44 protein-coding genes and 3 tRNA genes are annotated in these 48,630 nt (G+C 65.1%); 29 read left to right on the forward strand and 18 right to left on the reverse strand.

The features are described 5' to 3' along the window. Window positions 1–161: 161 nt before the first annotated feature. Entirely contained in the window at window positions 162–1,064 is a 903-nt protein-coding gene (rsgA, locus tag RT697_RS06945; protein ID WP_313697697.1) for a ribosome small subunit-dependent GTPase A, read from the reverse strand. Beyond that, window positions 1,061–2,311 carry a M48 family metallopeptidase gene (locus RT697_RS06950; RefSeq protein ID WP_313697699.1) on the reverse strand — a complete coding sequence of 417 codons (1,251 nt, stop codon included), beginning with the start codon at window positions 2,309–2,311 and terminating at the stop codon, window positions 1,061–1,063. Before RT697_RS06950 ends, rsgA begins: the two co-directional genes overlap by 4 nt. A gap of 61 nt (window positions 2,312–2,372) precedes the next feature. On the opposite strand from RT697_RS06950, the gene orn reads away from it, so the two are divergent. Together orn and RT697_RS06960 are read left to right on the forward strand one after the other, a co-directional pair. Continuing rightward, the gene (gene orn / locus RT697_RS06955; RefSeq protein WP_313697700.1) at window positions 2,373–2,918 is read left to right on the forward strand and encodes an oligoribonuclease; all 546 of its coding nucleotides are present in this window, start codon (window positions 2,373–2,375) and stop codon (window positions 2,916–2,918) included. 61 nt (window positions 2,919–2,979) lie between these two features. Then, window positions 2,980–3,621: an NAD(P)H-hydrate epimerase gene (locus tag RT697_RS06960; RefSeq protein WP_313697702.1), complete on the forward strand. Its 642-nt coding sequence runs from the start codon at window positions 2,980–2,982 to the stop codon at window positions 3,619–3,621. Window positions 3,622–3,639: 18 nt separating this feature from the next. On the opposite strand, the gene paaX is transcribed toward RT697_RS06960, so the two are convergent. Further along, window positions 3,640–4,569: a phenylacetic acid degradation operon negative regulatory protein PaaX gene (paaX, locus tag RT697_RS06965; RefSeq protein ID WP_313697704.1), complete on the reverse strand. Its 930-nt coding sequence runs from the start codon at window positions 4,567–4,569 to the stop codon at window positions 3,640–3,642. A gap of 172 nt (window positions 4,570–4,741) precedes the next feature. Between paaX and paaA the strand changes: the two genes are divergently transcribed. The 9 genes from paaA to paaK all read left to right on the forward strand — a co-directional run bounded on the left by paaA (window position 4,742) and on the right by paaK (window position 12,930). Next, window positions 4,742–5,731 (forward strand): 1,2-phenylacetyl-CoA epoxidase subunit PaaA, encoded by a 990-nt coding sequence (paaA, locus tag RT697_RS06970; RefSeq protein WP_191576623.1) that lies wholly within the window; start codon window positions 4,742–4,744, stop codon window positions 5,729–5,731. A 188-nt stretch (window positions 5,732–5,919) separates the two neighbouring features. Next, window positions 5,920–6,204: a 1,2-phenylacetyl-CoA epoxidase subunit PaaB gene (gene paaB / locus RT697_RS06975; protein WP_006388300.1), complete on the forward strand. Its 285-nt coding sequence runs from the start codon at window positions 5,920–5,922 to the stop codon at window positions 6,202–6,204. 17 nt (window positions 6,205–6,221) lie between these two features. Beyond that, on the forward strand, window positions 6,222–6,986 hold the full coding sequence (gene paaC, locus RT697_RS06980) for a 1,2-phenylacetyl-CoA epoxidase subunit PaaC (RefSeq protein WP_313697706.1): 765 nt from the start codon (window positions 6,222–6,224) through the stop codon (window positions 6,984–6,986). Beyond that, on the forward strand, window positions 6,983–7,489 hold the full coding sequence (paaD, locus tag RT697_RS06985; protein ID WP_313697707.1) for a 1,2-phenylacetyl-CoA epoxidase subunit PaaD: 507 nt from the start codon (window positions 6,983–6,985) through the stop codon (window positions 7,487–7,489). The genes paaC and paaD overlap by 4 nt, the downstream gene beginning before the upstream one ends. A gap of 14 nt (window positions 7,490–7,503) precedes the next feature. Then, a complete protein-coding gene (gene paaE, locus RT697_RS06990) occupies window positions 7,504–8,592 on the forward strand; it encodes a 1,2-phenylacetyl-CoA epoxidase subunit PaaE (RefSeq protein ID WP_313697708.1) in 1,089 nt (362 codons plus the stop codon). Between the two features lie 47 nt (window positions 8,593–8,639). Then, window positions 8,640–10,304 (forward strand): phenylacetic acid degradation protein PaaN, encoded by a 1,665-nt coding sequence (gene paaN / locus RT697_RS06995; RefSeq protein ID WP_313697710.1) that lies wholly within the window; start codon window positions 8,640–8,642, stop codon window positions 10,302–10,304. 15 nt (window positions 10,305–10,319) lie between these two features. Further along, window positions 10,320–11,108, forward strand: a complete 789-nt coding sequence (paaG, locus tag RT697_RS07000; protein ID WP_313697712.1) for a 2-(1,2-epoxy-1,2-dihydrophenyl)acetyl-CoA isomerase PaaG — start codon at window positions 10,320–10,322, stop codon at window positions 11,106–11,108. Next, window positions 11,108–11,578: a hydroxyphenylacetyl-CoA thioesterase PaaI gene (gene paaI / locus RT697_RS07005; protein ID WP_056569414.1), complete on the forward strand. Its 471-nt coding sequence runs from the start codon at window positions 11,108–11,110 to the stop codon at window positions 11,576–11,578. The genes paaG and paaI overlap by 1 nt, the downstream gene beginning before the upstream one ends. Window positions 11,579–11,616: 38 nt before the next feature. Continuing rightward, the gene (gene paaK / locus RT697_RS07010; protein ID WP_313697714.1) at window positions 11,617–12,930 is read left to right on the forward strand and encodes a phenylacetate--CoA ligase PaaK; all 1,314 of its coding nucleotides are present in this window, start codon (window positions 11,617–11,619) and stop codon (window positions 12,928–12,930) included. A gap of 60 nt (window positions 12,931–12,990) precedes the next feature. Here paaK and RT697_RS07015 read toward each other — a convergent pair whose 3' ends face one another. The 6 genes from RT697_RS07015 to radC all read right to left on the reverse strand — a co-directional run bounded on the left by RT697_RS07015 (window position 12,991) and on the right by radC (window position 19,120). Continuing rightward, window positions 12,991–14,391 carry an MATE family efflux transporter gene (locus tag RT697_RS07015; RefSeq protein WP_313697716.1) on the reverse strand — a complete coding sequence of 467 codons (1,401 nt, stop codon included), beginning with the start codon at window positions 14,389–14,391 and terminating at the stop codon, window positions 12,991–12,993. Further along, a complete protein-coding gene (locus RT697_RS07020; RefSeq protein WP_313697717.1) occupies window positions 14,388–16,118 on the reverse strand; it encodes a glycosyltransferase in 1,731 nt (576 codons plus the stop codon). Before RT697_RS07020 ends, RT697_RS07015 begins: the two co-directional genes overlap by 4 nt. A 124-nt stretch (window positions 16,119–16,242) precedes the next feature. Further along, on the reverse strand, window positions 16,243–16,509 hold the full coding sequence (locus tag RT697_RS07025) for a type B 50S ribosomal protein L31 (RefSeq protein ID WP_008164119.1): 267 nt from the start codon (window positions 16,507–16,509) through the stop codon (window positions 16,243–16,245). 221 nt (window positions 16,510–16,730) lie between these two features. After that, window positions 16,731–17,579, reverse strand: a complete 849-nt coding sequence (gene kynA / locus RT697_RS07030) for a tryptophan 2,3-dioxygenase (protein WP_056567541.1) — start codon at window positions 17,577–17,579, stop codon at window positions 16,731–16,733. A gap of 144 nt (window positions 17,580–17,723) precedes the next feature. Continuing rightward, window positions 17,724–18,350, reverse strand: coding sequence for an arylformamidase (gene kynB / locus RT697_RS07035; RefSeq protein WP_313697797.1), 627 nt, complete (start codon window positions 18,348–18,350; stop codon window positions 17,724–17,726). 92 nt (window positions 18,351–18,442) lie between these two features. Further along, the gene (radC, locus tag RT697_RS07040) at window positions 18,443–19,120 is read right to left on the reverse strand and encodes a RadC family protein (RefSeq protein WP_313697719.1); all 678 of its coding nucleotides are present in this window, start codon (window positions 19,118–19,120) and stop codon (window positions 18,443–18,445) included. A gap of 50 nt (window positions 19,121–19,170) precedes the next feature. Between radC and RT697_RS07045 the strand changes: the two genes are divergently transcribed. Genes RT697_RS07045 through maiA form a run of 3 tightly spaced genes read left to right on the forward strand, consistent with a single transcriptional unit; the run spans window position 19,171 to window position 21,318 of the window. Then, on the forward strand, window positions 19,171–19,647 hold the full coding sequence (locus RT697_RS07045; protein WP_313697720.1) for an FKBP-type peptidyl-prolyl cis-trans isomerase: 477 nt from the start codon (window positions 19,171–19,173) through the stop codon (window positions 19,645–19,647). After that, complete coding sequence (gene ispH, locus RT697_RS07050) at window positions 19,647–20,624, forward strand: 4-hydroxy-3-methylbut-2-enyl diphosphate reductase (protein ID WP_313697722.1); 978 nt, start codon at window positions 19,647–19,649, stop codon at window positions 20,622–20,624. The genes RT697_RS07045 and ispH overlap by 1 nt, the downstream gene beginning before the upstream one ends. Window positions 20,625–20,673: 49 nt before the next feature. Further along, window positions 20,674–21,318 carry a maleylacetoacetate isomerase gene (gene maiA, locus RT697_RS07055; protein ID WP_313697724.1) on the forward strand — a complete coding sequence of 215 codons (645 nt, stop codon included), beginning with the start codon at window positions 20,674–20,676 and terminating at the stop codon, window positions 21,316–21,318. A 25-nt stretch (window positions 21,319–21,343) separates the two neighbouring features. Here the strand turns inward: maiA and RT697_RS07060 are convergent, their stop codons facing one another. The 4 genes from RT697_RS07060 to RT697_RS07075 form a co-directional block, all read right to left on the reverse strand. Continuing rightward, window positions 21,344–22,789: a DegQ family serine endoprotease gene (locus tag RT697_RS07060; protein WP_313697726.1), complete on the reverse strand. Its 1,446-nt coding sequence runs from the start codon at window positions 22,787–22,789 to the stop codon at window positions 21,344–21,346. A gap of 82 nt (window positions 22,790–22,871) precedes the next feature. Then, window positions 22,872–24,200 carry an ATP-binding protein gene (locus RT697_RS07065; RefSeq protein WP_313697728.1) on the reverse strand — a complete coding sequence of 443 codons (1,329 nt, stop codon included), beginning with the start codon at window positions 24,198–24,200 and terminating at the stop codon, window positions 22,872–22,874. Then, window positions 24,197–24,856 carry a response regulator gene (locus RT697_RS07070; RefSeq protein ID WP_175124695.1) on the reverse strand — a complete coding sequence of 220 codons (660 nt, stop codon included), beginning with the start codon at window positions 24,854–24,856 and terminating at the stop codon, window positions 24,197–24,199. The genes RT697_RS07065 and RT697_RS07070 overlap by 4 nt, the downstream gene beginning before the upstream one ends. Window positions 24,857–25,007: 151 nt before the next feature. Beyond that, window positions 25,008–25,083 (reverse strand) — tRNA-Thr (locus RT697_RS07075). 213 nt (window positions 25,084–25,296) lie between these two features. Here RT697_RS07075 and RT697_RS07080 point away from each other — a divergent pair. The 3 genes from RT697_RS07080 to RT697_RS07090 all read left to right on the forward strand — a co-directional run bounded on the left by RT697_RS07080 (window position 25,297) and on the right by RT697_RS07090 (window position 27,526). After that, a tRNA-Asn gene (locus RT697_RS07080) sits at window positions 25,297–25,372 on the forward strand. 97 nt (window positions 25,373–25,469) lie between these two features. Continuing rightward, window positions 25,470–26,519: a GTP-binding protein gene (locus tag RT697_RS07085; RefSeq protein ID WP_313697799.1), complete on the forward strand. Its 1,050-nt coding sequence runs from the start codon at window positions 25,470–25,472 to the stop codon at window positions 26,517–26,519. Window positions 26,520–26,620: 101 nt separating this feature from the next. Beyond that, a complete protein-coding gene (locus tag RT697_RS07090; protein WP_313697801.1) occupies window positions 26,621–27,526 on the forward strand; it encodes a LysR family transcriptional regulator in 906 nt (301 codons plus the stop codon). 291 nt (window positions 27,527–27,817) lie between these two features. On the opposite strand, the gene RT697_RS07095 is transcribed toward RT697_RS07090, so the two are convergent. Together RT697_RS07095 and RT697_RS07100 are read right to left on the reverse strand one after the other, a co-directional pair. Beyond that, complete coding sequence (locus tag RT697_RS07095) at window positions 27,818–28,063, reverse strand: hypothetical protein (RefSeq protein ID WP_313697729.1); 246 nt, start codon at window positions 28,061–28,063, stop codon at window positions 27,818–27,820. A 256-nt stretch (window positions 28,064–28,319) separates the two neighbouring features. Further along, window positions 28,320–28,396, reverse strand: a tRNA-Met gene (locus RT697_RS07100). 69 nt (window positions 28,397–28,465) lie between these two features. Here RT697_RS07100 and scpB point away from each other — a divergent pair. From scpB to typA, 8 genes are all read left to right on the forward strand, one after another. Next, window positions 28,466–29,752, forward strand: coding sequence for an SMC-Scp complex subunit ScpB (scpB, locus tag RT697_RS07105; protein ID WP_409517408.1), 1,287 nt, complete (start codon window positions 28,466–28,468; stop codon window positions 29,750–29,752). Then, window positions 29,749–31,656 (forward strand): 23S rRNA pseudouridine(2605) synthase RluB, encoded by a 1,908-nt coding sequence (gene rluB / locus RT697_RS07110; protein WP_313697731.1) that lies wholly within the window; start codon window positions 29,749–29,751, stop codon window positions 31,654–31,656. The genes scpB and rluB overlap by 4 nt, the downstream gene beginning before the upstream one ends. Before the next feature lie 495 nt (window positions 31,657–32,151). Then, window positions 32,152–32,652 carry a ribosome maturation factor RimP gene (gene rimP, locus RT697_RS07115; RefSeq protein ID WP_313697733.1) on the forward strand — a complete coding sequence of 167 codons (501 nt, stop codon included), beginning with the start codon at window positions 32,152–32,154 and terminating at the stop codon, window positions 32,650–32,652. After that, window positions 32,649–34,127 carry a transcription termination factor NusA gene (gene nusA, locus RT697_RS07120; protein ID WP_056322387.1) on the forward strand — a complete coding sequence of 493 codons (1,479 nt, stop codon included), beginning with the start codon at window positions 32,649–32,651 and terminating at the stop codon, window positions 34,125–34,127. Before rimP ends, nusA begins: the two co-directional genes overlap by 4 nt. Before the next feature lie 97 nt (window positions 34,128–34,224). Then, window positions 34,225–37,281, forward strand: a complete 3,057-nt coding sequence (gene infB / locus RT697_RS07125; RefSeq protein ID WP_313697734.1) for a translation initiation factor IF-2 — start codon at window positions 34,225–34,227, stop codon at window positions 37,279–37,281. Between the two features lie 21 nt (window positions 37,282–37,302). Then, the gene (gene rbfA / locus RT697_RS07130; RefSeq protein WP_175124688.1) at window positions 37,303–37,704 is read left to right on the forward strand and encodes a 30S ribosome-binding factor RbfA; all 402 of its coding nucleotides are present in this window, start codon (window positions 37,303–37,305) and stop codon (window positions 37,702–37,704) included. Between the two features lie 42 nt (window positions 37,705–37,746). Continuing rightward, window positions 37,747–38,499: a tRNA pseudouridine(55) synthase TruB gene (gene truB, locus RT697_RS07135; RefSeq protein ID WP_313697735.1), complete on the forward strand. Its 753-nt coding sequence runs from the start codon at window positions 37,747–37,749 to the stop codon at window positions 38,497–38,499. Next, window positions 38,496–40,319, forward strand: a complete 1,824-nt coding sequence (typA, locus tag RT697_RS07140) for a translational GTPase TypA (protein WP_313697736.1) — start codon at window positions 38,496–38,498, stop codon at window positions 40,317–40,319. The genes truB and typA overlap by 4 nt, the downstream gene beginning before the upstream one ends. A gap of 330 nt (window positions 40,320–40,649) precedes the next feature. On the opposite strand, the gene RT697_RS07145 is transcribed toward typA, so the two are convergent. Further along, window positions 40,650–41,048 carry a 4-oxalocrotonate tautomerase gene (locus RT697_RS07145; protein ID WP_313697737.1) on the reverse strand — a complete coding sequence of 133 codons (399 nt, stop codon included), beginning with the start codon at window positions 41,046–41,048 and terminating at the stop codon, window positions 40,650–40,652. Between the two features lie 106 nt (window positions 41,049–41,154). Here RT697_RS07145 and RT697_RS07150 point away from each other — a divergent pair, with 106 nt between their 5' ends. Further along, a complete protein-coding gene (locus RT697_RS07150; RefSeq protein WP_313697738.1) occupies window positions 41,155–42,018 on the forward strand; it encodes a LysR family transcriptional regulator in 864 nt (287 codons plus the stop codon). Between the two features lie 64 nt (window positions 42,019–42,082). On the opposite strand, the gene RT697_RS07155 is transcribed toward RT697_RS07150, so the two are convergent. Continuing rightward, window positions 42,083–42,709: a TIGR00730 family Rossman fold protein gene (locus tag RT697_RS07155; protein WP_175137516.1), complete on the reverse strand. Its 627-nt coding sequence runs from the start codon at window positions 42,707–42,709 to the stop codon at window positions 42,083–42,085. A 52-nt stretch (window positions 42,710–42,761) separates the two neighbouring features. On the opposite strand from RT697_RS07155, the gene polA reads away from it, so the two are divergent. The 3 genes from polA (at window position 42,762) to RT697_RS07170 (ending at window position 47,269) form a co-directional block, all read left to right on the forward strand. Further along, complete coding sequence (gene polA, locus RT697_RS07160; RefSeq protein WP_313697739.1) at window positions 42,762–45,479, forward strand: DNA polymerase I; 2,718 nt, start codon at window positions 42,762–42,764, stop codon at window positions 45,477–45,479. 104 nt (window positions 45,480–45,583) lie between these two features. Further along, on the forward strand, window positions 45,584–46,423 hold the full coding sequence (locus RT697_RS07165) for a ZIP family metal transporter (protein ID WP_313697740.1): 840 nt from the start codon (window positions 45,584–45,586) through the stop codon (window positions 46,421–46,423). Between the two features lie 57 nt (window positions 46,424–46,480). Continuing rightward, entirely contained in the window at window positions 46,481–47,269 is a 789-nt protein-coding gene (locus RT697_RS07170; RefSeq protein ID WP_313697742.1) for a dienelactone hydrolase family protein, read from the forward strand. Window positions 47,270–47,527: 258 nt separating this feature from the next. On the opposite strand, the gene RT697_RS07175 is transcribed toward RT697_RS07170, so the two are convergent. Continuing rightward, the coding region (locus RT697_RS07175) for a Na/Pi symporter (RefSeq protein WP_313697743.1) at window positions 47,528–48,630 on the reverse strand (1,103 nt) is incomplete at its 5' end.

A 48,630-nucleotide genomic window follows, 5' to 3' on the forward strand; every position in this document is an offset into this window, starting at 1 on the left:
CGGCAAGCACTTCATCTGGGGCGCCACCGCGGGCATGCTGCGCAATCTCTATCACCTGCTGCGCCACGGATTTGCGCCGCGCTGATCCGCGTTGGAACAGACGGCCCTGCAAAAGCCAACGGCCCCGATCGGGGCCGTTTTCAATGGGACGGCGTCACGCGTCAGTAACGCTGCTGCCCTGCCAGGTTTTCCTCAAGGATGCGCTCGTACAACGCGTAGCGCGCCGGATCGATCTTGCCGTCCCGCAGCGCCGCCACCACCCCACACCCAGGCTCGTGTCGGTGCGTGCAGTTGTAGAAGCGGCATTCCTCGATGGGCTGCGTGAACTCCGGAAATCCGCGAATGATGTCGTCTCGCGTCAGGTGGTGCAGTCCGAAGGCTTGAAACCCTGGCGAATCGATCAGGTCGCCGCCCGGCTCAGGCAGGTGGTAGAGGCGCGTGCTGGTCGTGGTGTGCTTGCCCATGTCCAGCGCGGTGGAGTGCTCGCGCGTCGCCGCGGCGGCGCCCGGCACCAGCGCGTTGAGCAGCGTGGACTTGCCCATGCCGCTCTGTCCCAGCAGCAGGTTCGTGCGGCCGGCCAGGCGCGGCGCGAGCAACGTGTGGACTTTTTCGGGCTCGAGCGCGCTCAGCTCGATGATGTCCACGCCCAACGCCGCGATGGGCGCCAGCCGCGCGCGGGCGGCCGGCAGCTCGTCGGTCAGGTCGGTCTTGTTCAGGACGATGAGCGGCGCGATGCCGGCGCTCCAGGCGCCAGCCAATGCGCGGCCGGTAAGGTCGTCCGAAAACGTGGGCCGGACGGCCACGACGATCAGCAGCTGGTCGACGTTGGATGCAAACTGCTTGGACCGCATTTCGTCGGACCGATAGAGCAGGTTGCTGCGCGGCAGGATGGCGTCAATGGCGCCTTCGTCCTTGCCCTGCGGCGTGATCTTGACCCGGTCGCCCACCGCGGCGCCGGTCTTCTTGCCGCGCGGGAAGCATTTGCGCAGGGCGCCATCGGCCAGTTCCACGGTGTAGTGGCGGCCATGCGCGGCGATGATGCGGCCTTCCATCGGCGCGCTCATGCGGCGGCCGCCATCAGGTGGCGGATACGCACGGCGGCAGGAGGGTGACTGTCGTAAAAGGCGGAATGCACAGGGTCGGGTGTCAGGGTTGCAGCGTTGTCGTCGTACAGCTTGACCAGCGCCGAGACCAGGCGGTCCGGCGAGCTTTGCTCGGCGGCATAGCGGTCCGCTTCGAATTCGTCGCGGCGCGAATACCAACTGGCCAGCGGCGTCAGCATGAAGGTGAATACAGGAATGACCAGGAAGAAGAGCAGCAGCGCCATCGCGTCGTTGCGGCCGCCCAACTGCGGCATCACGCCCAGGCCCACATAGAACCACGGCTGCTGGGCGATCCAGCCCAGGATCGCAAAGAACACCAGCGCGGCGGCAAAGCTGAAGATCACGCGCTTGATGATGTGGCGCTTGGCGAAATGCCCCAGCTCGTGCGCCAGCACGGCTTCGATCTCGTCGGCGTTCAGGCGCGCCAGCAGGGTGTCGAAGAACACGATGCGGCGGGATTTTCCGAAGCCCGTGAAATAGGCGTTGCCGTGGGCCGAACGGCGCGAGCCGTCCATGACGAACAGGCCATTCAAGGCAAAGCCGCAGCGCTGCGCCAGACGCTGGATGCGGCCGGCCAGTTCGGGATCGGACAGCGGCGTGAACTTGTTGAAGAGCGGGGCGATGAACATCGGATAGATGATCAACAGGGCCAGGTTGAACACGGTCCATAGCGCCCAGGCCCACACCCACCAGTAGGCGCCTGCGCTGCCCATCAGCCACAGCACCGCGGCGGCCAGCGGCAGGCCCAGCACCGCCGCCACCAGCAGCCCCTTGGCGGCGTCGGCCACGAACAGGCCCGGCGTCATGCGGTTGAAGCCAAATCGCGCCTCCAGCTTGAACTGCCGCCACAGCGTGAAGGGCAGACCGAGCAAACCCAGCACCAGCGCAACCACCACCAGCAGCAGCATCTGCCGCACGAAGTCGTTGCTGGTAAGCTGGCTGACCATCAGATCGATGAACTGCAGGCCGCCCACCAGCGTCAGGGCGACCAGCACCAGAGCGTCATAGGTGCGCTCGAGCATGCCCAGCCGAACCCGCGCCACGGTGTAATCCGCCGCCCGCTGATGGCTGGCCAGCCCGATGCGATGGGAGAATTCCGCAGGCACCTGGTCGCGATTGCGGGCGACGTGGCGGATCTGGCGCGACGCCAGCCACATGCGCACGGCAATATCGGTCAGCAGGAAGGCAACGAACAGCAGTGTGAACATGGGCAAAGCGTTTTGCTCAAGAAGGGATGTGCGAAAATCGCGCGTTTTAAAGGCAAATTATATGGCTGCGAACGAAAACCGCCTGATCTGGCTCGACATGGAAATGACGGGGCTGGACCCCGAAAAAGAACGCATCATCGAAGTCGCCGTCGTGGTGACCGAGCCTGACCTGACGGTCGTGGCCGAAGGACCGGTGATCGTGGTGCACCAGTCCGACAGCCTGCTCGACGCGATGGACAACTGGAACAAGTCGACTCACGGCAAGAGCGGGCTGATCGACAAGGTCAAGGCGTCCACGGTGTCCGAGGCAGAGGCAGAGGATACGCTGTTGGCGTTTCTTGCGCAGCACGTGCCGGCGGGCAAATCGCCGATGTGCGGCAACACCATCAGCCAGGACCGCCGGTTCATGTTTGCGTACATGCCGCGCCTGGAACAGTTCTTCCACTACCGCAACCTCGACGTGAGCACGCTCAAGGAGCTGGCGCGCCGCTGGGCGCCCGCCGTCTACAAGGGATTCGAGAAAAAGAGCCGCCACGAAGCGTTGGCCGATATCTACGAGTCCATCGACGAGCTCAAGTATTACCGCGAGCATTTCCTGAAGGTCTGAGACGGGCGGCGGACTGCCGGGTTCCATCGGATACCCGGCCGCGCTGCCGCACCTTGCTTCCATGCCTTCCTATTCCGTCGCGCAGATCCGCCAAGCCGAGCAGCGCGCCCTGGCCACCGGGCGTGCGCTGATGCCGCTGGCCGGCGCGGCGGCGGCCAACTTCGTGGCCGAGCGGGCTCCCGCCCACGGGAGGATCCTGGCGCTTGCCGGGCCTGGCAACAACGGCGGGGACGCATTGGAAGCGGCCGCGCTGTTGCTGGCGAAGGGATTCGATGTCCAGGTGGTGCTGCCCGCGGGTCCCGGCAAGCTGCCCAATGATGCCGCCCGCGCGTGGGCCGGCTGGCAGGCCGCGGGTGGCGACACGCGGACGCACACCGTCCTTCCAAACGGACAGCCGTTCGATCTGGTCATCGACGGGCTGTTCGGCATCGGCCTGAACCGTCCCCTGGATAGTGCGTGGCAATCCCTGATCGACGCCATCAACGCGTTGCAGGCGCCGGTGCTGGCGCTGGATGTGCCAAGCGGCATCGACGCCGACACCGGCCGGGCGCTGGGCCGCCCGATCCGGGCGCGCTGGACGCTGTCGTTCATCGCCCGCAGCCGCGGATTGGCGGTTCCGGGCGCCGGCCACGACGCGGCGGGGGAATGTCACGCCGATACGCTGGGCGTTGCCATGCCTGGCGCTGACGATGTGGTCAGTTGAACGCGCCCGTGACGGTTGTCAGGCAGGCCGGCCGCCAAAGCGCGATTCGACCTCGGGCGACAGGGGGCGGTAGCGGTCGTTGTCCTGGCCGGCCAGCGCATTCAGGTGCGTTTCGGAGGGATCGAACACTTTCCAGTAAAGCCGTCCGCACAATTCCCGGGCGGCGTGGCCGGGCCAGTTGTCGGGCAGCATGGGGGCGGGCAGTTGCGGGTCGTGCAGCACGATCCGGCGCCAGTTGTGCAGCACCATGACCCGGACGGTGAACGCCTCGGCGGGCGAAGGCGCCTCCTCCAGCAGCTTTTCCAGCGGACCGAAGTTGCGCGAGAACTGCCGATATTGCTCGGCCACGTCGTCCAGGTTCCAGCATTGCGTGGCCAGGCTGGCGATCGGCAGCCCGCCGGCGCCCGCCAGATCGCGGGCCGACAGCACCAGGGCCCGGTCCGGAATGCCCAGTTTTTCGAGAATGTCGTGCGCGGCGCGCGCCTCGGTGTGCGGATGCGCGAACAGACCCGGCGCGATCATGCCGAACCCTTCCCACGTCAATTCGCGGCGCAGCTCGCCGCGTTCAGCCAGTCCGTTGCCCGTGCGCGGCAGCGCGACCAGCGTCCATTCCCCGTTCCATTCCTTGGCGCCGCCCACGTAAATGCGCTGCGACGCGTGCGACGTGTGCCGCATGCCCTGTTCGGAAATCAGGTAGAGGCTGCGCCGGCCGTGGCGTTCGGACTGCAGCCAGTTCTGCGCCACCAGGCGAAAGACGCTGGTGCGCAGCAGGCGTTCGTTGATGCCGAGGGGCGCGAGCAGCTCGATCAGGCTGCCCAACCAGATGGCGCCGCCGTGCGGGGCGAGCGCATCGCCCAGCACGCTGACACAAAGCGATTTCGCGCGGGGCGGATCGCTTTTTAATAAGCGGGACAGAGCGCGTTCAAAAGACGACTGAGGGTTGGCCATGAGGAGGGCCGCGGGCGGCCGATATCGGGATGCTGGATATGATACATAAATCCAATGTGATACAGATTTGAGTTTGACAATGATTTTTTTGTATTAAATAATCGTCTCATGACATGACGGCACTGCGCAGCGTTTGCTTTGCGTTTTCGCAAACCGTCTCAAGGAGACAACTATGTACGCTCAACTCGTCGAAACCGGCGTCAAGCAGGTCAAGACCGCGGACCAGCTTGAAGGCCTGGAACAGACGTTCCAGCGGCGCATCGACGACGGCGTCCGCATCGAGGCCAAGGACTGGATGCCCGAGGCCTACCGCAAGACGCTCGTGCGGCAGATTTCACAGCACGCGCACTCGGAAATCGTGGGCATGCTGCCGGAAGGCAACTGGATCACCCGCGCGCCGTCCCTCAAGCGCAAGGCCATCCTTCTGGCCAAGGTGCAGGACGAAGCGGGCCACGGGCTCTACCTGTACAGCGCCGCCGAAACCCTGGGCGTGTCGCGCGACGACCTGATCGACGACCTGCACGCCGGCCGCGCCAAATACTCCAGCATCTTCAATTACCCCACGCTGAGCTGGGCCGACATCGGCATGATCGGCTGGCTGGTCGACGGCTCGGCGATCATCAACCAGATCCCGCTGTGCCGCTGTTCCTATGGCCCGTATGCACGCGCCATGGTGCGCGTCTGTAAGGAAGAGTCCTTCCACCAACGCCAGGGTTACGACCTGCTCATGCAGATGTGCCTGCACGGTACGCCCGAACAGAAGGCGATGGTCCAGGACTCGCTCAACCGCTGGTGGTGGCCCGCGCTGATGATGTTCGGTCCGTCGGATGCGGATTCGCCCAACAGCGCCCAGTCGATGGCCTGGAAGATCAAGCTCTTTTCCAACGACGAGCTGCGCCAGAAGATGGTGGACCAGACCGTGCCGCAGGCCGAGTACCTGGGCCTGACCGTGCCGGATCCCGATCTGAAGTGGAACGCCGAACGCGGTCACTACGACTTCGGTGAGATCGACTGGTCGGAGTTCTACGCCGTGCTCAAGGGCAACGGCCCGTGCAATCGCGAACGCCTGGCCGCGCGCGTGAAGGCGCACGAGGACGGGGCCTGGGTGCGCGACGCGCTAGTCGCCTACGCCGACAAGCAGTCGGCCCGTAAAGCCGCTTGAGGTCCCCCCCCCGGAGCGCTGCGCGCTTCCCCCCCCAGGGGGGCGCCGCAGCGGACCGGCGGAGCCCGGATCCGCGCGGCCCCGCTGGCCCTCGCTGGCGCTTCGGGATGCGTGACTTTCTGGACACCTTCTTTTCATTTATTGCAGACCGTCGGCGCGATGCGCCCCGGCACTAGAGGAAATCCATCATGAGCAAAGACTGGCCTCTGTGGGAAGTCTTCATCCGCAGCCAGCACGGCCTGGCGCACAAGCACGTGGGCAGCCTGCACGCGCCGGATGCGGAAATGGCGATCAATCACGCCCGCGACGTGTACACGCGCCGCAACGAGGGTCTGAGCATCTGGGTGGTGCGCGCGTCCGATATTTCGGCCAGCAGCCCGGGCGACAAGGATCCGCTGTTCGAGCCGGCCAACAGCAAGGTCTACCGGCATCCGACCTTCTTCCCGATGCCCGAAGAAATCAAGCACATGTAAGGGCGGGTGGGGGAGACATGGACAAAGCACTGTTTGAATACCTGCTGCGCCTGGGCGACACGTCGCTCATCCTGTCGCAGCGGCTGGGCGCCTGGACGGGCCACGGTCCCATCCTTGAAGAAGACCTGGCGCTGACTAACACCGCGCTCGACCTGCTGGGCCAGGCCCGCATGTGGCTGACGCTGGCCGGCGAGGTCGAGGGCGCGGGCCGCGACGAGGACGCGCTGGCCTACCTGCGCGACACGCACGAATACCGCAACGCGCTGCTGGTCGAGCGCGACAACGGCAACTACGCCGACACCATGGCGCGGCAGTTCCTGTTCGACGTCTGGCATTACTTCCTGCTGCAGCGCCTGGAGGCGTCCACCGACGAGCGCGTCGCGGCCATCGCGGCCAAGTCGCTCAAGGAAGTGACCTACCACGTGCGCCGTTCCTCGGACATGGTGGTGCGCCTGGGCGACGGCACGGCGGAAAGCCACGCCAAGATGCAGGCCGCCATCGACGACGCCTGGCGTTTCACGGGCGAGCTCTTCACCGATGACGCCATCGACCAGGACGTCGCGGCGCGCGGCATCGGCTGTGCCCTGTCTGCGCTGCGCCAGCCGTGGCTTGCGCACGTGCGGGAAGTGCTGGAAGAAGCCACGCTGACCGTTCCCGATGAAGCCGCCGCCAACCACGCCGCGCATCGCGGCGGCCGCCAGGGCAAGCACACCGAGGCGCTGGGCTACGTGCTGGCCGAGATGCAGCATCTGCACCGCGCCTACCCGGGAGCCACGTGGTGAACGCGCTCGCGCCCATTTCCGCCGACCAGGTCTACGCCTGGCTGCAGGAGGTCCCGGACCCCGAGATCCCCGTGCTGTCCGTGGTGGACCTGGGCGTGGTGCGTGAGGTGTCGTGGGACGGCGACGCCTGTGTCGTCGTCATCACGCCCACCTATTCGGGCTGTCCGGCCATGCGCGAAATCACGCAGGACATCTGTCAGACGCTCGAACGCCACGGCGTGTCCGAGGTCCGGGTGGAGACGCGCCTTGCGCCCGCTTGGACGACCGACTGGATGAGCGAAAAGGGGCGCGAGGCGCTCAAGGGCTACGGCATCGCCGCGCCCGCCGAACGCGCCATCGACATCTCGGGCATCAGCCGCCGCACGGCCGCCCCGGCCATCGCTTGCCCGCGCTGCGGGTCGCGCGATACGCGGATGGTCAGCAATTTCGGGTCGACGTCGTGCAAGGCGCTGTATCGCTGCGTCTCGTGCCGCGAGCCCTTCGATTATTTCAAGACTCACTAAAGAGTGGTTTCGAGATGAGCCAGAACCAATTCCATGCTTTGAAGGTGGCCTCGGTTGCGCGCAATACGCGCGATGCCGTGGTCGTGACCTTCGACCTGCCCGACGCGCTGACGAACGAGTTCGCCTTCCTGCCCGGCCAGTACCTGACGCTGCGCACCCAGCTCAATGGCGAAGAACTGCGCCGCTCGTACTCGATCTGTTCGGCGCCGCGCGACAAGCTCCTGCGCGTGGCGATCAAGAAGGTCGACGAAGGCGTGTTCTCGAGCTGGGCCAATCACGAACTGCAGCCTGGCCAGACCCTGGAGGTCATGGCGCCGGCGGGCAACTTCACGGTGGACTTTTCGCCCGAGAACCAGCGCCACTATGTGGCGTTTGCCGTGGGCAGCGGCATCACGCCCGTGTTTTCGCTGGTCAAGACGGCGCTGTCGACCGAGCCGCGCAGCAAGTTCACGCTGTTCTTCGGCAACCGCGCCTCGTCCGCCGTGCTGTTCCGCGAGGAAATCGAGGACCTGAAGAACCTGTACATGGACCGCTTCTCGCTGGTCTATGTGATGAGCCGCGAAACGCAGGACATCGAGCTCTTCAACGGCCGCCTGGATGGGGACAAGGTCGACCAGCTCATGTCGGCCTGGATGAGCCCCGAGGATATCGATTACGCTTTTGTGTGCGGTCCGCAGACCATGACCGAGAGCGTGGTCGAGCGGTTGCAGGCGCGCGGCATCCCCAAGTCGAACATCAAGTTCGAACTCTTCGGCGCGCCCAAGGGTCCGCGCGCGCTGCGCACCGGCCAGGACGCCCCGCAGGCGCCCGGCAAGGGACAGTGCGAAGTCACCGTGGTGCAGGACGGACACAGCCGCATGTTCGTCATCGACAAGAACAAGGACAGCGTGCTGGATTCGGCGCTGGCGCAGGGCATCGAACTGCCGTATTCGTGCAAGGGTGGGGTGTGTTCCACCTGCCGTTGCAAGGTGATAGAAGGCGAGGTGGACATGGACGCCAACTTCGCCCTTGAAGATTATGAAGTCGCGCGCGGGTTCATCCTGAGCTGCCAGAGCTTTCCGGTCAGCGACCGGCTGGTCATCGACTTCGACCAGGAAACCTGACCCGGCGCACGCCAGGCAAGCATTCAAAACTTATTGGAGAGACGAGCGTGTCCCAGAAATTCTTTGAACGTCACCAGCCCCTGCTGGAACAATCCCTGGCAGCCGCCGCGCTGCGCGGCTACTGGAGCCCGTTTGCCGAGTCGCCCAGCCCGCGCAACTATGGCGAGACCGCCAACGACGAAGGCCGCGCCGCCTTCGAAGCGCTCCAGGGCAAGCCCTTTCCGCTGAACCTGCACGATGCCGACGGCGTTGTGGGCGGCGAGAAGTCGCCCTACGGTTTCGACCTGGGCATCACGTATCCGCGCGTGCCGGCGGACAAGCTGATCGCCGCCTCCAAGCGCGCGCTGGAAGACTGGCGCCGCGCCGGTCCCCACGCCTGGGTGGGCGTGTCGCTGGAAATCCTGTCGCGCCTGAACAAGCTCAGCTTCCAGATCGCCTACGCGGTCCAGCACACCACGGGCCAGGGCTTCATGATGGCCTTCCAGGCCGGCGGCCCGCACGCGCAGGACCGCGGCTTTGAAGCCGTCACCTACGCCTGGCAGGAAATGTCGCGCATCCCGGGCATCGCCGTCTGGGAAAAGCCGCAGGGCAAGAACGATCCCATCCGCATGGAAAAGCAGTTCACGGTTGTGCCGCGCGGCGTCGCGCTGGTGATCGGCTGCTCGACCTTCCCGACGTGGAACGGCTACCCCGGCCTCTTCGCCAGCCTGGCGACGGGCAACACCGTCATCGTCAAACCCCACCCGGGCGCGATCCTGCCGCTGGCCATCACCGTGAAGGTGGCGCGCGAAGTGCTGCAGGAAGCCGGCTTCGATCCCGACGTGGTGCAACTGGCCGCCCATGAGGCCGGCGACGACACCGCGCAAAAGCTGGCGCTGGACCCGGCCGTCAAGATCGTCGACTTCACGGGCAGCACCGCCAACGGCGACTGGCTCGAAAACAATGCGCGCCAGGCTCAGGTCTACACCGAGAAGGCCGGCGTGAATCAGGTCATCATCGATTCGACGAACGACCTGAAGGGCGTGGCCCGCAACCTGGCGTTCTCGCTGGCCCTGTATTCCGGCCAGATGTGCACCGCGCCGCAGAACATCTACGTGCCGCGCGACGGCATCAACACGCCGGAAGGCCGCGTCAGCTTCGACGACGTGGCCGCCGCGCTGGGCGTGGCGCTGGAAAAGGTCGGCGCCGATGCCGCCAAGGCCGTCGAGCTGACGGGCGCCATCCAGAACGAAGGCATCGTCGAGCGCATCGAGAAGGCCCGCGCGCTGGGTCTGCCCGTGGTGGCGGACAGCAAGACGCTGGCGCATCCCCAGTTCGAAAACGCCCGCGTGCGCACGCCGCTGCTGCTGCGCACCGAGGCCGGCAATGCGGCGCTCAGCCAGGAGTGGTTTGGCCCCATCGCGTTTGTCGTCGCCACGGATTCCACCGCCCACAGCATCCAGCTCGCGCGCGACAGCGTCATCGAGCATGGCGCGCTGTCGCTGTCGGCCTACACGACGGATGACCGCGTGGCCGAGCAGGTGCAGGACGCCGCCGAAGTGTCGGGCGTGTCGCTCTCGCTGAACCTGACGGGCGCGGTGTTCGTCAACCAGACCGCCGCCTTCAGCGACTTCCACGGCACCGGCGCCAATCCGGCGGCCAATGCGGCGCTGTCGGACACGGCTTTCGTGTCGAACCGCTTCCGCGTGGTGCAAACCCGCCGTCACATCTAAGCCGGGCGATCGCAGATGAGCTATCAGGATATTCAATTCGACCTGTCCGGCGGCATTGCGCGCCTGACGCTGAACCGCCCGGACAAGCTGAACAGCTTCACGGCCAACATGCATGCCGAAGTGGCCGACGCGCTGACTCGCGTCGAAACCGAAGGCGCGCGCGTGCTGGTGCTGACGGGCGCGGGCCGCGGCTTCTGCGCCGGCCAGGACCTGAGCGAGCGCAAGCCCGCACCCGACGGCACGCCGCCCGACCTGGGCGAGACCGTCGACAAGTTCTACGGGCCGCTGGTGCGCCGGCTCAACGCCTTGCCCATGCCGGTCGTGGTGGGCGTGAACGGCGTGGCGGCGGGGGCGGGCGCCAATCTGGCCTTCGCGGGCGACATCGTTATCGCCAAGGCCTCGGCCAATTTCATCCAGTCGTTCTGCCGCCTGGGACTCATCCCCGACACGGGCGGCACGTTCGTGCTGCCCCGTCTGGTGGGCCGCGCGCGGGCCATGGGCCTGGCGCTGCTGGGCGACAAGCTGAGCGCCAAGCAGGCGGAGGAGTGGGGCCTGATCTGGCAATGCGTGGCCGACGAGGAATTCGACGCCACGCTGGATCGCCTGGCCACGCATTTCGCGGCCGCGCCCACCAAGGGCCTGGCGTTCACCAAGCGCGCCCTGCAGGCCAGCCTGGGCAATGACCTGTCCGCGCAGCTCGACCTGGAGCGCGACATGATGCGCGAGCTGGGCCAGAGCGCGGATTACGCCGAAGGCGTGGCCGCGTTCCTGGGCAAGCGTGAACCGCAGTTCAAGGGGCAATGATGAGCGTGCACGTTCCCCCCGTTGAAGTGCCGACCGACCCGCAGGCGCTGGCGCAGGCCGTGGGTTCGGTGATGTATGCCGGCGACGCGGCCACGCAGGGCCTGGACATGAAGATCGAGGAAATGGCGCCGGGCTATGCGCGGCTGACCATGCGCGTTCGGCCCGACATGCTGAACGGCCACAAGACCTGCCACGGCGGTTTCATCTTCGCTCTGGCCGACAGCGCGTTCGCGTTCTCGTGCAATTCCCGCAATGTCAGCACGGTGGCGTCGGGTTGCACGATCGATTATCTGGCGCCGGGATTCGAAGGCGACCTGCTGACCGCCGTCGCCCAGGAGCGTTCGCTGGCCGGCCGCACCGGCGTCTATGACGTCACCGTCACCAATCAGGATGGACGCAACGTGGCCTTGTTCAGGGGGCGTTCCTACCGCATCAAGGGCCAGATCGTCGGGACGCCGACGGACGCCTGACTGCAATGCCGTATTAAAGAGAAGAGAGAGACATCATCATGCCCAACACCATGAGCAAGCCGGGACTGGATCCTATCGAGCATGCCAGCCAGGACGAGCTGCGGGCCCTGCAGCTCGATCGCTTGAAGTGGACCCTCAAGCATGCGTACGAAAACGTCCCGCACTACAAGAAGGCGTTCGACGAAGCCGGCGTGCACCCGGACGACCTGAAGCAGTTGTCGGATATTTCGAAGTTTCCGTTCACGACCAAGAAGGAACTGCGCGAGAACTATCCGTTCGGCATGTTCGCGGTGCCGCGCGAGCGCATCTCGCGCATTCATGCGTCCAGCGGCACGACCGGCAAGCCGACCGTGGTCGGCTACACCCAGGGCGACCTGGACAACTGGGCCAACCTGGTCGCGCGCTCCATCCGCGCCGCGGGCGGCAAGCCCGGCGACACCGTGCACGTGGCCTACGGCTACGGGCTGTTCACGGGCGGCCTGGGCGCGCACTACGGCGCCGAGCGCCTGGGTTGCACGGTCATTCCGATGTCCGGCGGGCAAACCGAAAAGCAGGTGCAGCTGATCAACGATTTCCGTCCGGACATCATCATGGTCACGCCCTCCTATTTCTGCAACATCCTGGAAGAGCAGCGCCGCCAGGGCATCGACCCGCGTCAAAGCTCGCTGCGCATCGGCATCTTCGGCGCCGAGCCGTGGACGGGCCAGATGCGTGCCGACATCGAGGCCGAAGCGGGCATCGACGCCGTCGACATCTACGGGCTGTCTGAAGTGATGGGTCCGGGCGTGGCGAGCGAATGCGTCGAGACCAAGGACGGTCCGGTGGTCTGGGAAGATCATTTCTACGCCGAGATCATCAACCCGGACACGGGTGAACCGGTGGCCGACGGCGAGCCGGGCGAACTGGTGTTCACGTCGCTGACCAAGGAAGCGATGCCCATCGTGCGCTATCGCACGCGCGACCTGACCCGCCTGTTGCCGCCCACCGCGCGCAGCATGCGCCGCATCGGCAAGATCACCGGCCGCAGCGACGACATGCTGATCGTGCGCGGCGTGAACATGTTCCCCACGCAGGTGGAAGAACTGGTCCTGAAGATCGCGCAGCTGGCGCCGCATTATCAGCTGGTGCTGTCCCGTTCGGGCAATATGGACGAGCTGGAAATCCTGACCGAAGTGCGCGCCGAATTCTCGAGCCTGTCCGATGCCGAGCGCGCCAACCTCGGCAAGCAGCTGCAGCATGCGGTGAAGACCCATATCGGCGTGAGCGCGCGGATCCAGGTGTCGGATGCTGGGCATGTCGAACGCACGCTGACCGGCAAGGCACGCCGGGTGATCGACAAGCGTCCCAAGTAGGAGGCGCGTCTACACGCAAAAAAGGCAGCCAACCGGCTGCCTTTCTTCATCCCGCCACCTTCATCGTCCCACTGTCCGCAATATCCGCCGATACCAGAAGTGCAGCAAGGCCGCCGACAGCGCCAGCCCGAACATCGCCATCAGCCACATGCTGCCAGCGCCCTGCGGCGAGCCCGGCACCAACAATTCGCGCAGGCCGTCGATGCCGCCCTGTCCCGGACCGAACCCAAACCACCAGCCGCCCACCAGGCCCACGCCCGCCAGCGCCACCGTCTGCAGGATCAGCGGCACGACGGCGATCTTGTACGCGCGCAGCAGGTACGAGTTGATGCACTGCATCGAATCGAACAGGTGGAACAGCGGCAGGACGGCGAGCAGCGTGGTCGCCACCGCGGCCACGGCGTCGTCGTCCGTATAGGCGGCCAGGATCAGCGGGCGGCCGATCAGCAGCACCGCGGCCGTCAGCAGCGCGCCGATCAGACCCAGCGCCAGACCGGCCATGCCGGTGCGGTGGGCGTGCGCATAGTTGCCCGCGCCGATGGCCTGCGCCGTCAACGCGGCGGTCGCCACGCCCAGCGCCATCGGCATCATGTAGCAGAGCGCGGCCAGGTTCGACATGATCTGATGCCCGCCGGTCACGAAGGTGCCCTCGCGCGCCACCAGCAACGCCATGAACGTGAATGCCGACACCTCGACCAGGTACGAACCGCCCATCGGGATGCCCAGGCGCAGCAGTTCCTTGAGCGCCTTCCAGTCCGGCTTGCCGATGCGAAGCTGGAATCGGCGGTAGTAGCGATCATGCGTGATCACCCACAGGCCCAGGCCCAGGCTCATCCACGACACCACGGCCGTCGCCAGACCCGCGCCGGCCGCACCCATCGCCGGCAGGCCCAGCTTGCCGTAGATGAAGAGCCAGTTGAACAGCGCCTTGAAGCCGATGATGGACAGGTTGATGGCCATGACGAGCTTGGGCCGCGACACCGCGGTGCCCAGCGCGTAGATCGTGCGGAACACCAGCGCGGCGGGCAGGGCCAGCACCAGCGCCTGCAGGTAAGAGGCGATGCGGTCGCGCACGCCGGGCGCAACGTCCCCCGACATGAAGAGCCACATGTCCGGAAACAGCATCAGCGCGGCGCCCACGACGGACAGGCCAAGCGCCAGCCACACGCCCTGGCCCCAGCTCTTTCCCACTTCTGCGTTGTTGCCGGCGCCGAACTGCTGCGCCAGGATCGGGATCAGGGCGTGCACGACGCCCATCAGGCCGACGAAGACCGTGATGTAGATGGAAGCGGAAAGGGCCATCGCCGCCAGGTCGTCGGGGCTGGAGTGCCCCGTCATGGCGGTGTCCAGCACGCCGAACGAAATGCTTGCCCACTGGCTGATGAGGACGGGCCACGCCTGCCTGGCGATCCCGCGCAGGGTGGCGCCGAAGGTCATCGGCGCCCCGATCGCGGCGGTCATGGTTTGACGCCGATGCGCAGCAGTCGGAAGACTTCGGAACGGTCGGCGCGGCGGCCGCCTTGCCAGAGGACTTCGGCGCCTTCGCTGTACGCGGCCGTGCCGTCGCGCAGGCTTTGGTTGGTGGTCTGTTGCAGGACCAGCGTGCAGCGCGTGTCGAACGGGAACGACAGGTTGTTGAAGATGAGGAACGAGGCGCGCTGTCCGCTGCCCAGGCTGAGACCCCGGATGCACTCGCCCGGGCGCTTGTGCTGCGCGATGGCCTGGGCCAGTTGGCCCGACACCGTGCGATAGCTGCGCGCGTAGTCCACCGCGGGCTGCCACAGCAGCACGAGCAGGATCCAGGTCACGGTCAGGCCGCCGGCCGACAGCACGGTGCCGCGCCACAGCGCTTGCGGGCGCACGCGTAGCCGCCAGACGACCAGGACGATCCAGCCCAGCGTGAAAATCACGGCCAGGGCAAACGCCACCCACGAGATGACGGGTTCATAGCCCGTGGTCTGGCGGGCGATGTTGCGGGAAATCTGCGCCGGCCAATGGAAGTGCAGCGCCACCCAGCCGAGCCAGGCCGTGGCTACCGTCAGCGAGAAACACATGACGGCAAACCAGTCCAGCGTGTTCACCACACCGCGGCGCAGCGTCGGCAGCGAGAACGCGCCCAGCACCGCGCACGGCACGGCCAGCAGCACGAATTCGGAATCGCTGGCTTCGTTCACAAAGAACACCATCACTGCCGAGCACACCAGCAGCATCAGCGGCACCCAGATGTGGGGCGCGTAGATCCACGCGCGCCACCGCCAGATGGCCAGCAGCGCCAGCGGCCAGGTCGGCCACAAGTACCACGGCAGGTCGCGCAACGTGCGGGCGGCCTCGTGCAGGCCGGGGATGCCGAAGGACGACAGGTTCCAGGTCTTCCAGTTGCGGATCCAGTATTCGCTGCCCTGGCTGGCGGGAATCCACCAGGCAAGGATCAGGCCGGCGGCCAGCACCGCGGCCCACAGCATCCAGCGCTTGCACTTCCAGAGCTGGCTACGGGGATAGAAGGCCAGCGCCACGCCGACCATGATGGGCAGGGCGCCAACCCAGCCGCGCGTCAGGAAGCTGGCGGCCAGCGCAATGCCCAGCGTGGTCGAGCCGGTGACGGGCCGATCCACCGTGCGCGCCAGCGAATAGAACGCGAGCGCCTGGCAGGCCATGATGGCGGGGATGACGGTGGTTTCGTGAGTGCGCTGCAGGATGCCGACGGTGGCAAGCAGCAAGAGAAGGGCGGCGTCGGCCAGCATGCGGCCGTAGTCGCGCGGTTCGGGTTCGCCGCCAAAGGGCAGCGCCAGCGGCTGGGCTTCGGTCCGGCGGCCGAGCAGATACGTGCCGTACCAGACGCTCGAGGCCGTGATGCCGAACCACAGCAGATTGGGCAGGCGGCCGGCGGTGATGTCCCCGACGAACGGCCCGAACAGCCAGATGCTGATGGCGCCCACCCACGTGATCAGCGGACCTTCCTCGGCGTGGGCCAGATGCCCCACCTGCGGCAGCAGCCAGGTCAGGCCGCCTTCGCGGATCGCGGTGATCATCGTCGCCAGTCCGACGGCGTCGTCGGTTTTCCACGGGTCGCGCATGAACAACCCGGCCACGATGTAGGCCAGGGACAGGCCCAGCAGGATGAGGCGGGGCAGTTTTGCGGTGGCTACCGACGTGAGCCGGGCCGGCGTGGAAATGGAAAGTGGGGACACGGGCGTTAATGTAACCGAGTGATCGGGATGCGCCACCCCCTGACCGGCCTTCCGGCGCCGAGGGGGGAAAAAAAAGCAGCCCGAAGGCTGCCTTTTTGCTGTGACTCCCGCAGGAGCAACAGGATCAGGAAGCGGACTTGACCGTGCCAGCCGTGCGGGCGAAGCGGGCGCGGAACTTTTCCACGCGGCCGGTTTCGACGATGCGGGTCTGGGCGCCAGTGTAGAACGGGTGCGATTCGGAGGTCACGTCGCACTTGAAAAGCGGGTACGTCTTGCCGTCGAGTTCAACGGTTTCGCGCGTTTGGACGGTCGAACGAGTGATGAACTTGTTGCCCGTTTGCAGGTCGGCGAAGACGACTTCGCGGTATTCGGGGTGAATGCCTTCTTTCATGGTGCTTTCCTAGACTCGGTCGAGTCTTTTTCAAGAGTTAGGGTCGCCAGCTACAGCTGCCTGGTTCCGCTGCCGGGGGTGTCGCCACCCAATTGGCGCGACAGGCGCGAGCCACGTATCCAAAAAGTAACCCCGCATTCTAGCACGCGATCCTGCCCGCGGCCAGCCGCAAATGGGCGCCCGGGCTGTCTCGCAGCCCGGGTTTGCCGGCGTCGCGAATGTCAGAGATCCGTGCGCAGCTTCCAGATTTCCGGAAACAGCACCACTTCCAGCATGCGCCGCAGGTAATCCACCCCCGACGTGCCGCCCGTGCCCCGCTTGAAACCGATGACGCGTTCGACTGTCGTAACGTGGCGGAAGCGCCACAACCGGAAGGCGTCTTCCAGATCAGTCAGCTTTTCACCAAGCTGGTAAAGCGCCCAATAACGGTCCGTGTCGCGATAGACCGTCAGCCAGGCGGCTTCGACCGCCGCCGACGCCTGATACGGCTGCGTCCAGTCGCGTTCCAGGTGGTCGGCCGGAATATCCAGGCCGTTGCGCGCCAGCAGCCGCAGCGCCTCGTCATACAGCGACGGGGCCTCGTAGGCGCTCTGCACCTGGGCCAGCAGGTCGGCGCGGTGCGAATGCGGCTTGAGCATGGCGGCGTTCTTGTTGCCCAGCAGGAATTCGACCTGGCGGTACTGGTAGCTCTGGAATCCGCTCGAGCGCGCCAGGTAGGGACGCAACGCGGAGTATTCAGGCGGCGTCATGGTGGCCAGCACGTCCCAGGCGTGGACGAGCTGCTCCATGATCTTGCTGACGCGCGCCAGCATCTTGAAGGCCGGCTGCAGGCGGTCCTCGGCGACGCTGGCGATCGCGGCCCGCAGTTCGTGCAGCATCAGCTTCATCCACAGTTCGCTGGTCTGGTGCTGGATGATGAACAGCATCTCGTTGTGCTCGGGCGACATCGGGTGCTGGGCGCCAAGCAGTTCATCAAGATGCAGGTAATCGCCGTAGGTCATGTCGCGCGCGAAATCGAGCTGCGCCTTTTCCTGGTGGACGATGTCTTCGGGGCGTTCGTTCTGGCTCATGCGCGGCCTCCGTGGCAGGGCGGGGCGGCGCGGCGGGCGGATGCGGGCAGGGCGCGCCAATGGGGCGCAAATAGGGATTGCATGGTCGATTCTCCAAGCGGGGCGGCTGCTGTCGGGCAGCCGCTCCCGGGCCGGCAAATCAGCCTACAGTTCGCGCAGGACCGCGCGGACGGGGCTGGCATCGGCCTGGATCAGCGCCAACGGCAAGGCGATCAACTCGTAATCGCCTTCGGGCACGTCGTCGAGCACCAGGTTCTCCAGTACCCGCATGTCGTGCCGCAAGATCGTATGGTGGCTGTCCAGGGTCTTGCTGGAGGCGGGGTCGATGCTGGCGGTATCCAGACCGATCAGCATGACGCCGCGTTCGGCCAGCCATTCGATGGTCTGGGGCGCGTAGGCGGAGAAGTCGTCCGTCCACCAGTCCTGCGCGGCATGCTTGGCGGTGCGAACCAGCACGCGGGGCGGCAAATTGAGCGCCGCATGGGCAAGGTGGTCGATCGTGATGAGGTCGCCGCAGTCGATCGCGTGGATGACGCGGCAGGGACCCAGGAAGGGTTCAAGCGAAACCGCGCCGATGGCTGCGGCGCCGTTCTGGTAGTGAAGCGGGGCGTCGGCATGCGCGCCGATGTGCGGCGACATCGTGATTTCGCTGACATTGACCGGACAGCCGGGCGTGAGCGTCCATTTCCATTGCTGGCGATACGGCGTATCGCCTGGAAAGACAGGCGATGCCGTGGAGACGGGCGGGGAAATGTCCCACAGGCGTTTCATGGCAGGCAAGGAAGGGTCGCGAGGGCCGGAATTAGGTTAAGCCTAAAACAATATCGGGCGGTAGTCTAACGGAATTCCGGGGCTTGTTGTGGTCAGAGGCAGCCCAGTTCGGCCAGCGATACCGCCGACCCAGCCGCGACGATCAGGTGATCCACCAGCCTGATGTCCACCAGCGCCAGGGCTTCCTTCAGGTGCCGGGTGAAGATGTGGTCGGCTGCGCTGGGCGAGGCGACGCCGGACGGGTGGTTGTGCGCCACGATGAGCGCCGCCGCATGGTGGCGCAAGGCCTCTCGCACGACCTCCCGGGGGTAGACCGCCGCCTGCGAGAGCGTGCCGCGCGCCAGCTCGCCCGTGGTGATCAGGCGCAGTTGGGCGTCCAGGTACAGGGCGATGCAGTGTTCGACCTGCAGATGGCCGAGCGCCGCCTTGCAATATTGTTTCACCCGGGTCGGGTGGTTCATGGTGGTGTCCCGGATCAGGTCTTCTTCCAACGCGCGGCGGGCCAGTTCCAGCAGCGCCGCCAGGGTGCAGGCCTTGGATGACCCCAATCCGGCAATGGACATCAGGTCCTGGGGCGAGGTGCTCAGCAACCCGCGCAGCCCGCCGAACCGTTCCAGCAGCTGGCGGCACAGGTCCACCACATTCACCCCTGGAATCCCGGTGCGCAGGGCGACGGCAAGCAGCTCGGCGTCCTGGATCGATGCGGCCCCGTGGCGTAGCAGGCGCTCTCGGGGACGGTCTTGTTTTGGCAGCCAGGCGGACAATTTCATAAGAGGCTCTAAAATCAGGGTTTACTCAAATACCCATACGGTGGCAGATCGTGAGCATCGCCTCTAATGAAGTGAACGTTTTGGTCCGTCCGGATTCCTACCTGACGCTGCATTACCGCATCACGCTGGCCTCGGGCCCGGGTGCGGGTTCCGTGTTCACCGACACCTTCGACGGCCGTCCCGGCACGCTGCAGATGGGCGGCGGGCAGTGGGCGCCCGGCCTTGAGGCCGCGCTGGTCGGCCGCGCCGAGGGTGACAAGTTCAGCGTCACCATCGAGCCTGCCGACGCCTATGGCGACCGCAATCCCGAACTGATCCAGCGCGTGACGCGTGCCATGCTGGCCCAGCACGCCGGCGAGGACGCCACGTTCGAACCCGGCGACCTGGTCGAATTCACCGCGCCCAACGGCGGCCGCTATTCGGGCGTCCTCAAGGAAATCAACGACAATTCCGCGCTGTTCGACTTCAACCACCCGCTGGCAGGCATCAGCCTGAAAGTGGATGTGGCGCTGCTGGGAGTGCTTTGATGAGCCAGGCTGTCACCGCCTCCGACGCCGAAGTCCTGCTGGCGCAGCCGCGCGGCTTCTGCGCAGGCGTGGATCGCGCCATCGATATCGTCGAGCGGGCCATCGAACTGCACGGCGCACCCATCTATGTGCGCCACGAGATCGTCCACAACCGCTACGTCGTGGAAGACCTGCGCGCCAAGGGCGCCATCTTCATCGACGAGCTCGACGATGCGCCCGCGGGCGCCATCGTGGTGTTCTCGGCGCATGGTGTCTCCAAGGCCGTGCGTGCCGAAGCGGAATCGCGCGGGCTGCAGGTCTTTGACGCCACCTGCCCGCTGGTCACCAAGGTCCACATTGAAGTCGCGCGCATGCGTGCCGCCGGCCGCGAGATCATCATGATCGGCCACAAGGGGCATCCCGAGGTCGAAGGCACTTTGGGGCAGGCGCAGGGCGGCATGTACCTCGTCGAAACCGTCGAAGACGTGGCCAGTCTTGAGGTCACCGATCCGGAAAACCTGGCCTATGTCACGCAGACCACGCTGTCCGTCGATGACGCGGCCGCGGTGTCGCAGGCGCTGAAGGCGCGCTTTCCCAACATTGCCGAACCCAAGAAAAGCGACATCTGTTATGCCACGCAGAACCGGCAGGACGCGGTCAAGATCCTGGCGCCGGAATGCGATCTGGTGCTGGTAGTGGGCAGCCCCAACAGTTCGAACTCCAATCGCCTGCGCGAAGTGGCCGAGCGCAAGGGCGTCGCGTCGTATCTCATCGACGGCGCGGACTCCATCGATCCCGCGTGGCTCGTGGGCCGCAAGCGCATCGGCGTGACCGCGGGCGCTTCGGCGCCGGAAGTGCTGGTGCAACAGGTGATCGCGCGGGTCAAGGAACTGGGCGCCGTCTCGGTGCGCAAGATGCCGGGGCTGGAAGAAAACGTCGCGTTCCCGCTGCCCAAGGGCTTGTCGCGAAAGGCGGCGCAGACCGAATCGCTGGAATGAACAAGCGCCGCCCACGCGGGCGGCGCCACAAGAATACCGAGGAGACTTCATGCAGCTTTACAGCTACTTCCGCAGCTCGGCCGCGTACCGCGTGCGCATTGCCCTGAACCTGAAAGGCCTGCCGTACGAATACGTGCCGGTGCATCTTCTGAAGGATGGCGGCCAGCAGCTCTCGGCCGACTACCGAAAGGTGAACCCGACCGCGCTGGTTCCTGCGCTGGTCGACGGCGATGCGGTCATCGGCCAATCGCTGGCCATCATCGAATACCTGGAAGAAACGCATCCCGAAACGCCGCTGCTGCCGGCCGACGCCATCGGCCGCGCCCGCGTGCGCGATCTGGCGCTGGGCATTGCCTGCGATACGCATCCGCTGAACAACCTGCGCGTGCTGAAGTATCTGAAGCACACGCTGGGCGTCGATGAAGCCGCCAAGACCGCCTGGTACAAGCACTGGGTGCATCAAGGCCTTGAGGCCCTGGAAGCCCAACTGGCAGGCTCCAGCGCCACGGGTCAGTTCTGCCACGGCGACACGCCCACCATCGCGGACCTGTGCCTGGTGCCGCAAGTGGCCAATGCGCAGCGCTTCGAGTGTGACCTGTCGGCCATGCCCAATGTGCTGCGCATCGACGCGGCGTGCCGGGCTCTGCCGGCATTTGAAGCGGCCGCGCCGGGCAAGCAGCCCGACGCGGAGTGATGCCCGGCTGATCAGACCCGGCTGATCAGCCGATCTGCACCGGCACGAAGATCTTGTCTTCGCCGCGCTGCACCAGCAAGGCCACGGTCTTGCCCGCCTTTGACAACTCGGCCTTCACCTGGCCGATGTTGTGCACCGGCACCCCATTGAGCGACAGCAGCACGTCGCCGGGCTGAATCCCAGCCTTGGCGGCGGGGCCTGCGGAACGCTCGATGAGCAGGCCTTCCGTACCCGACTCCTGCTGCTCCTGCGGGTTCAGGGGGCGCAGCGCCAGGCCAAGCTGGCCGCGCTGCACTTCCTGGCCGTCGGCCGACGCCTGGGTCTTGTCCTTGGGTACGCCGCCCAGCGTCGCGACCATTTCCTTCTGCCCGCCATTGCGCCACACGTCCAGCTTGATCTTCTCGCCGGGGGCGGCCATGGTGATCGTCGAAGCCAGGTCGCCGGAAGACACGATGGTCTTGCCGTCGATCTTGCGAACCACGTCGCCCGGCTGCAGGCCGGCCTTTTCAGCGGCGCTGCCCTTTTCGACGCTCGACACCAGTGCGCCCGACGGCGAATCCAGCTTGAACGAGTCGGCCAGATCCTGGTTCACTTCCTGCACCGTCACGCCCAGACGCGCATGCTGCACCTTGCCGTGCTCGAGGATCTGGTCCTTGATCTTGTAGGCCAGATCAATGGGGATCGAGAACGACAGGCCCTGGAAGCCGCCGGTGCGGCTGTAGATCTGCGAGTTGATGCCCACGACTTCGCCGCGGTCGTTGAACAGCGGACCGCCCGAGTTGCCGGGGTTCACGGCCACGTCGGTCTGGATGAACGGCACCGAGGTGTCGTCGGGCAGCGAACGGCCCTTGGCGCTGACGATGCCGGCGGTGGCGGTGTTTTCCAGGCCGTAGGGCGAGCCGATGGCCAGCACCCATTCGCCGACCTGCAGCTTGTTCACGTCGCCCACCTTGATGACCGGCAGGTTCTTAGCCTCGATCTTGATGACGGCGACGTCGGTCTGCGGGTCGGCGCCCAGAACCTTGGCCTTGTATTCGCGGCGGTCGGTCATCTTCACGGTCACTTCCTTGGCGTCCTGGACCACGTGTGCATTGGTCAGGATGATGCCGTCGGAACTGACGATGAAGCCCGAGCCTTCACCGCGCATCGGGACTTCACGGGCCGGCGCGCGGCCTCGTGCACCGGGCACCTGGCCAAAGAACTGCGCGAACGGGTCGTCGCTTTCGGCGGCCGACACCTTGCGCGTGCCGCTGACGCTGATGTTGACGACGGCCGGGCCGGACTCGCGCGTGATCTGCGCGAAGTTGGGCGGCACGGACGCGCTGATCGGCTGGGACGCAGCGGTGGCGGCGGGGGCTTCGGCAGCCATCGAAACGCTGCCGGTCAAGGCGGTTGCGCCTGCGCCGCCAATGGCGCCGGCTGCCAGCAGCGCCAGGACGAGGCGCGAGGGTTTCATTTGCGTGGTCTTCATGTCGGCTCCTGCGATCATGTTGGGAACATGGCGCTATCTTCGGGCCGCACACTTAGGTGAAACTTAAGCGGGAAAATTCACGTCAATCAGGAAAATCCACGCGCGCGCGCAGACCTTGGCCGGCCGGCGCGTCTTCAAGGGTGATGGTGGCGCCGTGGCGATCGGCAATGGTGCGCGCGATGGCCAATCCCAATCCGCTGCCATGCGTCGTGTTGCCTTCGGCGCGATAGAATCGGTCGAACACGCGTTCGCGCTCATGGACAGGGATGCCAGGCCCCTCGTCGTCGATCAGCAGCGACCACCGTCCCGGGGCATGGTCCAGGCGCATCCCGATGCGGCCACCGGCTGGCGAGTGCTTGATCGCGTTGTCCAGCAGATTGCGCACCAGAAGCACCAGCGCATCGCGATTGCCCTGCACCTGCGCCTGCGCGCCGCCGTCCAGCGTGATGTCGATGGATTTGGCGTTCGCCTGGGGCAGCGTCTCGGACAGGGCCTGGCGCAGCACGTCCGCCAGGTCCACTGGCCCTGGTGGCGTCTGTTCCTGCGCGCCTTCCTGGCGCGCCATCGACAGCAACTGTTCGACCAGCCGCGTCGCGCGGTCGATGCCGGCGGCCAGGCGCTGTTCGGCGAGGTGGCGGGCGTCGGGGTCGGTCGCGCGCTGGAGTGCCTGCATCTGCAGCCGCAACGCCGCGAGCGGCGAGCGCAGTTCATGCGCCGCGTCGCCCACGAATTGCTTCTGCTGCGCGAATGCGCCGCGCATGCGTTCGAGTAGCAGGTTCAGTTCCTGCACCAGCGGACGGATTTCATCGGGCAAGCCGCGCACGCTGACCGGAGACAGGTCTTCGGGCTGGCGCGCGGCCACCTGTGCCCGCGCGCGCTTGACCGGGCGCAGCGACCAGCTGACGACGCACCAGATGATCAGCATCAGCAGCGGTGCGGCGGCGGCGATCGGCGCGACGGTGCGCAGCGCGAGGGTGCTGGCCATGTTCTTGCGCACGCGCATGTCCTGCGCCACCTGAATCACCTGGAAGGGCGTGGCCAGCGAATACACGCGATAGGTTTCGCCTTCCAGCTTCGCGTCTGAAAATCCCAATACGATCTGGCTGGGCAGGCGCAGGCGCGAGCGCGAATTGAAGACGCGCAGGCCGTCCGGTGTCCAGATCTGGATGATGAGGTCATCGGCGACCGGCGATCCGGCGCCGCGCGCATGTGTGGGGCCGGTGCTCAGCAGTCCGTCGCCGGTGCCAAGCGACAGGGCGGTGCGCTGCAACAGCGAGTCAAAGATGTCGTCGGCCTGCGCCAGGGTGCTGCGGTAGGCGATTGCGCCTTGCACCAGTGCGCCGACCGCGATGGCGGCCAGCAGAAAGAAAAGCAGCCGGGCTCTCAGCGAATAGCTAAGCGGAATGCTCATGTTTTGGGGATGACATAGCCGACGCCTCTGACGTTCTGGATCAGGTTGGGACCCAGTTTCTTGCGCAGGCCATGAATATAAACCTCAACGGCATTGCTGCTGATGCTGTCCTTCCAGCTGTAGAGCTTTTCCTCGAGCTGGGCGCGCGAAAAAATCATGCCGGGCCGCGCTATGAGCGGTTCCAGCACCGCCCATTCTCGGGCGGTCAACGCCACCGGCGCGCCGTCGACCATGGCGGCGTGCGACTGCGGGTCGATGGTGACGCCGTCGTGCTCGAAGATGGGCTCGGCCCGGCCCGCGCTACGGCGGATCAGAGCCCGCATGCGTGCAAGCAGTTCGTCCACGTCATAGGGTTTGACGATGTAGTCGTCCGCGCCGGCGTCCAGTCCCGCGATCCGGTCGCTGACCGCGTCGCGTGCGGTGGCGATGAGCACCGGCGTGCGGTCCTTGCGCGTGCGCATGTCGCGCAGCAGGGTCAGGCCGTCCCGCTTGGGCAGGCCCAGGTCGAGCAGTACGAGGTCGTAGGGATCGGTGCGCAGCGCAGAGTCCGCCGCACTGCCGTCCCGAACCCAATCGACGGCGTAGTGTTCCGCGCGCAGGCAGTCCAATACGCTTTCGCCGATCATCATGTCGTCTTCAACGAGAAGAATGCGCATGGTTTATTCCGCTGGGATGGTCCAAGGGGGTTGGATGCGCGGTGGTCCGCGCGAGTTCCCGGCCGGGTGGGTGGCGACGTGAGGGGGGGGCAGGATGAAAGAGGGGCGGAAATGAAAAAAGCAGCCCGAGAGGGCTGCTTTTTTGGAAATCTGGTGCCGGCAATAGGAGTCGAACCTACGACCTTCGCATTACGAATGCGCTGCTCTACCAACTGAGCTATGCCGGCAAGACCATTTGCTGTTGTTTCTGGACCAAGCCGGAAAGCGCAAGCAAAACATCTTTTTTTCTTCCAGTTCGCTGCCTTTTTAGGGCCCGATCTGGAAAGACCGAAACTATATCAGAGTTTTTTCGCGATGGGCAGCAACACGCAAAAAAAATTCAGAAAAAAAGGGGATTTGCATGCGCTGCTTTTTTAGTTCATAATTTCGGTCTTGGCAGATCCCCGATAGCTCAGTCGGTAGAGCGACGGACTGTTAATCCGCAGGTCGCTGGTTCGAGCCCAGCTCGGGGAGCCAAAAGAATTTTGGGCCGCTCACGCAAGTGAGTGGCCCTTTTGGTTTTTGCGGGTTTTTGCGTTGGTGCCGTAGTGCATCGACTCATAAGGCGATCGGCATGAATGACGATAAGCGCGGCCGCGCTCAAAGCGGGCAGGGCGAACAGTCTGTGCAAGACAAGCGCATCGGTGTCACCGTCATCTCGGGCTTTCTGGGCAGCGGCAAGACGTCGCTCTTGAATCGCCTGCTGCAAGAGCCTGCGTATGCCGGCGCGGTGGTCATCGTCAATGAATATGGCGATATCGGTGTCGACCATCATCTGGTGCGTCTGGCGCCGGACAAGGTCGTGCTGGTCGAGGGTGGATGTCTGTGTTGCGTGGTCAGCGGCTCAGTGGTCGACACCTTGCGAGATCTCTTCATGCAGGCCCTCGCGCGCAAGATCAAGCCGTTCCGGCACGTCATCATCGAAACCAGCGGTCTTGCCGACCCGGCGCCCATCCTCTTCACGTTGAAGCACGAGCGGTTTCTGGCTGAGCGTTACGCGTATCGCGGCGCAATCGTCGTGGTGTCGGCAGCGCACGGCGCCAATCAACTGGACACGCAGCCCGAGGCCGCCCGGCAGCTTGCGCTGGCCGATACGGTCGTGATCAGCAAATCCGACCTTGGCGATGCGGCGCAACTGCACGATGTTGAACAGGCGATCGCGGCTATCAATCCTGGCGCGCGCCGCTGCGTGCAACGCCCGGATGTGCCACTGGCCGATGGATTGCGCGAAGGTCCGGACCTTTTTGCCCGGCGCGATGGAGGCTTTGCTGCAACGTGGCTGGGGGCGTTCTCTTCGCCGTCCGCTCGTCGGCATGCGGACGTAAGCAGTTTTTCGCTCACGCTGGATACCCCGCTGAGCCGGGCGGCGTTTCTGGCGGGCATCTCGCGCATTCAGGAGCGCTACGGGCAGGGCGTGCTCCGGATGAAGGGTATCGTCTGCTTCGAGGGTGAATCACTTCCCTGTGAGGTGCATGGTGTGCATGGCGAGTTGTATCCTTTGCAGTCCTTGAGTGGCTGGCCGGATGATGTGCGCGCTTCGCGGCTGGTGTTCATCGTTCGCGGTCTGGGTGTGCCGGAAGTGGCCTCCGCGGTGCGCGAGGCATTGGGTCAGCCGGCTGCGTGATCGCGCCGAAGGACCCCGTTTCATAGATCGATATTCCGTTGCGGATGCCGCACGGAAATACGGTATAACCGGTACGGTCTGATGCACTCGCCGAGACAATGATGGATCGACTGAAAGCCATGCAGGTGTTCGTCGAGGTTGCCGATCGGGGTAGCCTGTCGGCGGCCGCCGTCCATCTGGACATGTCTCGCGCCATGGTGTCGCGATACCTGGCCGAGATGGAGCAATGGGTCGGCGTGCGTCTGCTGCATCGCACGACGCGGCGCTTGAGCCTTACGCCGGCTGGCGCCGAAACCCTGCCGCGCTGCCGCCAGATGCTGGATATGGTGGGTGATCTGCACAGCGCGGTCGCCACGCCGGAGGACACCCCGCGCGGCCTGCTGCGCATCACCACGAGCATGTCGTTTGGCGCCCGCCATCTGGCGCCGGCCGTCACGGACTACGTCAAGCGCCATCCCGGCACGTCCGTGGACCTGATGCTGGTCGAGCGTGCGGTCAATCTGGTGGAAGAGCGTGTCGATCTCGCGGTGCGCATCACCAACGATCTGGATCCCAACCTGATTGCGCGCAAGCTGGCGGTGTGCCGCTCTGTGGTGTGCGCGTCGCCGGAATACCTGGCGCGCGAAGGCGTGCCGGCGCGCATCGAAGATCTGTCGTTGCGCAACTGCCTGACCCATTCGTATTTCGGCAAGAGTCTGTGGCGTTTCGAACGCGATGGCGAGCCGGTCGACGTGCCCGTCGGCGGCAGCATCAGTGCCAACGAAGTGTCGGTTTTGTCCAGTGCGGCGGTGGAAGGGGCGGGTATCGCCATGTTGCCGACTTACTATGCGGCGGAATACATCGCCTCGGGCAAGCTGCAGGTCATCCTGCCTCAATGCAAGCCCCAGGAACTCGGCATTTATGGGGTGTACGCCTCGCGCCGGCAGATGCCCCTGATTCTGCGTTCGATGCTGGATTACCTTGCCGAGCGGCTGGGGTCGGTGCCGTGGGACAAGCCTGGGGGCTAGTGCCGGCCTGCTGCCGGGTTGTAGGCCGAGCTGCAGGCAGAACTGCAGGTCATGTCACGGGCCGTGCCGCGCGAGGCCGCGTGCAGTGTGCGCCGCAGCTTGAGCGCTGAATATATGGCGGTATAATTTGCCGGCATTTGACCCAAAAAATACCTAACAATCGTTCCGGCCTGGTGGCAGGTCGGCGCAATCCAGAGCCTAGCTCGGTTTGCGCAAGGGGGCGAGCCGGTCTGGCAGCGGCGTTTCCGCCGCGCGGCAATGGCCGATGCCTGTCGGTTCTAGTCTTTGCTGTCAATTTATGCGGAGAGGGTTGGTGCCGGAGGTTCCGGCGCGTTCCGCGGCCATATCGGCGATGGGTGTCAGCGTTGCTGGCGCCAGCTTTTCCAGAATTTGCTCAGACGTTTTGCCGCAGCCGCGCAGCCGCGGCAAGCATTCCGCCTTACGGGCGCCGGCGTGTTGGTTTTCGCGCAGGGCAGCGCCATGAGGCGAGGGCGTGGCGGTAAACAGGAACCCAGTGACAATTTCGCAAGCCAACATTGACTGTTGCGTCGCCGCTTTTGCGGCGGCCTGGTCGTTTGCGGGTGAGCGCCGCGCGGAGAGTTCCGTGGGTAGCCGCGTCGGGATTCGTGGATTGGAATTCCGCGGCATCACGGCCGGCGGCGTCGAAATGAATCGCGGTGCGGAATTGGGTTGCGGTACGGGTTCGAATTGCGGCGTTGGCCGTTCGGTTCTTTGTTCTGAATCCGGCGCCGCAAATGAAAAAGGCCCGGCGAATGCCAGGCCTTCATCAAATTGGTTGCGGGGGCAGGATTTGAACCTACGACCTTCGGGTTATGAGCCCGACGAGCTGCCAGACTGCTCCACCCCGCGTCTGAGAAAAGAATATTAACCTTAATTCCAACCAAGCGCAAGTTAGCCCATTTTTGAATTTGGATGTCGATGAACGATAGCGAGGCAATACTCGTGCTGGAAACCGCGCTGTTGTGCGCGGTGCAGCCGATGCAGATTTCCGATATGCGCAAGCTGTTCGGGGATGATGAACAATTCGACAGCAGCACGGTGCGCCGGCTTCTGGAGACCTTGCAAGGCAACTGGGCCGACGGCGGGCTGGAGCTCGTACAGCTCGCCTCCGGCTGGCGTTTCCAGAGCCGGCCCAGCATGCAGCGCTACCTGGAACGCCTGAGTCCCGAAAAGCCGCCGAAGTATTCGCGCGCCGTGATGGAAACGCTGGCCATCGTGGCCTGGCGCCAGCCCGTGACGCGCGGCGACATCGAAGATATCCGCGGCGTGACGGTTTCGTCGCAGATCGTGAAGGCGCTTGAGGATCGCGGTTGGATCGAAGTCATCGGTCACCGTGACGCGCCGGGTCGTCCCGCGCTGTTTGGCACCACGCGCCAGTTTCTGGACGATTTGGGGCTGCGCGCGCTGGATGAGTTGCCGCCGCTGGAATCCGCGCACGCAGCCGCCGCGCTCGCCGGACTGGATCTGGGCGAAGTGCAACAGGTTTTGGGCGAGGCGCCGGCGCCGGCCGAGGGTGAGGGCGAGGGCAGTCCGGAAGCCTCTTCGGCGGAAGCGGGGGCGGAAACGCCCGATTCCGGGGCGGATGACCTCCTCCAGGCGGGCGTAGATGCGCCGCAAGATTCAGCGCAAGAAACACCCCAACAAGCACCCCAAGAAGCACCGCGAGAACCAGAGCAAGAGGGCGAAAATCCGTCCTCCGCCAATGCTGACTCCGAGTCCTCCGAGATTTTCCCCGTTGCGGAATTGTCTGTTTCGGAAGAGGATGGCCCCATAGCGGCCATCGATAGCGTAGAATCCCAGCTTTCGCGCACAGAAGAAGGCGCGGATCCCGCCGACGAATTCACCGTCCGGGAGCAAGCCGAAGGCTTGTCCAATACGCCGCTTTCGTCCGATCTTCCCGACGACAGAGCTGGCAACGACATTTCCGATATGGCCGCCGATGCCTCCGAGGCCGGTGCTGCAAAGGAAAGAGTCGAGAACGCAAAACACGCGGAACCGACTGACCCGACTGACAAGACCGATGCCGTGGCTCCTGGCGATGCCAGGCGTGAGCCCGTTCATGGTCTTGACGAGGCCGTTCAGCCCGAACCCGATGCCGCCGCCGCGGCCTCGGAGCAGGCGGACCCCGACCGGTCCGGGTCTGAACCGGATTCGGCGTCCCCAGATGATGACGAGCCTGCTCCCGGCAGGCCTACCCAAGTTTGAAATTCGGAGCTGTCCCAGTGACAACGAATACAGCAATACAGGACGACACCCCCCGTTCGGATGACGCCGCTGCCGGCGCGCAACCGGAATCCTCCGCCGCGCGCGAACCGGCCGTTGAAGGCGAAGCCGGCGCCCGCGGTCGCGGGCGCAAGCTGAGGACGCCGTTCCGCCGCCGCCGCGGCGACGCTGCCGCCGAACAGGCGCCCGCGGCTGAAGGGCAGGCCGCCGCGCCTGCCGCGCCGGTCGAGTCCGCGGACTCCCGAGGCGGCGAGCAGGAAGCCGAGCAGGCGCTGTCCTACCTGGATACGGCTGACCGCATGGAACAGCGTCTGGGCAAGTACCTCAACAGCGAAGCGGTCATGCCCAAGCTGCACAAGGTGCTGGCCGACGCCGGGATCGGGTCGCGCCGCGAGATGGAAGAACTGATCGTCGCGGGCCGCGTGTCCGTCAACGGCGAGCCGGCGCATATCGGCCAGCGTGTGGGTCCCAACGATCAGGTGCGCGTCAATGGCAAGCCCATCATGCGCACCAATACGAAGAAGCCGCCGCGCGTGATCCTGTATCACAAGCCCGCCGGCGAAATCGTCAGCCATGACGACCCCGGTGGCCGCGCCAGCGTCTTTGCCCGCTTGCCCAAGCTGCGCACCGGCAAGTGGCTCTCGGTGGGCCGCCTTGATCTGAACACCGAAGGCCTGCTCATCTTTACGACGTCGGGCGACATGGCCAATCGGATCATGCACCCCCGTTACGGCACGGAACGCGAGTACGCCGTTCGTGTCCTGGGTGAAATGGACGAGGCGCAGCGCCAGTCGCTGGTTGACGGCATTGAGCTCGAAGACGGCCTGGCCGCGTTCGGCGCGCTGGACTACCTGGGTGGCGACGGCAGCAACCGCTGGTATCGCGTCACGCTGCAGGAAGGCCGCAACCGCGAAGTCCGCCGCATGTTTGAAGCGGTCGGCGTCACGGTCAGTCGACTTATCCGCACGCGCTTCGGCGATGTCGTGCTGCCGCGCACCCTGCGCCGCGGCCGTTGGGACGAGCTGGACGCTTCGCTGGTGACCGCGCTGATGGTTCAGTTGGGACTGTTGCGCGAAGACGACGATTCGTCGGGCAACCGCCGCCGCTCCAAGCAACCGCAATCGCACGACAGCGCATTGCCTCCCGGATTCGGTACGCTGGACCGCAACGGCATGAACGGCGCCCGGATCGGCCGCCGCGGCAAGTTGCAGGGTGGTGGTGTGGGCAGCGCGGGTCAGGCCGCCGCGTGTCCTTCCGATCCTTTCGGCACCGGCCTCATGATCGCCGGTGGTTATGCCAACGGCCACCCGCTCTCGGGCGAGCCGGGTCTCGGCAATCGCAAGAACAAGCCCGGTCCGCGCTCCGCTGGCGCCGGCAAGTCCGGTGGCAAGCCGGGCGGTAAGCCGGGCGGCAAGACGGGTGGACGCGCGGGCGGCAATGCGCGCGGTCCCCGCGCCGCCGCTAACGCCGCCGCTGGCAATCCGATGGCGAGCAGCCCGGTGGCCGGCAACCCGATGACTGGCAACCCAGCCGCAGCCGGCGTGGGCGAGGCCCCGGCAGGCACGGGCCGCCGTCCGGGCGGCAAGTCCGGTGGCAAACCTGGTGGCGGCAAGCCCGCTGGCGGCAAACCGGCAGGCGCGCGTAGCGGCAATCCGGGCCGTGGCGGCAAGCCCGCCGCGGGCGGCCGCGGCGGCAACAAGACCGAAGGTGCACGCACCGGCGGCAACAAGGGTCCTGGCGCCGGTGGCAAGCCGCGTACGCCGCGTAGCGGCAGTCCCCGCGGCGAAGGCGCCCAGCGTGGCGATGATTGGCAACCCCGCAGCGCTTCGGCTCACGAATCCCGTCTGGGCGTCGTGGGCGGCGGCCGGGGGCGTCAGGGCCGCTGATCCCTGCAGGGCGGCTCGCAGACTGCGCCGCCGCCCGGCATCCGTCCCATATAAACGTAAGCCCGTGACGAATCAGGCGATTTTCCCGTTTATCTGGTAAAATCAATGGTTTTCATGGCTTCGCGTCATGGCTTTTTGCCGGAAGCACTGGTTTCTTTAAGTGCGCTTTACCGCAAAAAGCACGTCGGCTGCATCTATGCTGATCGGGCGCACGGCCTTGTGCTGGCGTGTGCCGGGCGCTGTTTGCAGCAGTCTCCTTGGCGCTTGCCGCTATCTGGGGAAGGCGCACAGGCGCCGAAGTACCCAGCCAAGCCCGGCAAAAGCCGGGTCCGGCACCGGGTTGGATACCGGATCGGGAAATCAGGGCGGCGCAAGCCAAAAATTAGGTCGCAATATAGGGCACTGCCCAGCATTGCTCCTTACGTGTAGTAGGGAAGCGGCTGGGCTCTGTGCAATATCGGTGGGCTGGGCGTGCAGCCCATTTTTTTTGAGTATATGGCTGATTTATTCGCATTGACCGAAGAGGCTCTGGCCGGCATGGACGTCGAACTTGTAGACGTCGAGCGTGCCGCCCTGGGCCTTTTGCGCGTCACGATCGATCGGGTCGGCGGTGTGCGCATCGAAGACTGCGAGCAGGTGTCCCGCCAATTGTCGCGGGTCTTTGAGGTCGAGAACATCGACTACAAACGCCTCGAAGTAGGTTCGCCGGGCGTTGACCGCCCGCTGCGCACCGAGGCCGAGTTCCGCCGTTTCGCAGGCGAGCGCATCGAAATCAAGCTGCGCGAGGCATTGGACGGCCGCAAGGTCTTCTCGGGCACGTTGACCGTGCCGGAAGAAGAGGCCGCAGCCGACGCAGCTGCTGGAATGCACAAGACCGTGTTCGGTCTCGAATTTGAGGCAAAAAAGAACGAAGTCCAGGTGTTGAATTTCACGGTCGAAGATATCGAGCGTGCAAAACTGGATCCCGTTCTGGATTTCAAGGGCAAAAAGCGATGAGTCGCGAAATTCTTCTGTTGGTCGATGCCTTGGCGCGTGAAAAGAACGTCACGCGTGACGTCGTGTTCGGCGCTCTCGAAAGTGCGCTGGCCTCGGCCATGAAAAAGCGCTTCAAGGATGATGCGGACATTCGTGTTTCCATCGATAGGGAAACGGGAGACCACGAAGGCTTCCGCCGCTGGCTGGTCGTGCCCGACGAGGCCGGTCTGCAAGAACCCGACAAGCAGGAAATGCTGTCGGATGCCGAGGAAATCGTCCCCGGCATCAAGGAAGGCGAGTACATCGAAGAGCCCCTCGAACCCATCGAGTTCGGCCGTATCGGCGCTCAGGCGGCCAAACAGGCCATCCTGCAGAAGATCCGCGACGCCGAGCGCGAACAGGTGCTGAACGACTTCCTGGACCGTGGCGAAACCATCGTGTCCGGAACGATCAAGCGCATGGACAAGGGCGACGCCATTGTCGAAACCGGCAAGATCGAAGCGCGCCTGCCGCGCTCCGAAATGATCCCCAAGGAAAACCTGCGGGTTGCCGACCGCGTCCGCGCTTTTGTGTTGCGTGTTGACCACGCCGCGCGCGGCCAGCAGGTAATCCTGTCGCGCACGTCGCCGGAGTTCATCCGCCAGCTGTTCGAGAACGAAGTGCCCGAAATCGAGCAGGGCCTGCTCGAGATCAAGGCTGCCGCCCGCGATGCCGGCGTGCGTGCCAAGATCGCCGTCGTGGCATACGATAAGCGTATTGATCCCATCGGGACGTGTGTGGGCATGCGCGGTTCGCGCGTGACCGCGGTGCGCAACGAACTCGGCGGCGAGCAGGTCGACATCGTGCTGTGGTCCGAAGACCCCGCGCAGTTCGTCATCGGCGCGCTGGCGCCGGCCAACGTCGAATCCATCGTTGTTGATGAAGACAAGCATGCGATGGACGTCGTGGTGGACGAGGAAAACCTGCCGAAGGCCATCGGCGCCAAGGGCCAGAACGTGCGCCTGGCGTCCGAACTGACCGGCTGGCAGATCAACATCATGACGCCGGAAGAAAGCCTGAACCGCCAGGAAGTCGAGCGTTCGGGTCTGCGCACCACGTTCATGAGCAAGCTGGACGTCGACGAGGAAGTCGCTGACATCCTGATCGACGAAGGATTTACCGGTATCGAGGAAATCGCCTACGTTCCCATGCAGGAACTGCTGGAAATCGAGGCGTTTGACGAAGACACCATCAACGAGTTGCGCGCCCGTGCCCGCAATGCGCTGCTGACCGAGGCAATCGCCCAGGAAGAGCGCCTTGAAACCGCACAGGATTTGCTTGAACTCGAAGGCATGACGCCGGAACTGGCCGCCAAGCTGGCCGAGCGTCAAGTGCATACGCGTGATGATCTGGCCGAATTGGCAACGGACGAACTGGCGGAAATCGCCGGTCTGACCGAACAGGAAGCCAGCGATCTCATCATGCGTGCCCGCGCCCATTGGTTCGACGAAGAATAACCATAAGGACACGGGTCTGCGGTGGAGGATGCCGCCGCTTCATCCACCGCAAGTTCACGTTGTTTGTAATAGCTGCCTATAGGGAAGAGAGAGCCTAATGTCGAGTAATACCGTCGCCCAGTTCGCTACCGAGCTGAAAATGCCTGCCAACGTGCTGCTGGATCAGCTGCGTTCGGCTGGCGTTGACCTCAAATCGGTCGACGACTCCGTCACCGACAGCGACAAGGCGAAATTGCTCGAATCGCTGCGTCGCGCACACGGCGCAACCGAAGGCAAGAAGATCACGCTGACGCGCCGCCAGACCTCCGAGATCCGGCAAGCCGACGCCACCGGGCGTTCGCGCACGATCCAGGTCGAAGTGCGCAAGAAGCGCGTCTTCGTCAAGCGCGACCCGTCCGAGCTCGCAGCCGAACAGGCCGCCTCGGCTCGTCCCGAAGAAGAAGTTGCGGCCGAAGCCGCTCCGCAGGTTTCCGCACCGGCTGCTCCCGCAGCTCCCGCGGCGCCTGTCGCCGCAGAAGCTCGCGAAACGGCGCCTGTAGAGGCCGAAGCTCCCGCCCAGGCCGAAGCGCCGCAGCAGGAGCCCGTCGCAGCCGAAGCCGCCGCCCCGGCAGAAGTGCCCGCGGCAACCGAATCCGTCGCGGCCGAAGCGCCCGCCCCCGTCGAGGCCAAAGCGCCTGAAGTCCAGGCTCAGCCTGAACCCGAACCGACGCCGGCGCCTGCTCCTGCCGAGCCCGTGGCCGAAGTGGCCAAGCCCGAAATCAAGACTGAAACCACCGAGCCTCTGGCTGAAGAAGCCAAGCCGGAACCTGCTGTGCTAGCCAATAAGTCCGAAACATCTTCCTCCCAGGCCGCCGCGCCTGTCGCCCAGGCGCAGCCTGCCGCGAAATCCGAATCCGTGAAGCCCGCCGCCGCCGCGCCCGCCGCTGCGCCCAAGGTGGGTGGTCGCGTCGACAACCGCCGTGCCGCGCCGCCGCTGGCCGCTTCCGCCACGACCGCAGGTCGCGACGAAGCCCGTCGCGCCGCCGAGGCCGAGGCCGCCGCGCTGCGCGAAATGCTGAACCGTCCCCGCAAGGTGCTGCGCGCGCCGGAGCCCGAGGCACCTGCCGCCGCGCCGATCTCCGGCACGCTGCACAAGCCCGCCGGCAAGCCTGGCGCCGCACCCGCGGCCAAGAAGGACGCCAAGCCGGCCGCCCCTGGCGCCAAGAAGACCATCAAGACCGCCGAAGTCGCTTCGACCTGGTCCGACGATTCGTCGCGCAAGAAGCCTGCCGACAAGCCGGCAGCCCCGGCCAGCCGTGACGGCTGGCGTGCGGGTGGCAAGGGCGGTGGCAAGTCGGGCGGCCGTGGTGGCCGCAATCAGCAGAACGACCGCCGCAACGAGCCGGCGCCGCAGGAATTCATCGCACGTGAAGTCCACGTGCCGGAAACCATCAGCGTGGCCGACCTGGCCCACAAGATGTCCGTCAAGGCCGCCGAAGTCATCAAGCAATTGATGAAGCTGGGCCAGATGGTCACCATCAACCAGGTGCTGGATCAGGAAACGGCCATGATCGTGGTCGAGGAACTGGGCCACGTGGCAATCGCCGCCAAGCTGGACGATCCGGAAGCCTTCCTGGACGACACCGCCACCCAATCCGAAGCCGAGCAACTGCCGCGCGCGCCGGTCGTGACCGTCATGGGCCACGTCGACCACGGCAAGACCTCGCTGCTGGACTACATCCGCCGCGCCAAGGTTGCCGCGGGCGAAGCCGGCGGCATTACGCAGCACATCGGCGCCTACCACGTGCGCACCGAGCGCGGCATGGTGACCTTCCTTGACACCCCGGGCCACGAAGCGTTTACCGCCATGCGTGCCCGCGGCGCCAAGGCGACCGACATCGTGATTCTGGTGGTTGCCGCCGACGATGGCGTGATGCCGCAGACGCGTGAAGCCATCCACCATGCCAAGGCCGCAGGCGTGCCGATCGTCGTGGCCGTGACCAAGATCGACAAGCCGTCCGCCAACCCGGAACGCGTCAAGCAGGAACTGGTTGCCGAACAAGTCGTGCCGGAAGAATACGGCGGCGACGTGCCGTTCGTGGGCGTGTCCGCCAAGACCGGCGAAGGCATCGACGATCTGCTCGAAAACGTGCTGCTGCAAGCCGAAGTGCTGGAACTGAAGGCGCCCGAAGACGCACCCGCCAAGGGTCTGGTCATCGAAGCCCGTCTGGACAAGGGCCGCGGCCCGGTCGCGACGATTCTCGTGCAGAGCGGCACGCTCAAGCGCGGCGACGTCGTGCTGGCCGGCGCAAGCTTTGGCCGTGTGCGCGCCATGCTCGACGAAAACGGCAAGCCGATTCAGACGGCGGGTCCCTCGATCCCCGTTGAGATCCAGGGCCTGACCGAAGTGCCGGCCGCCGGTGACGAACTGATGGCGCTGTCCGACGAGCGCAAGGCGCGCGAAATCGCGCTGTTCCGCCAAGGCAAGTTCCGCGACGTCAAGCTGGCCCGCCAACAGGCCGCCAAGCTGGAATCGATGTTCGACAACCTCGGCGAAGGCACCCAGACCCTCACCCTCATCGTCAAGACCGACGTGCAGGGTTCGCAGGAAGCCCTGGTGCAGTCGCTGGTCAAGCTGTCCACCGACGAAGTGCGTGTGCAGGTCGTGCACGCTGCAGTCGGCGGCATCTCGGAAACCGACATCAACCTGGCCATCGCCTCGCACGCCGTCGTCATCGGCTTCAACGTGCGCGCCGATGCCAGCGCCAAGAAGCTTGCCGAGAACAACGGCATCGACGTGCGCTACTACAACATCATCTACGACGCCGTGGATGAGGTTAAGGCCGCCATGTCGGGCATGCTGGCGCCCGAGAAGAAGGAAGAAATCATCGGCCTGGTCGAGATCCGCGAGGTGTACAGCATCTCCCGCCTCGGCAACATCGCCGGTTGTATGGTGCTCGACGGCATCGTGCGCCGCGATTCCCAGGTCCGCCTGCTGCGCAACAACGTGGTTCACTGGACGGGGCATCTCGAGTCGCTGCGCCGCTTCAAGGACGACGTCAAGGAAGTCAAGTCGGGCTTCGATTGCGGTCTGACGCTGCGCGGCAACAATGACATCCAGGTGGGCGACCAGCTGGAAGTCTTTGAAATCAAGGAAATTGCGCGCACGCTGTAAAGCAGGCGCCAGGCATTGTTAATGAGCCGTCACAAGTCCAAAGCCATTCCCGGCCGCAATCTGCGGCTGGCCGACCAGATCCAGAAGGATCTGGCCGGAATCATCCAGCGCGAAATCGACACGAAACGCGCTGGATTGATTACGATTTCGGGTGTGGAACTGTCGACCGACTACGCGCATGCCAAGGTGTGGTTCACGGTTTTGGGCGCCGAGCCCGAAGCCGCCACCACCTTGCTGAACGAGAAGGCCGGCTGGCTGCATTCGCAGCTCTACAAGCTTCTGCATATCCACACCGTCCCCACTTTGCGTTTCTTCCACGACGAGCAAGTCGCCCGTGGCATCGAAATGTCGATCCTCATCGACCGCGCAAACCGCCCCGGCCCGCACTCGGGCGTACCCGACGAGCCTGAAGACAAGTCCTGATCGGGCTGTCGTCACTGCTTCATTTTTTTCCGGATTTCGACGATGGCTAAACGACGCGGGCTTGCGCTCGACGGTGTGCTGTTGCTTGATAAACCTGTGGGTTTGTCGAGCAATCACGCCTTGCAGCGCGCCAAACGCGCCATGGACGCGGCAAAGGCCGGCCATACCGGCACGCTCGACCCCTTTGCCACCGGGTTGCTGGTGTGCTGCATGGGCCGCGCCACCAAAATTTCCGGCGCCATGCTTGACGCCGACAAGGCATATCGCGCTACGCTGCAATTTGGATCGGAAACCGATTCCGGCGACCTGACGGGCAACGTCACGGCGACCGCCGAACCCGGTTTTGTCGTCGAGGAGCAGGCGCTGCGCGATGCACTGTCACGTTTCTCGGGCACCATCGAGCAGATTCCGCCGATGTACTCGGCGCTCAAGCGCGACGGCAAGCCGCTGTACGAGTACGCCCGAGCGGGCATCGAGCTGGAACGCGCGCCGCGCAAGATTACGATTCACCGCATCGAGCTGTTGTCCCTTGACGGGACGCAGGCAGAGATCGATGTGGCTTGCAGTAAAGGCACATACATCCGAACACTGGCCCAGGACATCGGGCGCGTGCTGGGCTGTTTCGCCCACCTGACGGCGCTGCGGCGCACGCACGTCGGGCCCTTCTCTCTGGAACGCGCCGTTGAACTGGAAGCCTTGCAGGCCATGCCAGACCCCAAGCAGGCATTGCTTGCACTGAACGAATTGCCGGAGGGCTTGCTGCCCTCCACCCTGACCTTAAAGGACTCGCTATGACTCGCGCCTTGCGCAACGTCGCCATCATCGCCCACGTTGACCACGGAAAAACCACCCTGGTCGACCAGCTGCTGCGCCAATCCGGCACCTTCCGCGAAAACCAGGCGCTGACCGAACGGGTCATGGACTCGAACGACCTGGAAAAGGAACGTGGCATCACGATTCTGGCCAAGAACTGTGCCGTTGAATACGAAGGCACCCACATCAACATCGTCGACACCCCGGGCCACGCCGACTTCGGCGGTGAAGTCGAGCGCGTGCTGTCCATGGTCGATGGCGTGCTGCTGCTGGTCGACGCGGTTGAGGGTCCGATGCCCCAGACCATTTTCGTGACCCGCAAGGCACTGGCCCTGGGTCTGAAGCCGATCGTCGTGGTCAACAAGGTTGACCGTCCGGGCGCCCGTACGGATTTCGTCATCAACGCCACGTTCGACCTGTTCGACAAGCTGGGCGCCACTGACGAGCAGCTGGACTTCCCGGTCGTGTACGCGTCGGGCCTGTCCGGTTACGCCGGCCTCTCGGCGGATGTGCGCGAAGGCGACATGCGTCCGCTGTTCGAAGCCATCCTGCAACACGTGCCGCAGCGCGAGGACGATCCCAACGGCCCGCTGCAGATGCAGATCATCTCGCTGGACTACAACAGCTACGTCGGCAAGATCGGCGTGGGCCGCATCAACCGTGGCCGTATGCGCCCCGGCATGGAAGTGGCCTACAAGTTCGGTCCCGATGGTCAAGGCGGCCGCGGCCGCATCAACCAGGTGCAGAAGTTCCATGGCCTGGAGCGCATCGTGGTGGACGAAGCCGAAGCCGGCGACATCGTGCTGATCAACGGCATTGAAGACCTGGGCATTGGCTGCACCGTGACCGACCCGGTCAACCAGGAACCGCTGCCGATGCTGCGCATCGACGAACCGACCCTGACCATGAACTTCATGGTGAACACGTCGCCGCTGGCCGGCCGCGAAGGCAAGTTCGTGACCAGCCGCCAAGTGCGCGACCGTCTGGATCGCGAACTGAAGTCCAACGTGGCGCTGCGTGTGCGCGACACGGGCGACGACACGGTGTTCGAAGTGTCGGGCCGTGGCGAACTGCACCTGACCATCCTGCTGGAAACGATGCGCCGCGAAGGCTACGAGCTGGCCGTGTCGCGTCCGCGCGTGGTGTTCAAGGAAATCGACGGCGTGAAGTGCGAGCCGTTCGAATCGCTGACCGTTGACGTCGAAGACGCCCACCAGGGCGGCGTCATGGAAGAGCTGGGCCGCCGCAAGGGCGACCTGCAGGACATGCAGCCGGACGGCCGTGGCCGTACGCGTCTGGAATACCTGATTCCGGCCCGCGGCCTGATCGGTTTCCAGAACGAATTCCTGACGCTGACGCGCGGCACCGGCCTGATGAGCCACATCTTCCACGAATACGCGCCGATCAAGGAAGGCTCCATCGGCGAGCGCCGCAACGGCGTGCTGATCAGCCAGGACAACGGCGACGCCGTGGCCTACGCGCTGTGGAAGCTGCAGGATCGCGGCCGCATGTTCGTCAACCCGGGCGATGCGCTGTACGAAGGCATGATCATCGGCATCCACAGCCGTGACAACGACCTGGTCGTGAACCCGATCAAGGGCAAGCAGCTGACCAACGTGCGCGCCTCGGGCACCGACGAAGCCGTGCGCCTGGTTCCGCCGATCCAGATGTCGCTGGAATACGCCGTGGAATTCATCGACGACGACGAACTGGTGGAAATCACCCCGAAGTCGATCCGTCTGCGCAAGCGCCACCTGCTCGAAAACGAGCGCAAGCGCGCCGCGCGCGAAGCCGCGGTCTGAGCTTGAAGGCGGCAATCGCCGCCTGATGCCAGATCAATGAAAAGCCGCGCACCTTCGGGTGCGCGGCTTTTTTGTTTGCTTGGCAAGGTGTCAGGCGTGCTTGGCGGTTTCTTCTGACGGGGTGTCAGACACCCGCCCGGCGCTTTAGCAACTTGACGGTCACTTCTGACGGGTGTCAGACACCTTGGCCGAAAGTCTGCAAGGTGTCTGACACCCACTGAAGTGCTGTCGCATGGTGATTTGCCGCTCCACGGGGTGTCAGACACCGTCCCCCGAGCGTGCGGTGTCTTCCAACTCCAACCTATCGCAGGTCGGATCATGGGCCGCTGCCTACGACGCGCTGTGCTGGTGCCGGTACTCTTGCGTGCGCCCGCCATAACCGTAAGCTGCGGCGCGCGCGTCAATCACGTGGACGTACGAGCACTCGTGCAGTTCCTCCAGGATGTCCTGGAACGCGGCATACACATCCTTGATGAAGCGCGCCTTCTCGCCCTTGGTGTTGGTTTCGTCCGTGACGCTGATGTCCAGATGGAACGCGTTCTTGCCCAGCTCGGACAACGGACGCCCGCCGATGAACCAGAGTTCGTGTGGAATGTGCTGCAGCGTGATGGCGATCACGGGCAGCTTTTTCCCTAGCACGGACTGGGTCAGCCCGGCGACGGATTCGACGATGCGGCGGTCGATGGCGGCGTCGGGCGTGCCGGAACGATGGATGACGATGTGAGGCATGACGGTTCTCCGATTGGTAGGGTACGGAGCCAGTGTAGAAAGCGCGTTGACATCGGAAAAGCGGGAATTTACGATTTCATCCATCGAGTTAGCCGTTGGATAAATCATGAGCGGATTTGACCTGGACCAGCTTCGCACCCTGGTCGCGGTGCTGGACGCGGGCAGTCTGACGGCCGCTGCGCCCAAGGTGTTCCTGTCGCAATCGTCCGTCAGTGAACAGATGCGCAAGCTCGAAGACAGGGCGGGTCAGCCGTTGCTGGTGCGCGGCAAGACCGGTGTGCGGGCCACGCCAGCGGGTCAGCGCCTCTTGGCGCACGCGCGCACGATTCTTGCCTTGAGCGACGAGGCCTACCGCGACCTGCGCGGCGTGGCGCTACAGGGCGAACTGCGGCTGTGCATCACCGATTACTTCCGGCCGGGGGACGTTGCCCGCCTGCTGCGGCGCCTGAACGAGCAGTATCCGCAGGTGCGGTTGCACGTGACCATCATGAAGAGCGGGGCGATCGAAGCCGCTTACGAGCGCGGCGAGATCGATGTCGGCATATCCATGGTCATTCAGGAGCGGGGCGCTACGCGCGGCCGCGCTGATGGCGCGCTGCTGCGCCGTGAACCGCTGCTGTGGATGGCGGCCGAGGGCGTGACGACGCCGCTGGCCGAACCATTGCCGTTGCTGGCCCTGCCGGAAACTTGCGCGCTGCGCCAATACGTTGAGCGGATGTTGTCACGCCGTGGCGTGCCGTATGCCGTGTCGCACGTGGCGTCCGGCGTGGCGGGGTTGCAGTTGGCCGTTGCCGCGGGATTGGGCGTTGCCTGTTTGAACGAATCCGCGCTGGGCACGGGCATGGCGCGGCTGCAGGCGGCGGGCCTGCCGGCGTTGCCATCGGTGGAATTCAGGTTGCTCGCCGCCCGCCCCGGTGAAAGTGAGTTCGTGGGGCTGGCGCGCGAGGCGATCGTCAAGGCGATGACGTAGGCAGCGCCTTGACCTGGAAGTTGCGGTGCGTGCGGGCAAGCATGTCCGCAGCACGGCCGCTGTGTCAGGCGGGCAGGGAAGGGGCGTACTGTTCGGCGGACATCACCCGTTCGTGGAATTCCACGACCTTGCGCACCACCTTGACGGGATCGTCTTCGATGATGAAAAGGTCCAGGTCGTGGGCGGCGATCATGCCGTTGCCGAGCACTTGGTCGCCCAGCCATTCGGCCAGTCCCGACCAGTATTCGCTGCCGACCAGAACGATCGGCGCGGGCGGAACCTTGCCCGTCTGGATGAGCGTCAACGCTTCGAAGAGCTCGTCCAGCGTGCCAAAGCCGCCGGGCATCGCCACGTAGGCGAAGCTATGCATGAAGAATGCCGCCTTGCGAGGGAAGAAGTACTCGAAGGACAGGCTGATGGTCTGGAATTCGTTGTTGTGGGCTTCGTGCGGCAGGCTGATGTTCAACCCGATGCTCGTGCCTCCTGCTTCAAATGCACCTTTGTTGGCGGCTTCCATGATGCCGGGGCCGCCGCCCGCGATGACTGCGAAGCCAGCTTCTGCCAGCGCAGCGGAGATCGCGATGGTGGTTTCATAGTAGGGGGAATTACGGCTGACTCGTGCGCTACCGAAAACGCTGACTGCGGGCCCGATGTGAGCGAGCTTGTCTGCCGCCGTCCTTATCTCTGACATAATCAGCGGAATTTGTTTGCCGGCGGGTGTATCCATATCTGCCTTTGTAACCATGAAAAAAACCCTATTACTGGTCGACGGTTCAAGTTACTTGTACCGCGCTTTCCACGCTATGCCTGATTTGCGCAACGCGCAAGGCGAACCCACGGGTGCGCTTTACGGCGTGGTCAATATGCTGCGCAAGCTTGTATCTGACCATAAGGCAGAGTATGCCGCATGTATCTTCGATGCTCGCGGCAAGACGTTTCGGGACGACCTGTATCCGGAGTACAAGTCGCACCGTCCCCCTATGCCCGAGGACCTGGCAGCACAAATCGATCCCATCCATCGCGCGGTGCGCGCGCTCGGCTGGCCGGTGCTGGCGATCGAGGGTGTCGAGGCCGATGACGTCATTGGCACTTTGGCACATCGTGCCGCGCAGCATGACGTTCACACCATCGTCTCTACGGGCGACAAGGATCTGGCGCAACTGGTCAACAGCCACGTCACGCTGGTCAACACGATGAGCGGCGAGGTCCTGGACGAGACCGGCGTCGTGAACAAGTTCGGCGTGCCGCCCGAGCGTATCGTCGACTACCTGATGCTGGTGGGCGACACGGTCGACAACGTGCCGGGCGTCACCAAGGTCGGGCCCAAGACGGCCGCCAAATGGATTACGGAATTTGGCTCGATTGACAAGCTGATCGAAGGCGCTGACGGCATCAAGGGGGTCGCCGGCAACAACCTGCGCGAAGCCATTCCCAATTTCCCGTTGACGCGCCAGCTGCTCACGGTCAAGTGCGATTGCGACCTCACGGGCCACATCGACGGCGTGGACGACCTGACGCCGCGTCCGCGCGACGACGCCACGCTGACCGAGCTGTACGAACGCTACGGATTCCGCACGTGGCTGCGCGACCTGACCGGCGATGTGGAGCGCGTGCCCACGGGCGATGCGCGCATTGCGCACGAGGCGCCTGCCGCGCCCGCCACGCTGGACTACCGCATCATCTCCGACTGGGCTGCGTTCGACGCCTGGATGGAACTGATGCAGCAGGCATCGCTGGTTGCGCTGGACACCGAGACGACGTCGCTGGACGAGATGCAGGCCCGGCTGGTGGGCTTGTCGATGTCGGTGGCGCCCGGCGTGGCCTGCTATATCCCGGTCGCGCACCGAGGTCCGGATGGCGCGGTCCAGTTGCCCAAGGACGAAGTGCTGGCCCGGTTGAAACCCTGGCTGGAAGACCCGGCGCGCACCAAGCTGCTGCACCACGCCAAGTACGACACGCACGTGTTCGCCAACGAAGGCATCCGCCTGGCCGGCGCCGCGGAAGACACGATGCTGCAGGCTTACGTGCTGGAATCGCATCGCGGCGTGGGCCTGAACGATCTGGCGCAGCGTTATCTGGGACGCAGCGGCGTGTCCTACGAGGACCTCTGCGGCAAGGGCGCCAAGCAGATTGGCTTTGACGAAGTGGCGGTGGACAAAGCCGGGCATTACGCGGCCGAAGATGCCGACTTCACGTTGCAACTGCATCAGGTGCTGCGTCCGATGGTCGCCGCCGACGCAGGGCTGGAGCGCATCTATCGCCTGGAAATGCAGGTGTCCGGCGTGCTGACCACCATCGAACGCAACGGCGTGAAGGTCGATGCCGCGGAACTGGGCCGCCAGAGCAACAAGCTGGGCCAGGAGATGCTGCAGCTCGAGCAGAAGGCCTATGAACTAGCCGGCCAGCCGTTCAACCTGAATTCCCCCAAGCAGCTTGGCGAGATCCTGTTCGGCCGCATGCAGCTGCCGGTGGTGCGCAAGACCGCGAGCGGCGCGCCCTCCACGGACGAGGAAGTGCTGAGCAAGCTGGCGCTGGACTATCCGCTGCCGCAGGTGCTGCTGGACTACCGCGGGCTGTCCAAGCTGAAGTCCACCTACACGGACAAGCTGCCGCGCATGATCAACCCGGCGACGGGCAGGGTGCACACGCACTATTCGCAGGCCGCCGTCATCACCGGACGCCTGGCGTCGTCGGATCCCAACCTGCAGAACATCCCGGTCCGCACCGAAGCCGGGCGGCGCGTGCGCGAGGCGTTCATTGCCGAGCGCGGCCTGCTCTTGTCAGCGGACTATTCGCAAATCGAGTTGCGCATCATGGCGCACGTGTCGGACGACGCGAACCTGCAAAGCGCCTTCGCGGCGGGCGAGGATATCCACCGCGCCACCGCATCCGAAGTGTTCGGCGTGCCGCTGGACGCCGTGACCACCGATCAGCGCCGTGCCGCCAAGGCCATCAACTTCGGCCTGATCTACGGCATGGGCGTGTTCGGCCTGGCGTCCAACCTGGGCATCACGCGCGACGCCGCGCAGGCTTACATCGACCGCTACTTTGCGCGCTATCCCGGCGTGGCCATGTACATGGACGACACGCGGCGCCTGGCGCGCGAGCAGGGCTATGTGGAAACCGTCTTTGGACGGCGGTTGCAGTTGCCGGAGATCCGCGGCGCTTCGGGGCCGCGCAGGCAGGGCGCCGAGCGGGCGGCCATCAATGCGCCCATGCAGGGCACGGCGGCCGACCTCATCAAGATGGCCATGGTGGCGGTGCAGGACTGGCTCGACACCGAAAAGCTGCAGACGCGAATGATCATGCAGGTGCACGACGAACTGGTGATGGAAGCGCCGGACGACGAGCTGGAATTGGTCAAGGAGGCGCTGCCGCGTCTGATGTGCAACGTGGCGACGCTGCGCGTGCCGCTGGTGGCGGAAGTGGGCGTCGGCAAGAACTGGGAGCAGGCGCACTAAAGGGACAGAGCGCCGCTGGGCCGTCTTCGGACGGCCCATTTCCGGTTTTTGGATTGCAACAATATAATGTTGCGCTTCCCCCCCGCCTGATCTTCTCCCCCTCCATGTTGCTGCTCTGGGTCCTGCTCGCCACCATCACCGGCGGCCTTATTGCTGTCCTCATCGCGAGCTGGCTCGCGTACAAGGTCTTTGCCAAATACCTGCATCACATGGTGAGCCTGTCGGTGGGCGTGCTGCTCTCGGTCGCGCTTCTGCACCTCTTGCCCGAAGCCTTCGAGACTGGCGTCGGCAACGCGCATGTGCTCTTCGGGTTGATGCTGGCGTCGTTGATCGGGTTTTTCGTGCTGGAGAAGATTGCGCTGCTGCGCCACAGCCATCACCACGAAGGCGACGGCCATCACCATCACAAGGGGCATGACCGTCACGAGGCGGGGCGCGGCGGGATGCTCATCCTGATCGGCAGTTCGCTGCACAACCTGTGCGACGGCGTGCTGATCGCCGCGGCGTTTCTTACCGACCCGTTGCTGGGCGTGCTGACGGCGGCGTCGATCATCATCCACGAGATACCGCACAAGCTGGGCGATTTCGTCGTTCTGATCAATGCGGGCCTGCGCCGCCGCCGGGCGTTCGCGCTGATTCTCTTTACCAGCTTGTGTTCAGCGGTCGGCGGCATAATAGGCTACTTCGTGCTGCAACAGGCGCAGGACTGGACGCCGTACATTCTGGTGGTTGCCGCCAGCAGCTTCCTGTATATCTCGGTGGCCGACCTGATGCCGCAGATGCACGAGCGGGTATCCCTGTCCGATGCCGTCCCGCAATTGCTGCTGGTCGGCGTGGGCGTGGCGCTGATCTACAGCGTTACGACCCTCATGCACCACGGGCACGACCATGGCGCGCATGCCGATCATGGCGCGCCGCATGCGGAGCACGGCCACCAGCACTAGCCCTGGCACGGCGGTGGGGATGGCCGGCCTTCGTCGACCCCAACCAAGGAGTTCTCCATGAGTTTTTCCACCGCCGCCGGCAATGTCGCGCCCACCGTGATCCACACGGACACCCTGGGCCTCGTCCACGGGGATTTCCAGCTTCCCGTCACGGATGGCTTGATCGGCGCCTACTACGCGGCGCCCGAAGGCAAGCGCGATCTGCCGATCGTGCTGGTGATCCAGGAAATCTTTGGCGTGCATGAGCACATCAAGGACATCTGCCGCCGGGTCGCCAAGGCCGGCTATCTGGCCGTCGCCTGCGATCTGTATCAACGCCAGGGCGACGCATCCGCCTACACCGACATCCCCAAGCTCATTTCCGAACTCGTCAGCAAGGTGCCGGACGAACAGGTGTTCGGCGACCTCGACGCCAGCGTGGCATGGGCTGCCGCCAACGGTGGCGACGCGCGCCGCGTGGCGGTGACGGGTTTCTGCTGGGGTGGGCGCCTGACCTGGATGTACGCCGCGCACAACCCGGACGTGAAGGCGGGCGTGGCCTGGTACGGCAAGCTCAGCGTGGGGCACGGACCGCTCATCAAGCGCGTGGCGCTGGATGTGACGAATGAGCTGCATGGTCCCGTTCTGGGCCTGTACGGCGGGCGCGACGCCAGCATTCCGCTGGCGGACGTGGAAGCCATGAAGACGAAGCTGGCCGCCGGCAACGCCGCCGCGAAGCTGTCCGACATCGTGGTGTATCCCGAGGCCGACCACGCGTTCCTGGCGGATTACCGTGCCAGCTACCAGCCGGAAGCCGCGAAGGATGGATGGGCGCGGATGCTGGAGTGGTTCAAGCGGTATTTGTGAGGCGCGGCAGGGTAAGCCGCCAGATGTGACCCTTGCAAAACAAAGCCGGCCTGAGGGTCGGCTTTTTCATGCGCCGGCTTGCTTGGGACGGTGTCAGACACCCGGCGGAGATGGTCTTCGACTTGTGGCGGCGTCTCAATGGGTGTCTGACACCTCGGGCGTGCGCCAGAAAAGACAAAGCCGACCCGGGGGTCGGCTTTTTCATGCAGGGCAGTGAGAGGAAGCTTGCCCCGCCGCCTCACGGCTGGGAAGGCCCGCTCAATTCCCCGCTTCGCGCAAACGGCTGGGCAAGAGCTCGCCATGACGTGCCAGCAGCGGATACGCCGCCGCGCCGACCAGGTGCGAGTTGATGCCCTTCATATCCCGCAGGATGTCCAGGTACAGCGCGCCCACTTCCGCCGCGTCCACCTCGCCCGACTTGATCTTCTGCAGGTGCGTGTCGGCCGCCTGGGTTTCGATCGTGCGGAAACGCGCCTTTTCGCCGGCCAGCGAACGCGCCTGGCGCAGGTCGTCGTTCACGAAGAGCGCGGCGGCCGTGCGCTGGTTGGCGATGAGCTGGCCCAGCGTGTCGTCCAGGCTGGCGCGTTGCTCGGGCGAGAACGTCCACCCCTGTTTACGCAGCTTGGCCACGTGGCTGAGCAGCCCGTGATGCGCGATATCGCCGGCATGACCGATGTTGCTGGTGAAGGCCAGGATGTCGTCGAGCCGCTGGATGTCCTCGCGGGTCATGTTTTCCTGGTCCAGCGTCGCCAGGTACGTCGTGATGGCATTTTCCAGCTTGTCCAGCGCGCTATCGAGCTGGCGCGCCTGCACCATGCGGTGGCGGTTGTCGCGCTTGAAGCCCGCCCGCGCGTAGAGCAGCAGCGTCTGCAGCATGTCGGCCATCCGCAGCGCTTCGCGCGCGGCGTTGCCCAGCGCGACCGCCGGCACGTCGTGCGCCCATTCGTCCAGGTATTGGGGCCGGGAGGGGTCGTTCGGGTCGGCGCGCTTGGGCAGCCAGCGGGTGAGGAGGGCGGCGTACGGCGTCAGAAGCGGTAGGAAGGCCAGCGCGATGACGGCGTTGAACAGGGTGTGGAAGTTGGCGACCGCGCGGGCGGGGTCGCGCGCCAGGTCGCTCATCCAGGGCTGCAGGAACGGCAGCAGCAGCAGGCCGGCCAACACGCCCAGCACCCGGGTCAGCAGGTTGCCCAGCGGCAGGCGGCGGGCGGCGGGGTCGTCGCCGGTGACGCCTTCGATCATGGGGTTGATCGCGGTGCCCAGGTTGGCGCCGAGCACCAGCGCAAACGCGACGTGCGGCGCGACCATGTTGTGGCTGGCCAGCGACATCACCAGCACCACCACGGCGACGCTGGAGTGCGCCG

Origin of the sequence: Achromobacter sp., from assembly GCF_032113835.1 — a bacterium.
Lineage (GTDB): Bacteria > Pseudomonadota > Gammaproteobacteria > Burkholderiales > Burkholderiaceae_B > Achromobacter.

Bases quoted from the DNA above. Each gene is read 5' to 3' on its own strand.
- rsgA (WP_313697697.1), bottom strand. From the start codon at position 1,064: ATGAGCGCGCCGATGGAAGGCCGCATCATCGCCGCGCATGGCCGCCAC.
- RT697_RS06950 (WP_313697699.1), bottom strand. From the start codon at position 2,311: ATGTTCACACTGCTGTTCGTTGCCTTCCTGCTGACCGATATTGCCGTG.
- orn (WP_313697700.1), top strand. From the start codon at position 2,373: ATGGCTGCGAACGAAAACCGCCTGATCTGGCTCGACATGGAAATGACG.
- RT697_RS06960 (WP_313697702.1), top strand. From the start codon at position 2,980: ATGCCTTCCTATTCCGTCGCGCAGATCCGCCAAGCCGAGCAGCGCGCC.
- paaX (WP_313697704.1), bottom strand. From the start codon at position 4,569: ATGGCCAACCCTCAGTCGTCTTTTGAACGCGCTCTGTCCCGCTTATTA.
- paaA (WP_191576623.1), top strand. From the start codon at position 4,742: ATGTACGCTCAACTCGTCGAAACCGGCGTCAAGCAGGTCAAGACCGCG.
- paaB (WP_006388300.1), top strand. From the start codon at position 5,920: ATGAGCAAAGACTGGCCTCTGTGGGAAGTCTTCATCCGCAGCCAGCAC.
- paaC (WP_313697706.1), top strand. From the start codon at position 6,222: ATGGACAAAGCACTGTTTGAATACCTGCTGCGCCTGGGCGACACGTCG.
- paaE (WP_313697708.1), top strand. From the start codon at position 7,504: ATGAGCCAGAACCAATTCCATGCTTTGAAGGTGGCCTCGGTTGCGCGC.
- paaG (WP_313697712.1), top strand. From the start codon at position 10,320: ATGAGCTATCAGGATATTCAATTCGACCTGTCCGGCGGCATTGCGCGC.
- paaI (WP_056569414.1), top strand. From the start codon at position 11,108: ATGAGCGTGCACGTTCCCCCCGTTGAAGTGCCGACCGACCCGCAGGCG.
- paaK (WP_313697714.1), top strand. From the start codon at position 11,617: ATGCCCAACACCATGAGCAAGCCGGGACTGGATCCTATCGAGCATGCC.
- RT697_RS07015 (WP_313697716.1), bottom strand. From the start codon at position 14,391: ATGACCGCCGCGATCGGGGCGCCGATGACCTTCGGCGCCACCCTGCGC.
- RT697_RS07025 (WP_008164119.1), bottom strand. From the start codon at position 16,509: ATGAAAGAAGGCATTCACCCCGAATACCGCGAAGTCGTCTTCGCCGAC.
- kynA (WP_056567541.1), bottom strand. From the start codon at position 17,579: ATGAGCCAGAACGAACGCCCCGAAGACATCGTCCACCAGGAAAAGGCG.
- kynB (WP_313697797.1), bottom strand. From the start codon at position 18,350: ATGAAACGCCTGTGGGACATTTCCCCGCCCGTCTCCACGGCATCGCCT.
- radC (WP_313697719.1), bottom strand. From the start codon at position 19,120: ATGAAATTGTCCGCCTGGCTGCCAAAACAAGACCGTCCCCGAGAGCGC.
- ispH (WP_313697722.1), top strand. From the start codon at position 19,647: ATGAGCCAGGCTGTCACCGCCTCCGACGCCGAAGTCCTGCTGGCGCAG.
- maiA (WP_313697724.1), top strand. From the start codon at position 20,674: ATGCAGCTTTACAGCTACTTCCGCAGCTCGGCCGCGTACCGCGTGCGC.
- RT697_RS07060 (WP_313697726.1), bottom strand. From the start codon at position 22,789: ATGAAGACCACGCAAATGAAACCCTCGCGCCTCGTCCTGGCGCTGCTG.
- RT697_RS07065 (WP_313697728.1), bottom strand. From the start codon at position 24,200: ATGAGCATTCCGCTTAGCTATTCGCTGAGAGCCCGGCTGCTTTTCTTT.
- RT697_RS07070 (WP_175124695.1), bottom strand. From the start codon at position 24,856: ATGCGCATTCTTCTCGTTGAAGACGACATGATGATCGGCGAAAGCGTA.
- RT697_RS07085 (WP_313697799.1), top strand. From the start codon at position 25,470: ATGAATGACGATAAGCGCGGCCGCGCTCAAAGCGGGCAGGGCGAACAG.
- RT697_RS07090 (WP_313697801.1), top strand. From the start codon at position 26,621: ATGGATCGACTGAAAGCCATGCAGGTGTTCGTCGAGGTTGCCGATCGG.
- RT697_RS07095 (WP_313697729.1), bottom strand. From the start codon at position 28,063: ATGTTGGCTTGCGAAATTGTCACTGGGTTCCTGTTTACCGCCACGCCC.
- scpB (WP_409517408.1), top strand. From the start codon at position 28,466: ATGAACGATAGCGAGGCAATACTCGTGCTGGAAACCGCGCTGTTGTGC.
- rimP (WP_313697733.1), top strand. From the start codon at position 32,152: ATGGCTGATTTATTCGCATTGACCGAAGAGGCTCTGGCCGGCATGGAC.
- nusA (WP_056322387.1), top strand. From the start codon at position 32,649: ATGAGTCGCGAAATTCTTCTGTTGGTCGATGCCTTGGCGCGTGAAAAG.
- infB (WP_313697734.1), top strand. From the start codon at position 34,225: ATGTCGAGTAATACCGTCGCCCAGTTCGCTACCGAGCTGAAAATGCCT.
- rbfA (WP_175124688.1), top strand. From the start codon at position 37,303: ATGAGCCGTCACAAGTCCAAAGCCATTCCCGGCCGCAATCTGCGGCTG.
- truB (WP_313697735.1), top strand. From the start codon at position 37,747: ATGGCTAAACGACGCGGGCTTGCGCTCGACGGTGTGCTGTTGCTTGAT.
- typA (WP_313697736.1), top strand. From the start codon at position 38,496: ATGACTCGCGCCTTGCGCAACGTCGCCATCATCGCCCACGTTGACCAC.
- RT697_RS07145 (WP_313697737.1), bottom strand. From the start codon at position 41,048: ATGCCTCACATCGTCATCCATCGTTCCGGCACGCCCGACGCCGCCATC.
- RT697_RS07150 (WP_313697738.1), top strand. From the start codon at position 41,155: ATGAGCGGATTTGACCTGGACCAGCTTCGCACCCTGGTCGCGGTGCTG.
- RT697_RS07155 (WP_175137516.1), bottom strand. From the start codon at position 42,709: ATGTCAGAGATAAGGACGGCGGCAGACAAGCTCGCTCACATCGGGCCC.
- polA (WP_313697739.1), top strand. From the start codon at position 42,762: ATGAAAAAAACCCTATTACTGGTCGACGGTTCAAGTTACTTGTACCGC.
- RT697_RS07165 (WP_313697740.1), top strand. From the start codon at position 45,584: ATGTTGCTGCTCTGGGTCCTGCTCGCCACCATCACCGGCGGCCTTATT.
- RT697_RS07170 (WP_313697742.1), top strand. From the start codon at position 46,481: ATGAGTTTTTCCACCGCCGCCGGCAATGTCGCGCCCACCGTGATCCAC.